This window comes from Desulforhopalus glucosivorans (assembly GCF_054397165.1).
The window spans coordinates 4,356,102-4,413,772 of record NZ_AP044854.1; the positions used below are offsets into that span (position 1 = coordinate 4,356,102).

Annotated in this window: 40 protein-coding genes (1 of these 40 only partly in view); 29 read left to right on the top strand and 11 right to left on the bottom strand. The window is 46.1% G+C overall.

Translation table 11 applies throughout. The annotated features are described in order from the left end of the window. The first annotated feature begins 92 nt into the window (after positions 1-92). The 7 genes from ACX6CI_RS18640 to ACX6CI_RS18670 all read left to right on the top strand — a co-directional run bounded on the left by ACX6CI_RS18640 (position 93) and on the right by ACX6CI_RS18670 (position 7,999). The gene (locus ACX6CI_RS18640) at positions 93-1,385 is read left to right on the top strand and encodes a radical SAM/SPASM family putative metalloenzyme maturase (RefSeq protein WP_458775167.1); all 1,293 of its coding nucleotides are present in this window, start codon (positions 93-95) and stop codon (positions 1,383-1,385) included. A gap of 93 nt (positions 1,386-1,478) precedes the next feature. Continuing rightward, entirely contained in the window at positions 1,479-1,646 is a 168-nt protein-coding gene (locus tag ACX6CI_RS18645) for a YqaE/Pmp3 family membrane protein (RefSeq protein WP_458775168.1), read from the top strand. Between the two features lie 57 nt (positions 1,647-1,703). Further along, positions 1,704-2,057, top strand: a complete 354-nt coding sequence (locus ACX6CI_RS18650) for an MliC family protein (RefSeq protein ID WP_458775169.1) — start codon at positions 1,704-1,706, stop codon at positions 2,055-2,057. A 78-nt stretch (positions 2,058-2,135) separates the two neighbouring features. Continuing rightward, positions 2,136-3,371, top strand: coding sequence for a hypothetical protein (locus ACX6CI_RS18655; protein WP_458775170.1), 1,236 nt, complete (start codon positions 2,136-2,138; stop codon positions 3,369-3,371). Between the two features lie 259 nt (positions 3,372-3,630). Beyond that, complete coding sequence (locus tag ACX6CI_RS18660; RefSeq protein ID WP_458775171.1) at positions 3,631-4,815, top strand: ABC transporter substrate-binding protein; 1,185 nt, start codon at positions 3,631-3,633, stop codon at positions 4,813-4,815. 434 nt (positions 4,816-5,249) lie between these two features. Beyond that, positions 5,250-5,600, top strand: coding sequence for a DUF3147 family protein (locus ACX6CI_RS18665; RefSeq protein ID WP_458775172.1), 351 nt, complete (start codon positions 5,250-5,252; stop codon positions 5,598-5,600). A gap of 152 nt (positions 5,601-5,752) precedes the next feature. After that, positions 5,753-7,999 (top strand): peptidase U32 family protein, encoded by a 2,247-nt coding sequence (locus ACX6CI_RS18670; protein ID WP_458775173.1) that lies wholly within the window; start codon positions 5,753-5,755, stop codon positions 7,997-7,999. A gap of 60 nt (positions 8,000-8,059) precedes the next feature. On the opposite strand, the gene mnmH is transcribed toward ACX6CI_RS18670, so the two are convergent. Beyond that, complete coding sequence (mnmH, locus tag ACX6CI_RS18675; protein ID WP_458775174.1) at positions 8,060-9,106, bottom strand: tRNA 2-selenouridine(34) synthase MnmH; 1,047 nt, start codon at positions 9,104-9,106, stop codon at positions 8,060-8,062. Positions 9,107-9,248: 142 nt separating this feature from the next. Continuing rightward, positions 9,249-9,986 (bottom strand): 16S rRNA (uracil(1498)-N(3))-methyltransferase, encoded by a 738-nt coding sequence (locus ACX6CI_RS18680; RefSeq protein ID WP_458775175.1) that lies wholly within the window; start codon positions 9,984-9,986, stop codon positions 9,249-9,251. A 167-nt stretch (positions 9,987-10,153) separates the two neighbouring features. On the opposite strand from ACX6CI_RS18680, the gene ACX6CI_RS18685 reads away from it, so the two are divergent. Beyond that, positions 10,154-10,507: a PilZ domain-containing protein gene (locus tag ACX6CI_RS18685; RefSeq protein WP_458775176.1), complete on the top strand. Its 354-nt coding sequence runs from the start codon at positions 10,154-10,156 to the stop codon at positions 10,505-10,507. 54 nt (positions 10,508-10,561) lie between these two features. Here the strand turns inward: ACX6CI_RS18685 and prmA are convergent, their stop codons facing one another. Further along, entirely contained in the window at positions 10,562-11,461 is a 900-nt protein-coding gene (gene prmA, locus ACX6CI_RS18690) for a 50S ribosomal protein L11 methyltransferase (protein ID WP_458775177.1), read from the bottom strand. A gap of 173 nt (positions 11,462-11,634) precedes the next feature. On the opposite strand from prmA, the gene ACX6CI_RS18695 reads away from it, so the two are divergent. The 4 genes from ACX6CI_RS18695 (at position 11,635) to ACX6CI_RS18710 (ending at position 17,762) form a co-directional block, all read left to right on the top strand. Beyond that, on the top strand, positions 11,635-12,942 hold the full coding sequence (locus tag ACX6CI_RS18695; RefSeq protein WP_458775178.1) for a paraquat-inducible protein A: 1,308 nt from the start codon (positions 11,635-11,637) through the stop codon (positions 12,940-12,942). Next, positions 12,939-15,668 carry a PqiB family protein gene (locus ACX6CI_RS18700; RefSeq protein WP_458775179.1) on the top strand — a complete coding sequence of 910 codons (2,730 nt, stop codon included), beginning with the start codon at positions 12,939-12,941 and terminating at the stop codon, positions 15,666-15,668. The genes ACX6CI_RS18695 and ACX6CI_RS18700 overlap by 4 nt, the downstream gene beginning before the upstream one ends. Before the next feature lie 483 nt (positions 15,669-16,151). Continuing rightward, on the top strand, positions 16,152-16,472 hold the full coding sequence (locus ACX6CI_RS18705) for a PilZ domain-containing protein (protein ID WP_458775180.1): 321 nt from the start codon (positions 16,152-16,154) through the stop codon (positions 16,470-16,472). Between the two features lie 84 nt (positions 16,473-16,556). Beyond that, on the top strand, positions 16,557-17,762 hold the full coding sequence (locus tag ACX6CI_RS18710; protein ID WP_458775181.1) for an EAL and HDOD domain-containing protein: 1,206 nt from the start codon (positions 16,557-16,559) through the stop codon (positions 17,760-17,762). Between the two features lie 64 nt (positions 17,763-17,826). Here the strand turns inward: ACX6CI_RS18710 and ACX6CI_RS18715 are convergent, their stop codons facing one another. Beyond that, on the bottom strand, positions 17,827-18,030 hold the full coding sequence (locus ACX6CI_RS18715; protein ID WP_458775182.1) for a homocysteine S-methyltransferase family protein: 204 nt from the start codon (positions 18,028-18,030) through the stop codon (positions 17,827-17,829). 236 nt (positions 18,031-18,266) lie between these two features. On the opposite strand from ACX6CI_RS18715, the gene ACX6CI_RS18720 reads away from it, so the two are divergent. The 5 genes from ACX6CI_RS18720 (at position 18,267) to ACX6CI_RS18740 (ending at position 34,277) form a co-directional block, all read left to right on the top strand. Further along, on the top strand, positions 18,267-18,494 hold the full coding sequence (locus ACX6CI_RS18720) for a TolC family protein (RefSeq protein ID WP_458775183.1): 228 nt from the start codon (positions 18,267-18,269) through the stop codon (positions 18,492-18,494). Between the two features lie 22 nt (positions 18,495-18,516). Then, complete coding sequence (locus ACX6CI_RS18725) at positions 18,517-29,808, top strand: VCBS domain-containing protein (protein ID WP_458775184.1); 11,292 nt, start codon at positions 18,517-18,519, stop codon at positions 29,806-29,808. 38 nt (positions 29,809-29,846) lie between these two features. Further along, positions 29,847-32,093 (top strand): type I secretion system permease/ATPase, encoded by a 2,247-nt coding sequence (locus ACX6CI_RS18730; RefSeq protein WP_458775185.1) that lies wholly within the window; start codon positions 29,847-29,849, stop codon positions 32,091-32,093. After that, a complete protein-coding gene (locus ACX6CI_RS18735; protein ID WP_458775186.1) occupies positions 32,086-33,429 on the top strand; it encodes an HlyD family type I secretion periplasmic adaptor subunit in 1,344 nt (447 codons plus the stop codon). The genes ACX6CI_RS18730 and ACX6CI_RS18735 overlap by 8 nt, the downstream gene beginning before the upstream one ends. A 197-nt stretch (positions 33,430-33,626) precedes the next feature. Next, on the top strand, positions 33,627-34,277 hold the full coding sequence (locus ACX6CI_RS18740; protein WP_458775187.1) for a transglutaminase-like cysteine peptidase: 651 nt from the start codon (positions 33,627-33,629) through the stop codon (positions 34,275-34,277). 283 nt (positions 34,278-34,560) lie between these two features. Here ACX6CI_RS18740 and ACX6CI_RS18745 read toward each other — a convergent pair whose 3' ends face one another. The 3 genes from ACX6CI_RS18745 to ACX6CI_RS18755 are packed head-to-tail and all read right to left on the bottom strand — an operon-like array spanning position 34,561 to position 39,932. Then, a complete protein-coding gene (locus tag ACX6CI_RS18745; protein WP_458775188.1) occupies positions 34,561-35,568 on the bottom strand; it encodes an omptin family outer membrane protease in 1,008 nt (335 codons plus the stop codon). A 23-nt stretch (positions 35,569-35,591) separates the two neighbouring features. After that, the gene (locus tag ACX6CI_RS18750; RefSeq protein WP_458775189.1) at positions 35,592-38,744 is read right to left on the bottom strand and encodes an efflux RND transporter permease subunit; all 3,153 of its coding nucleotides are present in this window, start codon (positions 38,742-38,744) and stop codon (positions 35,592-35,594) included. Between the two features lie 3 nt (positions 38,745-38,747). Beyond that, positions 38,748-39,932 (bottom strand): efflux RND transporter periplasmic adaptor subunit, encoded by a 1,185-nt coding sequence (locus ACX6CI_RS18755; RefSeq protein WP_458775190.1) that lies wholly within the window; start codon positions 39,930-39,932, stop codon positions 38,748-38,750. A gap of 231 nt (positions 39,933-40,163) precedes the next feature. Between ACX6CI_RS18755 and ACX6CI_RS18760 the strand changes: the two genes are divergently transcribed. Further along, entirely contained in the window at positions 40,164-41,489 is a 1,326-nt protein-coding gene (locus ACX6CI_RS18760) for a TolC family protein (protein ID WP_458775191.1), read from the top strand. Between the two features lie 27 nt (positions 41,490-41,516). On the opposite strand, the gene ACX6CI_RS18765 is transcribed toward ACX6CI_RS18760, so the two are convergent. Both ACX6CI_RS18765 and ACX6CI_RS18770 read right to left on the bottom strand, forming a co-directional pair. Beyond that, on the bottom strand, positions 41,517-42,392 hold the full coding sequence (locus ACX6CI_RS18765) for an HAD hydrolase family protein (RefSeq protein ID WP_458775192.1): 876 nt from the start codon (positions 42,390-42,392) through the stop codon (positions 41,517-41,519). A gap of 121 nt (positions 42,393-42,513) precedes the next feature. Continuing rightward, entirely contained in the window at positions 42,514-43,065 is a 552-nt protein-coding gene (locus tag ACX6CI_RS18770; RefSeq protein ID WP_458775193.1) for a hypothetical protein, read from the bottom strand. A gap of 284 nt (positions 43,066-43,349) precedes the next feature. Between ACX6CI_RS18770 and ACX6CI_RS18775 the strand changes: the two genes are divergently transcribed. The 3 genes from ACX6CI_RS18775 to ACX6CI_RS18785 all read left to right on the top strand — a co-directional run bounded on the left by ACX6CI_RS18775 (position 43,350) and on the right by ACX6CI_RS18785 (position 47,118). Beyond that, positions 43,350-43,928 (top strand): type I restriction enzyme HsdR N-terminal domain-containing protein, encoded by a 579-nt coding sequence (locus tag ACX6CI_RS18775; protein WP_458775194.1) that lies wholly within the window; start codon positions 43,350-43,352, stop codon positions 43,926-43,928. 104 nt (positions 43,929-44,032) lie between these two features. Continuing rightward, a complete protein-coding gene (locus ACX6CI_RS18780) occupies positions 44,033-45,382 on the top strand; it encodes a class II 3-deoxy-7-phosphoheptulonate synthase (RefSeq protein ID WP_458775195.1) in 1,350 nt (449 codons plus the stop codon). Positions 45,383-45,651: 269 nt separating this feature from the next. Continuing rightward, the gene (locus ACX6CI_RS18785) at positions 45,652-47,118 is read left to right on the top strand and encodes a DegQ family serine endoprotease (RefSeq protein ID WP_458775196.1); all 1,467 of its coding nucleotides are present in this window, start codon (positions 45,652-45,654) and stop codon (positions 47,116-47,118) included. 36 nt (positions 47,119-47,154) lie between these two features. On the opposite strand, the gene ACX6CI_RS18790 is transcribed toward ACX6CI_RS18785, so the two are convergent. Together ACX6CI_RS18790 and radA are read right to left on the bottom strand one after the other, a co-directional pair. Then, positions 47,155-48,450: a cyclic nucleotide-binding domain-containing protein gene (locus ACX6CI_RS18790; RefSeq protein ID WP_458775197.1), complete on the bottom strand. Its 1,296-nt coding sequence runs from the start codon at positions 48,448-48,450 to the stop codon at positions 47,155-47,157. A 296-nt stretch (positions 48,451-48,746) separates the two neighbouring features. Next, positions 48,747-50,219, bottom strand: coding sequence for a DNA repair protein RadA (gene radA / locus ACX6CI_RS18795; RefSeq protein ID WP_458775198.1), 1,473 nt, complete (start codon positions 50,217-50,219; stop codon positions 48,747-48,749). A gap of 70 nt (positions 50,220-50,289) precedes the next feature. Between radA and ACX6CI_RS18800 the strand changes: the two genes are divergently transcribed. The 8 genes from ACX6CI_RS18800 to ACX6CI_RS18835 form a co-directional block, all read left to right on the top strand. Continuing rightward, positions 50,290-51,108: an EI24 domain-containing protein gene (locus ACX6CI_RS18800; RefSeq protein ID WP_458775199.1), complete on the top strand. Its 819-nt coding sequence runs from the start codon at positions 50,290-50,292 to the stop codon at positions 51,106-51,108. Further along, entirely contained in the window at positions 51,098-51,568 is a 471-nt protein-coding gene (locus ACX6CI_RS18805; protein ID WP_458775200.1) for a CYTH domain-containing protein, read from the top strand. Before ACX6CI_RS18800 ends, ACX6CI_RS18805 begins: the two co-directional genes overlap by 11 nt. 196 nt (positions 51,569-51,764) lie before the next feature. After that, positions 51,765-53,366, top strand: coding sequence for an ABC transporter substrate-binding protein (locus ACX6CI_RS18810; RefSeq protein WP_458775201.1), 1,602 nt, complete (start codon positions 51,765-51,767; stop codon positions 53,364-53,366). A gap of 78 nt (positions 53,367-53,444) precedes the next feature. Continuing rightward, the gene (locus tag ACX6CI_RS18815) at positions 53,445-54,458 is read left to right on the top strand and encodes an ABC transporter permease subunit (RefSeq protein WP_458775202.1); all 1,014 of its coding nucleotides are present in this window, start codon (positions 53,445-53,447) and stop codon (positions 54,456-54,458) included. Continuing rightward, positions 54,458-55,375, top strand: a complete 918-nt coding sequence (locus ACX6CI_RS18820; protein ID WP_458775203.1) for an ABC transporter permease subunit — start codon at positions 54,458-54,460, stop codon at positions 55,373-55,375. The genes ACX6CI_RS18815 and ACX6CI_RS18820 overlap by 1 nt, the downstream gene beginning before the upstream one ends. 6 nt (positions 55,376-55,381) lie before the next feature. After that, positions 55,382-56,377: an ABC transporter ATP-binding protein gene (locus ACX6CI_RS18825; protein WP_458775204.1), complete on the top strand. Its 996-nt coding sequence runs from the start codon at positions 55,382-55,384 to the stop codon at positions 56,375-56,377. Beyond that, positions 56,374-57,345, top strand: a complete 972-nt coding sequence (locus tag ACX6CI_RS18830; protein WP_458775205.1) for a dipeptide ABC transporter ATP-binding protein — start codon at positions 56,374-56,376, stop codon at positions 57,343-57,345. Before ACX6CI_RS18825 ends, ACX6CI_RS18830 begins: the two co-directional genes overlap by 4 nt. Positions 57,346-57,387: 42 nt before the next feature. Then, positions 57,388-57,671, top strand: the start of a protein-coding gene (locus ACX6CI_RS18835) for an aldo/keto reductase (RefSeq protein WP_458775206.1). The gene runs 658 nt beyond the window's last position; 284 of the gene's 942 nt are visible here — the first part of the coding sequence; the start codon lies at positions 57,388-57,390; the stop codon falls past the right edge of the window.

The following is a 57,671-nucleotide window of genomic DNA, read 5'->3' on the forward strand; positions in this document are numbered from 1 at the left end:
ACTTCTCAATCGTCAATCACATCCATAGTTCTGGCCGCATATAAACACGATAATAGTAATTCAATAACTCAACCCCTCATATCCAAGACGTAATGAACCAGCACCAAACCGATTCTCCCAAAAAAGTGTACGTCGAACTGACCACCCGCTGTAATCTGCAATGCAAGATGTGTGTAAAGCATACGAGGGGCAGTTGTATCCCCGAAGAGGATATGAGCCTGGGTGTGTTTCAAAAGATCCTTCCCTCCTTAAAAGATGTAGAAACCCTCATCTTAAATGGAATAGGAGAGTCACTTTTACATCACGATCTGTTAACCATAATTACGTTGGCCCGAGAAGTCCTGCCCGCAACAAGCAGTATCGGTGTACAGAGTAACGGCCTGTTACTCACCAAAACTAACGCTCGTGATCTTCTTCGGGCCGGATTGTCAACCATGTGTCTTTCGGTTGATCGGTTTGAAGACCCAGAGGAAGAAAGTGCCGGTGAACATTCCTTTCGGGCAGTACAACAGAGCGTTGACAATCTTTCCCAGGCTCGCCATATTGAAAATCATGGTTTTAGAATAGGCCTTGAAATCGTTCTCACCAGACAAACCATTAATGATTTACCAGGGCTGGTTGCCTGGGCGATTGATAATGGGATTGATTATATACTCTCAAGCCATCTGATTTTATACGACAAGGCCGCAGAACAAGAGTGTTTATTTAATCCCCATCCCCCGGAAACCCTTGAGCTATTCACCAGATCTGCTGAAACAGCCGCGTCTAAGGGTCTCGATTTCACCAAAGAACTTGAGCACTATCGCAGACATGCAGGTACACAATCCTCCCAACTCTTTACAGAGATATTTAACGATATGCTGGAAGAGGCACGGCGAAGAGACCTTCAGCTTAACTTAGATGATCTTGACCTTGGAGAAATTCAGAAATCCAGGGAAAATGAAGAAAAAATTAGTGCTATAAAGAAAATTGCCGATACAAAGGGACTTGATCTATTTATCCCACCCTTTCAGGCTACATCTCCCAGAGAGTGTCGATTCCTTAAAGAAAAAACACTATTTATTGCCGCCAACGGCGATATAATGCCCTGCCACTTCCTCTGGCACAGCTATGGTTGCCGCATTTTAAAAGAAGACGCCAATGTTATTAAACGTCCATTTGGAAATGTTTCACATAAAACATTACTTGAAAGCTGGCATAGTAAAAAGTATCTAGACTTTAGAAAAGAGGCAGAATCCTACGGCTATACCTACTGCTGGACTTGCTGCCAAGGGCCTTGCCCAATGTTGCTTGCCGATGATGGAGGATACGCCAACGACTGCATTGGCAGCCAGGTTCCCTGTGGTCACTGTCAATGGAACCTCGGAGGTATACGTTGCCTTTAATTCGAGTATTGCCTTAGATATACTATTTCATTATGTTAGGTGTATTGGTTAAGTAAACGTCATTAACACAACAACCTCAACTCACCATATATCATGAAAGAATTCATAAAAATCGTCTGTGCTATAATATTCCCCCCCGTGGCTGCATTTCTCCAGGTAGGCCTTGGCAAACATTTCTGGATTAATATTGTTCTGACTATTTTGGGTTTTATTCCTGGGATGGTACATGCCATTTGGATAATTGCAAAAAATAAAGAGTAATAAACGTACCCACTGATTTCAAAAGCTTTCAGCGACCCTATACATCCAACAGGTGATATGGCAAAACTTTTCCAACGCACCATTTATACTATCACTCTGGTCATGGCTGTATCTGGCTGTCAAACTTCACTCCATACCACGCCCGTATCCAGTGATTACACAAGTCAAGCGCAGACTCGGGTACTCACCTACGAGGACAATCACGGAAAACAAATCCTCGTTAACTATGATACAATTGGAAATACGGCGTCATTATTCTGGAAAGGTGAACGAGTGGTCCTGGAACGAACCCCATCGGCATCAGGTGAAAAATATAGTCACGAAAGCCTAATCTTCTGGACCAGGAGTGACTCAGCCCTTTTGACCCAAAATGGCACGAACCTCTTCAAGGGTGCACTACGAGATAACTGAATATAGCAGACAAACCAAAAAAACCTTTCACAAGGTGTGACTGGTTTATCTACTCAAAAAAAGTGATAGGGATAACAATTGATCTTCAACAAACAAAAATTCAAGACCTTTAAGAACAGACTCCTTATCATCGGGGGAAAAGAGCCGTTGAGTAAAATGTCACTTATTGTGATTATTGCCCTTGATATCTTTGTTGTCAGTATGATCTTCGCCGGACTCCATGACCACAGTGCTCTACTTACTTCCCCATATGAGTACATGCCCAGTATCTGTCGAGAAGCAATCATTGAGAAAAAATGGGTTGGTGAGTACAAAACTGATACAATACAACAACTGATCCTCGCTCCAGAGAACTCATACCGGTACGGAACAAGAGACCGACTGGACCAATCCGAAATTAGCAAAACCCACTCCTCTTGTCAGCAGCTCCTGAGTAGTGTCAGAGCGGTTAAAGAAGACAAGGCCATTGTTACAGTATTTCGTGATCGTAAGAGTGCACAACAGAATAAGATAAAGCTTACTCAGAGCTTTAAAAAATCAAAAGCCGTTTACGATACTAACCTCCTGGAAAATATCGCTGATACCGGCGATGACAGCCAAGTGTCTTCCATTGCCGCAAAATCCAAGGAACTCACTGGGCAGATTAATCAATTAAGCAAAACTATTGCAGACTATAATGCCACCATTAGTGCTAATGCTGCAGTTAAATTATTCTCCGCAAAGCTTGTGGAACTGCAGGGTCAAAAAACTATTATAGTTGGCGATATTAAAAAGTTCGATTTCTGGTATCCCATCAAAGAGCTTGCCTGGCAGTTTCTCTTTTTGCTCCCGCTCTGTGGACTTTTCTATTTATGGAACTCCAAAAGCATTCAAAAAAACAGTACTCTACAAGTTCTTATATCCTCTCATTTACTCGTTGTTTCGTGTATTCCGGTACTTTTCAAACTGCTTAAACTTATTCTGGATATCATTCCACACAGAGTATTTGAATCTCTATTCCAGCTGCTTGTCTCTTTACGTATTATTGCTATATGGCACTACATTATTATTCTGCTCGCAATCCTTCTTGCTCTGTTGGCCATTTACCTTATTCAGAAAAAACTTTTCTCTCCTGAGAAAATAAAGGAAAAAAGGCTGATGAAGGGGAGCTGCCATTCCTGTGGAAAGAAACTGCCGAAACAAGTGGATATGTGCCCATTTTGCGGCACCAACCAACAAATACAATGTATACACTGCAATGGAACTACCTATATTGGTGGCCAGTACTGTGTACAATGCGGTGCACTCCATTCACCTCACAATGAAGTAAGCTGAAATTGATGTATACATATGCTAGAAATCACAACTAAACTCCTACTACTCGTTAAGGTATGAAAATAATACCCTGCAAACGTTGTTTACTTAGAATAAACTTGTTTTTGCATGTAGCACATGGTAGTTCTCTTTCCCTGTAACATAACATTACTTCTCATAAACTATAAAAAATACAGTGATTTCCATGACAGCAGTTCCTTGATTGGTCTCATGTAGGTAAAGGGGTTGTTGTGTCAAAAAGAAGGAGGAGGACTCCACAGTGCAAAAGGTATTAAAATCCAACCTATACTATTCCATACTGATTTTCGCTTTTTTATTATCCCTTGGATCTGTGTGCCAGGCTGCCGAAACAATAAAAATAGGCCTAAATCTTTCCTACAGTGGTTCTCGTAAATCTTCTGGCCTTGCCTCTAAAATCGGCGCTGAAATGGTTAAAGACCAGGTCAACAGTGCTGGCGGTCTATTAATCGGTGGAAAGCAATATACAATAGAGTTTGTCCATGCTGACAATCAGTCATCTACCCAACAGGCTGTGTCCAATGGACTTAACCTGATCACAAAACAAAAGGTACTTGCCATTATTGGTCCCAATGCCAGTTCAAGGGCCATACCGGCGGGAGGAATAAGCCAATCGTTTGGCACCCCCATGATCTCTCCCACCTCTACTAACCCCAAAACAACCATGAACAGGTCCTACGTTTTCAGAGCCTGTTTTCTTGACCCGTTCCAAGGGGAGGCAATGGCAAGCTTTGTCAGCACAGAGTTTAACGCTAAAAAAGCCGCAGTCTTGTACAATATTTCCAGCGCCTACCCCAAAGGACTTGCTGAATTTTTCAAAACAGCGTTTGAAGCAAAACATGGGGCAGGCTCTGTTGTTGCCTTTGAGGATTTTCTTTCATCTGAAAAAGATCTCTCCGGTCAACTGAGCAAAATTGTCAAAGCAAAACCGGATGTGCTCTTCGTCCCTCAATACGACTATGAAATCCCTGAGATTGTCAAACAAGCACGGAAAACAGGCTGGGAAAAAGTAATTCTTGGTGGAGACGCATGGGAAACGAGTAGTCTCATAGATGAATGTGGAGATCTCTGTAAAGGTCTCTATTTCACATCTCATTTTGCAGCAATAGGAGCTAAAGGAAAAACTAAAGAATTTGTAGATAACTATCAGGCTATTGCCAATGCACTACCCACTGGCAACAGCGCCTTGGGTTATGATGCAACAGACCTGTTACTCACCGCAATCTCTTCCATTGAAAAACTCTCAGGAGACTTGATTAAAGATCGTGCTGCAATACGTGATCAACTCACCAAGATCAAAGGTTTTCAAGGGGTATCAGGAACTCTCGATATGACAGAGGGTGGTGACCCGGTCAAGAGTGCGGTGATCATTAAAATTAATGAAAACAATGAATTTGAGTCTTACAAGACCCAGAATCCTGTTTAAAAATACTACTGTCTGAACCTTCTTTTCGCTTATTAAACTAAGCGAAAAGAGGATCGAATATTTTCATCTGTTCATCGCCGCCACGGGCATAAGGTTTCGCAATCCACACGAACATGATCAGCAAACTCACCCCCCATTATCCACAGTGAACCCACTTGTCCGACCGCCTTTCTTCCATACAAGCTTTAATTGTTGAATGATGGTGTCAGGAGACCAATCCAAGTCAAGGGGCTCCCGAATAATCTGGTCGGTTTTCACAATGCATTTTTGGACGTTTCTGATTGTTTCTTTTGTTTACTCATAACGGAGCTTGGTTGAGTGTAAAAGATTGGCGGCTTTACTTGCCTCCTATAGAGCTTAGAATATATAATAAAGTTCCTGTTTTCAGGGTTGCCCAAACTAAAAGTATATATTGTCTATGAGGATACATCCAAGTGACATTCTATCTTGCCAAAATAGCAATCACTACAACTCTCATTCTAATCATATCTGAGCTTGCCAAGCGCAACACACTTGCCGGGGCAATATTGGCGTCAATTCCGCTGGTCTCGATACTTGGGATGTTTTGGCTTTACATAGAAACAAAGGATACCACCAGAGTCAGCTCTCTTGCTGTGAGTGTCTTCTGGCTGATTCTCCCCTCCCTTGTACTCTTTGTCACACTTCCCCTGCTTCTCAAGCACGGTTTCAGTTTCTATGTGAGTATCAGTATCTCCATAGCTGCTACAGTTGTGAGTTATCTCCTTATGGTGACGATCCTGCACCACTTTGGAATACGACTCTAATAAAGAGTACGACACACCGTGATAAGCGGTTGCATGCTCACACCCCATATGCCATATTCTGATCCGGTAAAAATAAGATTTACTCAAATTGTATCGGCACAATGTCTCGGCTTAATTGCTGGTAAAATACGCTGTAAGGAAAACAAACGATCATGGTTCCTAAAATAGAATTACTCGCTCCCGGTGGTGACATAGACTCCATCAAAGCGGCGATTGCAGCGGGGGCTGATGCAATCTACTGTGGTCTTGAGCGCTTCAACGCTCGCAATCGTGCTGAGAACATCAGCTACGAGCAATTACAGGGGATCCTGCACCTTGCCCATAAAAACGACTGTCAGGTGTTTCTTACCTTAAATATCATTATCGTTGAACCTGAGATTGCCACATTAACTACTCTTTTAAATAAACTCAGCAATAGCAGTATTGATGGAATCATCCTCCAGGACATAGGGATGTTGTATCTTTTGCAAAAATATTTCAAGAGTCTTCCTGTCCATGGATCCACCCAGCTCACCACCCATAACCGTGGACAAATCGACTTCTTAAGTAGCTTGGGTGTCACGAGGGTCAACCTATCCCGGGAACTCAACCTTCAAGAGATTACCTTACTCACTGAAAAAGCCCACCAAACCAACATTATGACAGAGGTCTTTGTCCACGGCTCCAACTGCCTCTCTTTTTCCGGACTCTGCTATATCAGCTCGGTGCTTGATGGGAAATCGGGTAACCGTGGCCGCTGTAGCCAACCGTGCAGAAGCGAGTATCAAACAACCCAGATGGGAAACAACTTTCCATTTAACCTCAAAGATAACTCTGCGTTTAATGATCTCGAGAGTCTTGCTGAGGCGGAGGTTGATTCTCTCAAAATTGAAGGAAGAATTAAGAAGTTCCATTATGTATATACGGTGGTTGCAAGTTACCGGCAACAACTGCAGAATTACTATAATCGCCAGGAGCTATCGAAAGGAAGCACAGGTCTCTACAAGGTCTTTAACAGAGACTTCACCAACGGCTTTTTAGCCGATGATATCCATAAGGGTATGTTTATCGATAACCCCCGGGACAACTCTGCCCTGCACCTGGCAGGTACTTTCACCGGAAATATTGAAGAGAATCTGGAGCAAGCTAAACGACAGCTCTATGACGAAAAAACCGACATCATCGTCCACGTTCAAGATACGATTAAACACCTCAGCATTGATAAGGTCCCTCTCACCATTGTCCTAAGCGGTACGATGGATAGAACTCTTCAAATCAACATCACCACCGGCGACACCTCTTATGATATTGAAAGCCATGTACCCCTTCGAACTGGCCTCCCAGGAAACAACAGTATTACCCACCACAATATGGAAAAACTGTTCCGAAGCCTTAACGACTCAGAATATCAACTTGAAAACATTATCTTAAATGACCTGCAGCCCGAGCTCCAGCTACCATTCAAGGAGCTAACCAGAATAAAAAGAAATATCTTCAAACTTCTGCATAATTCAAAAGAATTTGTTGCTCCCGTCACCCTGCCACGCCTAAAACAGAATAGATCACAGAAACAGCAACCCTCTCTTTCAGTTCTGATTGCGTCACCTGAGGACACCTATCTCTTAGACAGTCAGGCAGAAGTCTATTTTGAATTACCCGGGTGCTTTGATAAGAATATTTCAAAGTATGTTGATCTTTTTGAAGAAAATGACAAACTGATTCCCTGGTTCCCGGCTGTCATGATCGGGGAGCATTTTGAAAATGCAATTAAACTGTTACAGCGACTCAATCCACAATCAATTGTTACCAATAATAGTGGAATAGCCCATGAGGCGAGCAAACTGGGCATTAACTGGATAGCGGGCCCACACCTCAATATTGCCAACTCCTACTCTCTCTTATGCCTGAAAGAAGAGTTTCACTGTGCCGGGGCCTTTATATCAAACGAGCTCAACAACTATCAGATAAAGACCATTAAGAAGCCGGAGAACTTTAGCCTCCACTACAGTATCTATCACCCGATCATCATGATGACCAGTAGGCAATGTCTGTTTCATCAGGTTACCGGATGTGAAAAAGACAGTGTAGACGATCAGTGCCTCAGTCACTGCCAAAAAAAATCGACCATTAGAACACTACAAGGAACATCTATCATCGTTGATAAACAGTCTGGTCATTACCACACCGTCTACAACAACCACAACTTCCTTAATACCGCCATTATAACGGACACAAAAGACATATTTGACAATTATTTTATAGACCTGCGTAACATAGAAACAGAGACGAACAGCCCCAGGGATAAAAGAGAGACAGTTCAGTATTTTGAAGATTGTCTCAAAGGAAAAGACCCGGAAGGAGACAAGGTCAGGCAGCGAATATACCCGACCACAGACAAGCAGTACATCAAAGGAATTTAACCCGAATTTCAAATCTTGCACCACCTTAACTGATGATAAATCCGGATTCGCCTTCTACTATTATTCAAGCAGGGAAGCCCGAAACGCAGTCAATTGTTCAGCAACTTTATTGATGGATTCAGAAGAGACCTCCAGATCGAAGTTGTATTCGCTCATACTCCGTGCATATCTCTTATCGTAATAGTCTACCAGAAGAATACGTACGAGGTCGTGGAGCTGATTGCTGTTAAACAGATCGCACATCTCCTCTACACGGGCAGCACCCATGCTCTGTTTCAAAGAGAGGAGAATCTTCAAAATATCCTGCCGTTTTTTTTCTCCTTCCACCGGATAGTCTTCCACTATTCGTTCAATTCTTGTCGTAAGACTGCAGGTGATATTCACAAGAACAGCACTCTTCATGGCCATGGCAAATGGCTTTGGGATAAAGACCCTACCGATTTTTCGGCTTTCACCCTCTACAAAATATGGTTCCTGCCCCAGAGTTTCTGCCGCTTGAACAAGCTCGCTCTCAAAAGTTCTCTGGCAGCTTGGCTCACGGTCCAGACCTCCAAACAGTGAACTCCGATGTCTTGCCAACTCTTCAAGGTCAATACTGTTATCGAGTGCCTGGATGATTCGTGTCTTTCCAGTCCCGGTTAGACCATGGAGTACAATGAGTTTTGGAGCGTAGCTATCGAGAAATCCAAGAACTCCATGTCGGTATGTCTTATATCCCCCAATGATCTGGTGTGCCTTATACCCTGACTGCAATAGAAGGTTCACGATGGCCCTAGAGCGCATCCCGCCTCGTGCACAACAAACCGCCACCACCCTGTCCCGATATGGTTCAAATGCTCCTAGTAGTTCTCCTATCTTTGCCCCCACATAGGAAAACCCCTTATCAATGGCCTTATCCTGGCCCCCATGTTTATATATGGTACCTATAACCGCTCGCTCATCCTCATCAAAAAGAGGAACATTCACAGCACCCGGCACAGTCCCCACCTTATACTCAGCCGCTGAACGCACATCCACAATGAGATGGCCGGCTGCCAGCGCCTCTTCAAAAGAGACGGGAGGACAACTGTTTTGCAAAATTTTTGACCGGGAAAGTTCTTCTTTCATTGTTACTCTATCCTTAACCCGATTTTCTCAAGTTATTATTAATTCCAAATAAAACCATATTATTACCTGATCTACTCTTTTCTACATGGATACAAATCGTGAAGATAATATCAAAAAATCATACAAGACAGGGGGAGATGGTTTACAGGCTGCCGGTCAGGTATTGAACAATGGAAACAGCCGTAAGTGTTGCTGTCTCTGCCCGGAGGATACTCTGGCCAAGACTTACAGTTACCCATCCATGCTGACGTGCCAGTTCTATTTCTTCATGGCTGAGCCCACCTTCGGGCCCAAGTAACAGTGCTATGGACTCAGCAGAGGATAAGCCCACTACATCTTGTAAATGAAATTCTTTTTCCTCTTCCCAAAATAGCAGACGCACGGTTTTCTCACCAAGCTCCTCACTTGCTACAGCCTCTTCAAATGTTACTGGTGCATCTATATCCATAGGCATAGGTCGCATACACTGCTTGCAGGCAGCAAGCCCGATCCGTTGCCAACGACCATGTTTTTTTTGCCCCACCACAGGATCCAGTTTTCCCTGACACCTTGAACTCTGAAAAGGGACCATAGTTGTCACACCTAATTCAGTGCACTTCTGCACCACAGTGTCCATTTTCTCACCCTTAAGAATGGCCTGACATACCAGCACACCTCCAGAGCTTTGTGCATTCTCACTTAGGGTCCCTGTAATTCTTGCCGCAACCACCCTGCCCAGATCCGATATTACACCCTTGTAAATCCTACCTTTACCGTCCAGGAGTTCTACACCAGCACCAACGTCCAACCGCAGAACCTTTTTTATATGCCGGGATTCTTCCTTTGAAAGAGTAACGGTGTCATCACGTCGTGTTGCAGGATCGAAGAAAAAACGTCTCATCTCTGTTACCAACTGTTTATGAATCTAATGTATCTAATATATCTTACGGTGCTGCAAGTGAGAGCGTCAAAAGAGCTTTAAAAATTGACAACCCGCATTACTTACCGTAATTATGAATAAAGAATTTTATTTTGACCTCAACCATGCAACAAGGAAATACAGAGACCATGTCAACAAACCGCAGGGAGCAGGAACGATTTTCTCTCAATTTGCAGGCAAAGATATCCTACAGACACTCAAAAGACCAGCCCCAGGTTATTGATACCGTAGCAGCAAATATAAGTTCCGGCGGTGCATTTTTAGAAACTGACCACCAATTTCCCATGGCAAGCAAGGTGGATATCAAATTCTATCTCAGTGTCGACGATCTAAAAAAACTTAAATTCATCCTCTCCATGGAAAGCCTCAGACAGATACAAGGTGATCACACCTGGGTGAACACTACCGGCATTGTCATCAGACAAACAGAAGATGGTATCGGTGTCATCTTTGACACTGACTATCAGTTTACCCCCATCTAATCCGGATAATCAGCAACGGTCAATCAATGGGATAAGTGGTAGCCCCCACATTTCTTAAACCTTTTTTATAAATCGTATTGCTGACCACTCATCGCGAATTTTCTCACCAACCGGGCTCATACCTTTTTCACTAAAAATTCGCTTGATATTGGCAAGCTGCTTTTCTGCAAGTAAACCTGAAAGAATCAGAGCACCCCCCTTAGCTGTCAGTCTGATAAGATCATCCGCCATGCTGATAAGAACATCGTGAACGATGTTTGCAACCACAACATCGTAGGATTCAGTTATCTCATCAAGGGAATCAAGACTCACATCCATCTTGTCCTGCATCCCATTAAATACAACATTCTCCTTTGCAGCTTTTACCGCCTCCGGATCATTATCCGTGGCTCGAACCTCGTTTGCCTCAAAGAGAACAGCGGCCATTCCAAGAATTCCAGTCCCGGTACCCACATCCAAAACCCTCTTATCACTTGATTCAAGAAGGCTTTCCCGAATAAACTCAAGTGTAAGGGATGTGGTCGCATGGTGCCCCGTTCCAAAGGCCATCCCCGGATCCATGGTGATAATAGACTCATCTTCTTTGGGAACATAATCTTCCCATGTGGGCACAATCACGAGGCCCGGCACAATAGCAAAGGGTTTAAAATGTTCCTTCCAGCTCTTTCCCCAATCCTTGTCTTCGATGATTTTTGAACTAAGCTTCGGAGCGGCAACATTAAAAATATCCTGTAATTCATCTAAATACACTGAAAGCTGATCGAGAATCCTCTCTACCTCTTTTGGGTCAGGGTCTGGATCCTGGATATAACCATTTATTGTACCATAATCCGGTTCATCTATTGCCGCCGCCTCAACTCCTGCATCCAGTACTCCAATCAGGAAATCACTTATGGATTCAATAAGAGCAGGATCTGCCGTTACTGTAACCTGTAACCATTTTTGGGTTGCCATTTAAACTTCTCCAATCTCTTATTGCCCTATGGATAAAAATCTCCATGATAGATTCATCCAAGGGTTTTTTAATTCAATATTTTCATATGACAAACGGCTCCTTTCACGATAATATATCGTAGACGAGCAACCGTCTCATCGTTCACAATCAATTCTTTTACAAGGTATATAAATTGGAGTCCGCAAGCAACACAACACATATCATAATCTGCCCGGACTGCGATCTTCTTTTACCAGGACACAAGGTGCCGCCAGACTGCTCCATTTCCTGTCCCAGATGTGGCAGGACCCTTAAGAGATTTAAAAAAAATTCTATTCAACGGACCCTTGCCCTGTCGCTCACAGGCCTACTCCTCTACCTGCCGGCAATGTTTCTGCCCCTGATGACTTTTGAAAGTCTGGGGTTCAGCGACTCGGCCAATGTAATCGAATCGATAGTAAACTTTTACAAAAATGACTACTATTTTGTCTCCCTGATGGTTTTCCTGTCCGCTCTCGTCTTCCCGCTGCTGCTACTATCCATGATTTGTACCATAAGCCTTAACCTCCAGCACAAACGTTACCCGAAGTATCTAGCTAAGTTATTCAGGAGTTTTCTCCACCTGGAAGAATGGGCAATGGTTGAGGTGTATCTTCTTGGAATAATGATAACAATAATAAAGATGGTGGACAGCACAGAGATAGTCTACCTGCCGGGATTATTCTGTTTTACTGCACTTGTACTCATCTCCCTTGCTATCTCTACGACCATAGACAAAGAATATTTCTGGGGTCTTATAGACTCTCGAAATAGCAAAAACAGAAATGATATAACGTATACATCTGTAGCAAATAGTCCGCCTACCACCGGCCAAAGAGAAAATCTCACCTCTTGCCATAGTTGTGAAAACGTACTTCCCACGATCTTTGACGGAAAAAAGTGCCCTCGATGTGGTGAAACTGTCCACATACGTATACCACAAAGCTACAGTAAAACATGGGCACTGGTTTTTACCTCATTGGTCCTGATCTTTCCAGCAAACCTCCTGCCCATCATGGAGGTCAACTTTCTCGGTGTAGCTGACAGATCCACAATTCTTGACGGGATTATTTATTTTTTCCAGCACGGCTCTTTTGTCATTGGGCTTGTTATCTTTACCGCATCAATACTAGTACCGGTGTTTAAAATAATCGGTCTCTCGATTCTTCTCCTCTCAAAGAGTCACTGTGGAAACAGTTTTTTAAGACAAAAAACTTCAATGTACCGATTTATCGCTTTTGTGGGCAGGTGGTCTATGCTCGACATCTTTGTCATAGCTTTGCTCACGACCCTTGTGGACTTTGGTTTTTTCACCTCAATTTATGCAGCTCCGGCGGCCACCTATTTCTGTATGGTGGTCGCCTCAACTATGTTTGCAGCAATTACCTTTGATCCTCGTATCATGTGGGACAAGTGCTCCGAAATCCAACCCATCTCAACCATAACAAAACACCAAACATGACTTCTGAACCCGTTGTATCAAAAAACAAGGGCATTTCAGCTGTATGGACACTTCCTCTCGTGGCACTATGTATCTGCTGCTGGCTTGTCTACTCAAGCTATAAAAATGCGGGAGAAGAGATAACAATCTATTTTCATGATGCTTCTGGTATTACTGCAGGAAAAACACAGGTTATAACACGGGGCATTCCAATTGGTCTTGTGCAAAGTATCTCCCCAGATCTTACCAACCAGCAGATCAAGGCCACCGTCAAAATCGATAAGGAAGCGGTGAAATACCTGGTGGAAGATACTCTTTTCTGGATTGTTCGACCGGAACTTTCTGCAAGCTCCGTTCGCGGTCTTGAAACCATTCTCTCGGGAAGCTATATCGGAGTTCAGGTTGGCCGCTCAACCACGCCAAGAGATGAATTTGAGGGACTCAACTCCCCCCCTCCCATCCCTTCTGATACCCCGGGCCTGCATCTGCAATTAAGAGCCGAGGCCCTTGGTTCCATTCAGGTGGGAACTGGCATCTATTACAGAAATATAAAGATCGGTTATGTAACTAAGCACCAGCTTGACGGCGATAAGAGTGTACTCATTGATTTTTTTGTAGAGCCAAACTTCTCCCATCTCGTCCGTTCAGGCAGCAGGTTTTGTAATGCCAGTGGCCTTCAGCTGAGCGGAAAACTCCCTAATTTTAAATTACGCGTTGAGTCACTGGCCTCCCTTTTAAAAGGCGGTATCCTCCTCCATACACCCGAGCAGATGCAAGACAGTGAACAGGTTAAAAATGGTCACACCTTCTCCCTTTTTAAAGACTATGAGGCTGCCAACTACGGTATAGCCATGACCCTGAACTTGGCCTCTGGTAAAGATATTCTGGAAGCCTCAACTAAGGTGATGTACCGTGGACTGGAAGCTGGTTTTGTCAAAGAAATCACTATCAACGACGATGAACAAAGAACAGTTACAGCACATATACTACTTGACCCCAGGGCAGAATTGATTCTGAGGGAAAATACAAAATTCTGGCTTGTAAAACCAGAAATTGCACCTTCAGGTATACAGAACCTGCAGCTTCTTTTATCTGGAGCCTATATTACTTTTCAACCTGGAACAGGCGAGTATACCAACCATTTTAATATTCTTTCAGAACCTCCTGCGCTTACTCCCCTCAGGCCAGGAAAGTCTTTTACGCTTGAGTCGGAAAATCCCACGGGTGTGAGTCGAAATGCACCTATATACTTTAAAAATATTGTTGTGGGTCAGGTGGTGGATGTTGATCTTGAACGTTCAGGGCAAAACATTCACACAAATATATATATTTTTGAGAAATATCTCCACCTGCTGAGTACAAAATCAATTTTCTGGCTGCATTCCGGAGTTGAATTCAGTGCCTCCCTGGATAAGGGGGTTTCCTTGTCAACTGGACCACTTACCAAAATGCTCAACGGAGGGATCAGCTTCACTACTCCTGATAAACTTGCTAAAAAGAAGAATTTTACACCAGCAGAGCATTTCAAATTCACCCTCCATGACAACTACAAAAACGCCACAGTCGGGGTTCCAGAACTCCAGCGCTCTGGTATATCCGTCAAAATATTATCCAGCGATGCCAGCTCTCTTTCCATTGGCTCACCAGTCCTGCATAAAAATATCCAAATTGGTGTTATTGATGATTTCAGTCTCACAAAAGATCAAAAGAATGTCCTGGTTGAATGTTTTATCTATACAGAATATCAAAATCTTATCCACAATAAGACCAGATTTTACAACACCAGCGGCTTTCAGTTTTCAGGTGGATTAGGTGGAGTACGCTTTCAGAGTGGATCACTCAACTCTATCATTAAAGGAGGCATCGGCTGTCTCACCATCGAAACGGCTCTTCCTAAAAAACCAGGGAGTCCATACCCCCTCTATGCAGACTTATCTGCCGCTCTTAACGCTGACGAAGTCGAATTGACGGTACGCCTCCAGGCATCAAGGGGACTCCGTGAAGGCTCAGCTGTTCGCTACAAAGGTATTAAGGTAGGCAAGGTAACAAAACTCATTTTCTCAGATGATTTACATTCCATTATCACGACCGTGCAGGTGAATCGAACTGTGGAAGAACTTTTTCGTAAAAATACCAAGATTTGGGTCGCTGAAGCTGAGATCAATCTCAGAGGCGTAAAAAATGTTGAAACCCTCGTTTTCGGATCATATCTCGATTTTCTCCCAGGTGATGGTCCTGCTACCCGTAATTTTACTGCCATAAATAGACCGCCAAGAACTGAACTGGCAAACCTAGATGGGCTTGGTATCATTCTCGATGCAAAACATCTTGGTTCAGTATCCATTGGCTCTCCTGTGTACTATCGTCAGGTACAGGTGGGTAAGGTTACCGGCTATGAACTCTCTCCGACCTTTCAAAAAGTTCATATATTTATCTCTATTAAAGAACAGTACAGACCAATAATTCGCAGCAACACAAAGTTTTGGAATGCGAGCGGAATTTCCATTAAGGGGGGAATATTCTCAGGCGTTACCGTCTCAACGGAATCCTTTGAGGCCATCATGAAAGGCGGTATAGCACTGGCCACACCTGAAGACGAAAAAGAGTGGGAATCGGCATCTCCCGGAGATCATTTCAAACTGTATGAAAAAGCCAAGAAAGAGTGGCTCGACTGGAATCCGGATGTGATTGTATTAGAACTGGAAGAGTCCCAATCAATTCTTGATCAGACAGGCGGAGATAAATAGAGAGGCCTGGTCCATTGCTGAGGGACAATCAAGCACGATCTTTCAACCACTCAGTAGAAAAAAGGATTCTTTACTCTGATCAATTCTAATGAGTTGAGTCTTTTGTAAATAACGCAGTTGTCTGGCCTTTAACAACGCCCCATATGCTTTGATCTTTGTAGTGTATCATTGAGTTCAATGAATATCAGTGATATTGCAGGACGTCAGGCTACTACTATACATATCTTTATGCGGTTTCTATCTTTTCCGGACCTCTCTCCTTGGTCTATATGAGTTACATTACATATATCTATGAGTAATAGCTCATTCATCGCCTCTGGCATTTGTCATGTGTTAGGCTTTGTGATAGTCTTCAATGCATGAGTATTCTTCAAATGTTAACGAACACAAAATGCTTTTGTAGTTATAGTCAGTAGACAGTATAAGTTTGATTTTAATCGGATCTTATAACGCCACTTGGACAGGCTCTTTCAAGAGGAAGACATGAAATCAAAACGCTCCGCATTGAGGTTTCCATGCAGTAATATACTGCTGAGTTACAAAACAGCCTATGATGAAGGTGAGGCGAGGTTGGTTAATATCTCTATTGACGGTTGCGCATTTGAACAACCGAGCTTGGCATTACCACTCCAGGAAAAGGTTCTTATATCCTTCACATTACCAGGAGAAGATTATGCTTTTGAGGCACGTGGCATAGTAGTTAGAGAGGATGTTGAGTGCACAGCAATCCGCTTTACACTTGTGGAAAAGGAAGATCAGGTGAAGATGAGAAAACATTTTTCAAAAATGATGCGAACCAAATGACTGTGGCACCATGTGTCACTTGCAATGAAAATCTTTGTTTATCTTCTAATACAATAACAAGAAATTGGGCCTTATCCTGAAATTATGGAACAGTTTATTGCTCGACAGCCAATACTAAATATCAATAAGCGGCTTTACGGTTATGAATTACTATACCGTGGCACACCTGGAAAAATGCTGGGGCAGGTCAGTGGTGAGCAGGCGACAGCCAGTCTCCTTTCCAGCGCTTTTCTCACGGGTGATATAGAGGTAATTTCAAACAATCGACTCTGTTTTGTCAATTTCACCACAGATCTACTAAAAAACGATCTGCCACTTTCTTTTCCAAAGAATAAGATAGTGGTAGAAATTCTTGAAGATGTCGAACCAACCCCTGAAATAGTGTCTATCTGTTCAAAGCTCAAAGATCGTGGTTATACCTTAGCTCTTGATGACTTCGTATATGATAGAAAATACGAACCACTGCTCGAACTGGCAACGATTGTTAAAATCGATATTCGCCTCACTCCTCTCAATAGTTTGGTGAGGACCCTTAATTTACTCAAACATCACCGGGTTAAGTTATTGGCTGAGAAGGTTGAAACAGAAAAAGAGTTTATACTCGCAAACCGGATGGGGTTTTCCTATTTTCAAGGCTATTTTTTCTGCAAACCTGAAGGTATTAAGATTAAGGAAATATCAGCAATAAAATTAAACCTGATCAGGCTTCTAGCTGAAATAACGAAAAAAGAAATTGAATTGGAACGATTACGAGAAATAATTTTATCGGATGTAGCAATTTCGTACAAACTATTGCGGTTTCTCAATTCAGCTTTTTTCTATCTCCTTCAAGAAGTTACTACTGTACAACATGGGGTTGCCCTACTTGGAGAGAAGGAACTCAGAAGCTTTTGCCTGGTTGTCATTGTATCGGAGTTGGCCACCGACAAACCGGATGAACTTGTGCGGTTAGCCTTAGTACGAGCCAAATTCTGTGAACTGCTGGGTAAAATGACGAACAGTTCAGAGACAGAGTCTGCTGACCTTTTCATGGTTGGATTATTCTCACTACTCGATGGAATGTTAGGCTGTTCAATGTCAGAGATTCTGGAAAAACTACCTATCACCGTTGTGGTAAAAGACACGCTACAGGGAAAAGAGAATAGGTATTTGGGCTTTTTACATTTGGCCGAGGCATTAGAAAAGAACAACCTCAGCGCCTGTAAAAGATACCAGCATAATCTGTTTCTTACCGATGAGCAAACACATGAATGTTACGTGGAGGCTGTCAAATATTCCAACCACCTATAGGCGGTAAGAGTGACTACGCAGTTTAAACTCTTAAAAAATGATTGCATCCAGGTCTTTTTAATTATCAGGTCAGTTTTTTACAAAGATCAGCGATGTGTTCAGGCCCGATCCCACAACACCCGCCAATTAAAGTCGCTCCATCCCAAACCCATTGCCGAACCCAGTCCAAATATACTGATGTAGTTAAGTCAGTTCGTACTTCATTCCGACTCTCGTTATCTTTTGCACCCTTGTGTTGCGGCGGAGACGAATTGGCATAAGCCCTCATCTCGATATTTTCGGTTAAAAAAATGATGGAAAATGTAGAGCTTATAACCAATTAAATCAGGCTGACTTTTCATATAAATCAAAGCTCCAAAATATTTCAATTCCATTGTTTTTTGTGATACCATGATTATAACGTTATGAATATCAACTTCTTAGCTATTTGTTTTTCTTATATATCCGCTGAAATACGAAGTGAGAGTGGTCTAAGCAAAACATATTAGTTTTAAAGAGGCTTGTATGAATCATTACCCTTGTCTATGCCTTGTCACTTTGGGTGTTTTCCTTTTTTCAGGTGGGTTTGTTCAGGGTGAATCCCTGCAAGTGGCAATCGACCAGGTCATAAAAACTAACCCACAAGTTAGCGCACAAGCTTACAACAGACTGGCACGTGATCAGCAAATAAAGCAGGCTTATTCTGGTTATTTCCCTACTTTGGATGTTATGGCAGAAGGGGTAAACGCATAGTTTTCATCTCAAAAGGTACCTCATGGAATCTCCCCAATCAGCACGTTTAAATAGCAGTAACTCAGTAAAAATTACCGACCAATGTCGTGTACAGGCAACAACAGGTACAGTCTTCATTCTTGATGAACAGGGCCGGCCTTCTGTTCTGGAGAGTGGTAAAACCCTACACCCTGGCGATATTGTTATCATTGAAAGTGGCTCGATGTCTCTTACAATCCAGGATGGGACTACGTTAACAGTGATGAGTCGTGATCAGGTCATCGTCAGCACACCTGAAGATATATCCCCTGATTCTGACGGGCAGGTAATGCAGCAGCCTGAGATAGCTGATGAGAAGGTCTCCGAGGAGGAGGCAGAAAACAAGCCCCAGGAACACGATGCTGAACCATCACATAGTGTTGAGTTACCCTTTGTGATGGTACTGACAGGACAGGAAGTGACACCAGAGTCAGGCGTGGGGTCAACAGGGATATCCAGCCAGATGTTTAGCTCAGGCAATCTTGGGGCCCTGGGAGTCCTCTCGTCTGAGATCATGGTACTTCAGGTTTCCCAGGAGGACACGTTATCGTCCTTTTCCCGAGCTTCTGATTATATTCATGACAAATTCACTTTTCCATCCGATTTATTATTGAATCCCGGATCTCAACATGGCAACAATGCTCTTACTCAGGCTTCTATAACGATGAGTCGGGCAGCTTCTGGCTCGGCACCAACCATTATCCCACCCCATGCCGCTGTTTTTGGTGGTATTGATTCTGGTTCTCTAACTGAAGATTCCCACATAAAAACCGAAGGAATTCTGACTGTAACTGACCCCAACCCAGGTGAAGATCATTTCAATAGTGAAACACAAATCGGGGCTACGGGAACCTTTTCAATGAACACCAATGGGCATTGGTCTTTTGCACTCAACAATGCCTCGCCCACTATTCAGACTCTCGCTGCAGGGGAAACACTTACCAATACATTTATTGTACATAGTGCTGATGGAACCAGGCATCAGGTTGTATTAACCATTAAAGGGACTAATGATAATCCTGTAATAAACTCCATCGCCTCTATGTCAGTAGATGAAGATGGCACAGCAGTTACCGGTCAGATCAGTTCAATCGATGTTGATCATGGTGATACAGCTACCTACTCAACGAGTGTTACCCACCCCGGTTTCACCTTGAATCCGGATGGCAGCTATTCTCTTGATCCTAAAGATGCTTCCTTTCAGCATCTGGCGGCTGGAGAAAAGGAAACAATCACAATACCCGTGGTTGCAACCGACAACCAGGGCGGGCAGAGTACGCCACAGAATCTTGTCATCACAGTTACGGGAACCAATGATAATCCCGTTGTTCAATCCATCGCAGCCAAGACAGTGGCAGAAGATGGCACACCAGTTACCGGTCAGATTAGTTCCACCGACGTGGACCATGGGGATACAGCTACCTACTCAACGAGTGTTACCCACCCCGGTTTCACCTTGAATCCGGATGGCAGCTATTCTCTTGATCCTAAAGATGCTTCCTTTCAGCATCTGGCGGCTGGAGAAAAGGAAACAATCACAATACCCGTGGTTGCAACTGATAAACAGGGCGGGCAGAGTACGCCGCAGAATCTTGTCATCACAGTAACGGGAACCAATGATAATCCCGTGGTGCAGTCTATTGCAGCCAAGACAGTGGCAGAAGATGGTGCTCCGGTTACTGGTCAGATGAGTTCCACCGACGTGGACCATGGTGATACAGCTACCTACTCAACGAGTGTTACCCACCCCGGTTTCACCTTGAATCCGGATGGCAGCTATTCTCTTGATCCTACAGATGCTTCCTTTCAACATCTTGCTGCAGGAGAAAAGGAAACAATCACAATACCCGTGGTTGCAACCGATAACCAGGGCGGGCAGAGCACGCCACAGAATCTTGTCATCACAGTTACGGGAACCAATGATAATCCCGTTGTTCAGTCCATCGCAGCCAAGACAGTGGCAGAAGATGGCACACCAGTTACCGGACAGATCAGTTCAACCGATGTTGATCATGGTGATACAGCTACCTACTCAACGAGTGTTACCCACCCCGGTTTCACCTTGAATCAGGATGGCAGCTATTCTCTTGACCCTAAAGATGCTTCCTTTCAGCATCTTGCGGCTGGAGAAAAGGAAACAATCACAATACCCGTGGTTGCAACTGATAACCAGGGCGGGCAGAGTACACCGCAGAATATTGTCATCACAGTAACGGGAACCAATGATAATCCCGTGGTGCAGTCAATTGCAGCCAAGACAGCCACAGAAGATGGAGCTCCAGTAACCGGTCAGATCAGTTCAACCGATGTTGATCATGGTGATACAGCTACCTACTCAACGAGTGTTACCCACCCCGGTTTCACCTTGAATCCGGATGGCAGCTATTCTCTTGACCCTAAAGATGCTTCCTTTCAGCATCTTGCCGTAGGAGAAAAGGAAACCATTACAATTCCCGTGGTTGCAACCGATAACCAGGGCGGGCAGAGTACGCCACAGAATCTTGTCATCACAGTTACAGGAACCAATGATAATCCCGTGGTGCAGTCAATTGCAGCCAAGACAGTGGCAGAAGATGGCACACCAGTTACCGGACAGATCAGTTCAACCGATGTTGATCATGGTGATACAGCTACCTACTCAACGAGTGTTACCCACCCCGGTTTCACCTTGAATCCGGATGGCAGCTATTCTCTTGATCCTACAGATGCTTCCTTTCAACATCTTGCTGCAGGAGAAAAGGAAACAATCACAATACCCGTGGTTGCAACCGATAACCAGGGCGGGCAGAGTACGCCACAGAATCTTGTCATCACAGTTGCGGGAACCAATGATAATCCCGTTGTTCAATCCATCGCAGCCAAGACAGTGGCAGAAGATGGCACACCAGTTACCGGACAGATTAGTTCCACCGACGTGGACCATGGGGATACAGCTACCTACTCAACGAGTGTTACCCACCCCGGTTTCACCTTGAATCCGGATGGCAGCTATTCTCTTGATCCTACAGATGCTTCCTTTCAGCATCTTGCTGCAGGAGAAAAGGAAACAATCACGATACCCGTGGTTGCAACCGATAACCAGGGCGGGCAGAGCACGCCACAGAATCTTGTCATCACAGTTACGGGAACCAATGATAATCCCGTGGTGCAGTCAATTGCAGCCAAGACAGTGGCAGAAGATGGCACACCAGTTACCGGTCAGATTAGGTCCACCGACGTGGACCATGGAGATACTGTAAGCTATTCAACAAGTGTGATGCACCCCGGTTTCACCTTGAATCCGGATGGCAGCTATTCTCTTGACCCTAAAGACCCATCGTTTCAACATCTGGCGGCAGGAGAAAAGGAAACAATCACAATACCCGTGGTTGCAACCGATAACCAGGGCGGGCAGAGTACGCCACAGAATCTTGTCATCACAGTTACGGGAACCAATGATAATCCCGTGGTGCAGTCAATTGCAGCCAAGACAGTGGCAGAAGATGGTGCTCCGGTTACTGGTCAGATTAGTTCAACTGATGTAGATCATGGTGATACAGCTACCTACTCAACGAGTGTTACCCACCCCGGTTTCACCTTGAATCCGGATGGCAGCTATAGTCTTGATCCTACAGATGCTTCCTTTCAGCATCTTGCTGCAGGCGAACATGAAACCATTACAATTCCCGTGGTTGCAACCGATAACCAGGGCGGGCAGAGTACGCCACAGAATCTTGTCATCACAGTTACGGGAACCAATGATAATCCCGTTGTTCAATCCATCGCAGCCAAGACAGTGGCAGAGGATGGCACACCAGTTACCGGTCAGATTAGTTCCACCGACGTGGACCATGGTGATACAGCTACCTACTCAACGAGTGTTACCCAACCCGGTTTCACCTTGAATCCGGATGGCAGCTATAGTCTTGATCCTAAAGATGCTTCCTTTCAGCATCTTGCTGCAGGAGAAAAGGAAACAATCACGATACCCGTGGTTGCAACCGATAACCAGGGCGGGCAGAGCACGCCACAGAATCTTGTCATCACAGTTACCGGCACCAATGACGCGCCGGTGGTAAGCGGTGCAACGACGCTCGCATCGGGAACCGAAGATACTGCTGTCACCCTGCACGCCGCGGACCTGCTCAGTCACGCTACCGATGTCGACACTACAGACACACTTAGCGTTCAGAACCTCAAAGCCGATCACGGAACCATCACATCAAACCCCGATGGCAGCTTCACCTTTACTCCGGACAAGGATTATAACGGGCCGGTGAGTCTGAGCTACGAAGTGACGGACGGTCATGGCGGTACCGTGCAGACCAGTGCCACCATGAACCTGGCAGGTGTTGGGGATGCGGCCACTTTCAGTGGAGATGACAGTGGTTCGTTAAAAGAAGATGTTCACGTTCACACAAGTACAGGTACACCCCGGCTTTTAGTGTCAGGTTTTCTGGATGTGCATGATCCGGACGCGGGACAGGACCACTTTCAATTCAGTCAATTCGGTGAGCACGCTGTGCATGATCCGTTTAACGGTCATTTACAAATAGACAGAGTGGGCAGCTGGGCATACGAAATAGACAATAACAACCCTGTGCTACAGCGTTTAGGCGAAGGACAGACTGAAGTCGTTACCTACCGTGTACGTTCCGCTGATGGCACAACTCACGATATCAATGTTACCGTCACCGGCACTAACGACTCGCCGGTACTGCAGGCCCAGAGCCAGAGCGTGACCGAGGACGGCAGTCTGTTATCCGGCCAGATGGTGGCCACTGATGTGGACAGCGGCGATACGCAGTCGTTTTCTGCTGCTAACCCTCCGGCAGGTTTCACACTGAATAAAGACGGCAGCTACTCCTTTGACCCCACCGACCAGGCCTACCAACATCTGGCAGCCGGGCAGACTGAGAAAGTGACCATCCCGGTAACCGTGACAGACAGTGCAGGGGCAACGTCCACACAGAACCTTGAAATCACCGTTACCGGCACCAATGACGCGCCGGTGGTGAGTGGGGCAACGACGCTCGCATCGGGAACCGAAGATACTGCTGTCACCCTGCATGCCGCCGACCTGCTCAGTCACGCTACCGATGTCGACACCACAGATACGCTTACCGTTCAGAACCTCAAAGCCGATCATGGAACCATCACAACCAACCCGGACGGCAGCTTCACCTTTACTCCGGACAAGGATTATAACGGGCCGGTGAGTCTGAGCTACGAAGTGGCAGATGGTCACGGTGGGACAGCGGCGACCAGCGCCTCGATAACCCTGGCACCTACCGGTGATGCAGCGACGATTGCAGGTACTGATACCGGTCAAGTTGTTGAGGATCAGATACACGGTATGCAATGGCTCGAAACATTCGGTAAGCTTTCGATCACCGACCCAGATGCCGGGGAGGCACGTTTCATCGGCAATGCCCATTACCAGCCAGCATACCCGACGAGTATGGGCGGTTCGGTAGTGATCGCTCCTGACGGAAATTGGAGTTATATCATTGATAACAACAAGCCCGCTGTGCAGCAGTTGAAAGCGGGGGAAAGCGCGGTTGACCGAGCAACCGTTCGCTCTGCCGATGGTACGACCCATGAGATCCAAATCACCATCCACGGCACCAACGACGCCCCGATGCTGCAGGCCCAGAGCCAGAGCGTGACCGAGGACGGCAGTCTGTTATCTGGCCAGATGGTGGCCACTGATGTGGACAGCGGCGATACGCAGTCGTTTTCTGCTGCTAACCCTCCGGCAGGTTTCACACTGAATAAAGACGGCAGCTACTCCTTTGACCCCACCGACCAGGCCTACCAGCATCTGGCGGCTGGACAGACCGAGAAAGTGACCATCCCGGTAACAGTCACAGACAGTGCAGGGGCAACGTCCACACAGAACCTTGAAATCACCGTCTCCGGAACCAACGACGCGCCGATGGTCAGCGGTGCGACAACATTGGCGCCAGGAACCGAGGATACATCAGTGACCCTTCAGGCCGCCGACCTGCTCAGCCACGCCACCGATGTGGATACGACCGACACCCTGTCGGTTGCCAACCTTCACGCCGATCACGGCAAAATCACATCAAACCCCGATGGCAGTTTCACCTTTACCCCGGACAAGGATTACAACGGGCCGGTGAGTCTGAGCTACGAAGTGACGGACGGTCATGGCGGCACCGTACAGACCAGTGCCACCATGAACCTGGCAGGCGTCGGAGATGCGGCAGTTATCACCGGCACAGATACCGGAGATGTCACTGAAGATCGGATCAGCTATGGGGGTATGTTGCGAACTCATGGCCAATTGACAGTAACCGATCCTGACAGTGGGGAGGCCGTTTTTGTCGGGGACCCCGTACGGGTGACGTATCCGACCAGCCTCGGGGGTAATGCGTCGCTCGCGATTAGTCCGGACGGCAGTTGGATATACACAGGGGATAACAACAATCCGAAGGTGCAGGCGCTAAAGGCGGGTGAGACGCTGGTTGATACTGTGACTGTACATACCAAGGATGGTACCAGTCACCAGATCCAAATCACCATCCACGGTACCAACGATGCGCCGGTACTGCAGGCCCAGAGCCAGAGTGTGACCGAGGACGGCAGTCTGTTATCCGGCCAGATGGTGGCCACTGATGTGGACACCGGTGATACGCAGTCGTTTTCTGCTGCTAACCCTCCGGCAGGTTTCACACTGAATAAAGACGGCAGCTATTCCTTTGACCCCACCGACCAGGCCTACCAGCATCTGGCGGCTGGGCAAACAGAGAAAGTGACCATCCCGGTCACCGTCACAGACAGTGCAGGGGCAACGTCCACACAGAACCTTGAAATCACCGTCTCCGGAACCAACGACGCGCCGATGGTCAGCGGTGCGACAACATTGGCGCCAGGAACCGAGGATACATCAGTGACCCTTCAGGCCGCCGACCTGCTCAGCCACGCCACCGATGTGGATACGACCGACACCCTGTCGGTTGCCAACCTTCACGCCGATCACGGCAAAATCACATCAAACCCCGATGGCAGTTTCACCTTTACCCCGGACAAGGATTACAACGGGCCGGTGAGTCTGAGCTACGAAGTGACGGACGGTCATGGCGGCACCGTACAGACCAGTGCCACCATGAACCTGGCAGGCGTCGGAGATGCGGCCACTTTCAGTGGAGATGACAGTGGTTCGTTAAAAGAAGATGTTCACGTTCACACAAGTACAGGTACACCCCGGCTTTTAGTGTCAGGTTTTCTGGATGTGCATGATCCGGACGCGGGACAGGACCACTTTCAATTCAGTCAATTCGGTGAGCACGCTGTGCATGATCCGTTTAACGGTCATTTACAAATAGACAGAGTGGGCAGCTGGGCATACGAAATAGACAATAACAACCCTGTGCTACAGCGTTTAGGCGAAGGACAGACTGAAGTCGTTACCTACCGTGTACGTTCCGCTGATGGCACAACTCACGATATCAATGTTACCGTCACCGGTACCAACGATGCGCCGGTACTGCAGGCCCAGAGCCAGAGCGTGACCGAGGACAGCACTCTGCTACAAGGGCAGATGGTGGCCACTGATGTTGATACCGGTGATACGCAGAGCTTTAATGCAACCGCGCAGGTTGCCGGATTCAATATGAAATCGGATGGTAGTTATACCTTCGATCCTACCGACCAGGCCTACCAGCACCTGGCAGCCGGGCAGACTGAAAAGGTCACCATTCCTGTCACCGTCACCGACTCCCAGGGCGCAACGTCCACCCAGAATCTTGAAATCACCGTCTCCGGAACCAACGACGCCCCGGTGGTCGCCCCCCTCACCGACGCAGTGGATGAAGATGTGGCATCGCACTCAGTCGATTTACTCAGTGGTGCGACAGATGCGGAGGGCGACTCATTGGCTATCTCAGGAGTGCAGTTCATGGTCAATGGTGCTGCCACCGCCGGCCTCCCTCCTGGAGTAACAATGGATGGTGATGGTCACACTTTGCACATCGATACCACGGGGCAGGCCTACCAGCATCTGGCTGCAGGGCAACAGGAGGAGATCAAAGTCAGCTACATGGTGGAAGACGGGCATGGTGGTCAAACACAGCAGACAGCCACACTTACTGTCGAAGGTCAGGACGACAAGGCGACCCTGGTCTCTAATGTCATTCAAATGACTGAAACAGTGGCTTACGAATCTGGCATCGTCGGAAATGATCCGATCAGAGGACATCTGCAACTCAATGATCCGGATGACGGCGCTCCTCGGGAATTCGTATTCAGCGGCAGCTATGCCGGTCAAGGTCAGGCACCTGGTCATTTTACCATTTGGCCTGACGGCAGTTATGAGTTCAACGTGGAGATGGCAGGAAAACGGCAGATCCGGGATGTCGTCGATGGTCTCAAATCGGGTGAGACACTGGAATATAAATACAATGTACAAACTGCCGACCACCAGACAAAAGAAGTGATCATCCGGATTACCGGTGAAGACGATGCGGCAAGAATCGAAGTGAACCCGACGCAACCAGCCAATCAGACGGTTTATGAAGACTATACATCGCCTGGAGGCAGTGGTCATGATCTCCAAGCAGGAGGCATACTGAGTGCTATAGACCCTGATCATGGCGAGGCCGGGTTTAAACCGCAAAGGATCACCACTTCCGAAGGTGGTCATTTTCAAATCAGTGAAAGCGGTTCATGGTCCTTTTGGATTGACAATAACCTGCAGGCTGTGCAACAGCTCGGTGCACGCGATACCATAGTAAAAACCTTTACGGTGCAATCAATTGATGGATCTGCCACCCATGACATCCAGGTAACAATCCAGGGCACCAACGATGTACCTGTTTTACAGGCCCAAAGCCAGAGCGTCACTGAGGACGGAAGCCAGCTTTCCGGCCAGATGGTGGCGACTGATTCGGATACTGGTGATACGCAGTCATTTACCAGTTCAGCACAGGTTGGCGGTTTCAGCATGAAATCCGATGGCAGCTATACCTTTGACCCCACCGACCAGGCTTATCAGCATCTGGCCGCGGGCCAGACCGAGGTGATTCGAATACCGGTAACGGTAACTGACAGTGCAGGAGCAACATCAACGCAGAATCATGAAATTACGGTTACAGGCACCAACGATGCGCCGACCGTTACCGGAGCAACCACCCTTGCTGCCGGTTCCGAGGACACAGGCGTCACGCTACACGCAAGCGATCTACTGCAGCACGCCACCGATGTCGACACCACTGACACACTTTCCGTTCAAAACCTCAGAGCCGATCATGGCACGATCACCGATAATAAAGATGGTACTTTCAGTTTTACCCCGGACAAGGATTACAACGGGCAGGTGAGCTTTAGCTATCAGGTTCAGGATGGTCATGGTGGTTCAACGCCCGCTACTGCGACCATGAACCTGGCCGCCGTTGGTGACGCGGCAACTTTCAGCGGCGACGATACGGGCGGAATCATTGAGGACAAGAATCCTACCAGGGGTGTACAAGATCCAGCCCTTCTTACCTACGGTCATCTTGCTGTTAGCGACGCCGACGCGGGACAAAGTAACTTTGGTCCCAGAGGTTCAAGTTCGTCTAATGATCGTTTTGGTGGAAGCTTGCGGATTTCCGAGCACGGTAATTGGCGATATGAGGTTTCTAACAGTAAAGTCCAGCACCTTAGTGAAGGGCAGCAAGTCCAGGTCACCCATACCGTGCATTCCGCTGATGGGACGGCGCATGATATCGTGATTACCATTACCGGTACCAACGATGCTCCCACAGTGAGCGGCACCACGGACCTTGGTGCAACCGATCAGGACCAGAGTATAACCTTTACCCAGGCCGAGCTCACTGCCCACGTAACCGATATAGACGGAGATAAGGTGACTGTCAGTTCCGTTTCGGTGGATCCTTCAGCTGGTACAGTGAGTAGCAATCCGGACGGTTCGTTCACATTCACCCCGGCGCCCGGATTCAGTGGCGATAACGTACCTGTCTCATTTACCGCAACCGATGGCAAGGCCACAGCCCAAGGGGCTGCCACAATCGATGTGCACCAACAGGTCAATCATGCTCCGGTAATCGATACCAGCCAATTCACCTCTCACAAAAGTGGTCATAATCTAGTCGGATCCCTTGGGGCAACAGATACTGATAAAGGAGACAGTCAGCGCTGGTCCGTTGTAACACCGACTGGCGGACAAACGACATCCTCCCATGGGCAACTCGGTTCATTTTCCATTGATGCAAACAGCGGCTCCTTTACCTATGCTCCGGATGGCGCTGGCGGTCAGGTGCAAAAATCCGGAAAGATGCCGCCGGCAGGCCAGGTCATCGACTCTTTTCTGGTTGCAGTAACAGACAGCCAGGGGCTTTCCCACCAGATGCAGGTCGACATCCAGGTTGAAACCAATGCGCGGCATGTCCACGGGGCAAGTGGTCACTGGGTGGCTCGTATTGTCCCGGTGGGCGCGTCCCTAAATACCATGACCTCTCACGACGAAGCCCTTACCGATCCAGACATGACAGTTGATGAGCTTGATGCCCAACTGATTGCAGCCAGTGAAGAGATTCATAACCTTGAGACAGAGGGTAAAGACTCAAGCCAGGCGCAGGACAGATACGATGCTCTGATGGATCACAAGTCTGATCTGGAAGGTGCTGCACATACGCAGGAACCTGTGCAACAAACACCACAAGGAGGGAGTGAAATTGATGAGGTCTCAATATCTCTGGATAATGACCAACAGACGATTAGCCACGGTTCGCAGGACCAGTCTGCATCAATTTTCCAGCCTGAATCAGAAACAGAGGGAGTTGAGAGCGATGGTACAACGGAGGCACAATCCACTCTCCCCGATCTTTCCGGGTTGCTCTCTGAAGAAACAGCGCTGAACTTCGATTCGCTCAATAGCGGTACTTCTTCCGCAAGTGGACCCGACACATCTTCTCCTCAATCTTCAACCTATGCAACCCATGAAGAGAGTCAGGCGCAGGTAACCACACATACTGAAACGGGCAATGAACAATCTGAAACAACTGATAGAGAGTCATTGGGTGATAAAGAGGATAAAGCAGACAGCACCGATACGAAAAAAGGGATAAGCCGTGATGATATCCTGCATGATGAAAAAGGTAGCATAGATACCTTACTTTCATCCCAGCCAGAGAAACCTCTGGTGCCAGTGTCGGAGAATCCCGACGGCAATCAGGATAGCACTGACACAGTGGACCCTTCCAGTAAACATTCTTCTTCTGAAGATAATGCGACACCAGACAGCGGTGCACTGGATTCGAATCTGGTGGAAACCCCTGATGATACGGTTTAATCACAAAGCACGTTAAACCATCAACGATGGAATACTATATGAGCAAGGAAGAAAAACAAGATCAGAAACAGCATGAGGACAGGGATAAAAAGAGTGGTTGGGTGTATCCTGAGAGCGCAAACACCTTTTTTGACCCGCTCTTGACCTCGTTGGTTATTATCACAAAACTGCACGGCCGGCCAATGGCTGCCGAGTCTCTTACAGCAGGCCTTCCACTTGAAGACAATCGATTAACACTGGCACTGTATGTACGCGCCTCTCAGAAAGCCGGCTTTGCATCGAGGGTGGCAAAACGAAAACTCTCCCAGTTGAGTAACCTGACGTGTCCCTGCATCCTCCTGCTTCCGAACCGCCGCTGCTGTATATTACATGCAATTGATCACCGCAACAACAGTGCAGAAATCATTATTCCGGAGGCAAGCGAAGGAATAGGTTTTGAAGGAGAAAAAGACAGCGATGGGTATATATCAGTCAGTCTTGATCAACTTGAAGAAGAGTATGAAGGACATGTGATTTTCTCCAAACCGGAATTTCAATTTGAAGGGCGTGCTGAAAATACACTTTCTCTTGAGTCGGAGCATTGGTTCTGGGGTACTATCTTGCTTTCCTGGCGGATCTACAGAGATGTTTTTCTTGCAACAATTTTCATCAATCTTTTTGTTTTGATCAGTCCTTTTTTTGTTCGCAATGTGTATAACCGAGTGGTCCCCAATAATGCCATTGAGACAATGTGGTGGTTGGCTTTAGGGGCATTCATTGCTTTTAGTTTTGATATTACCCTGCGGATTATAAGGACCTATTTTCTTGACCTGGCAGGTAAAAAATCAGACTTGATTCTTTCTGCAAAGCTTTTTGGTCAGGCCCTTGGGATGCGTTTTGAAGGAAGACCAGCGTCAGTTGGCACCTTTGCCAAAAATATTCAGGAATTTGAAGTTGTCCGTGATTTTGTCACCTCTGCAAGCCTTGGCGCCGTCGTAGACCTCCCCTTTGCCTTACTGTTTTTAGCAGTTATTGGCTTAATGGCCGGTCCTTTGGTCTGGGTCCCGGTAGCTGCTATTGCGGTGATTGTTGTCTCCGGCATGATTTTTCAACCAATTATGAAAGCCGCAATTGTGAAGTCTTCACGTGCCAGTTCCCAGAAGAATGGTCTATTAATTGAAAGTCTTCAGGGTCTTGAATCCGTAAAGGCTACTGGTGCAGAAGGACAGCTGCAACGCAAGTGGGAAGAAGCGGTGAGCTACATTGCTCAGTGTAATATGAAAAGTCGGCTGCTCTCCTCAACTGCAGGGTCCGTGGGTACATATACCAACCAGCTATCAACTATCATTCTCCTGATTTTCGGTGTTTACCTGATTAAAGATGGCACTCTAAACATGGGATCGTTGATTGCTGCCATGATGTTGAACAGCAGAGCCATCTCCCCATTTATTCGACTGGCCAATATCGCGACCCGCTATAATTCCGCACGCGCGGCATATTCCTCCCTTAAGACGGTTATGGAGCTTGAGCAGGAGCAACCACCTGAGAAAAAATTTATCCATCATCCCGTATTTGAGGGGGAAATTAGTTTTAACCAGGTAGATTTCAATTACCCCGATACGCAGTATTTGGCTCTTGCCGGTGTCAGTTTCAACATTAAAACGGGCGATCATGTTGGTATTATAGGTAGGATTGGCTCAGGAAAATCAACAATCGCCAGACTGCTAATGGGCCTATATAAGCCTATAAAAGGCAGTATTGAAGTAGATGGTATTGATATAAACCAATTAAATCCTGCAGTACTGAGAAGGCATATTGGCCTTGTTACTCAGGATCAGATACTGTTTTACGGTACTATCAGAGAGAATATAGTCATGGGAGTCCCCCATGTAGACGATCGGATACTAAATAGAGCAGCTGAACTCGCGGGTGTCATTGATTTTATACGACATCAACCGGATGGACTTGATATGAACGTGGGCGAGCAAGGTCGGGCACTGTCTGGAGGGCAGCGCCAATGTGTGCTTCTGGCCCGGGCTCTTTTATTGAATCCACCGATCCTGCTCCTTGATGAGCCAACAAGCTCAATGGACAGTAGCTCAGAGCAGTTGTTTATCGGGAGGCTGCAAACTATAGTTGAAGGTAAAACGCTGGTTCTGGTAACTCATAAAACGTCTCTGCTTAAACTTGTTGATAAACTTATTGTTATGGATCACGGCCAAATCGTCACTCAAGGCGACAAACAAAGTGTTATTGGCAAATTACAGGATAACAGTGTTTCGGAGGGGCAACATAATCATGTCTGATACTAACTCTGCTCAAACCAATACAGGAAATACTGCGACGATGGATAAGGACGGGGCGTATGTCAGTGATGTGCAAGCTGCAATTCTATTACAGAGTCCTAGAGGCGGAAGGCTAATATTGTATGTTATTGCGCTTCTAGCAATCTCCGCTCTTGCCTGGTCCTGGTATGCAGAAATTGATGAAGTCATCAAAGGACAGGGAAAAGTGGTCCCTTCCTCAAGGGTACAGAAGATTCAAAATCTTGAAGGTGGGATTCTAAAAGAAGTGCTTGTCTCAGAAGGACAAGTTGTAGAAAAAGATACCCCACTTTTGATACTGGATGATGTTCAGTTCAGCGGTGAGTATCATAAAAACGCCCTTGAAGCAATTCGCGCTCAAGCCGCTATTGAGCGGTTAAATGCAGAAGCACTTGGCAAAGAGTTGTTTTTCTCAGAAGAGCTTGTTACCCGATACCCGGAGCTGGTTCAACAGCAAAGCAATCTTGCAAAAAGCAGAGGCGATAACCTGCAAAACCAGATTGACGTATTACAGCTGACGAAAAAAGAAAAACAGGCGATACTTGAGCAGCTCAAGCAGAAGCTGGCCAATGCCAAAAATAAATTAAGCTTGGCTCAGGAAGAATTGGCCAAACTCAGACCTTTGCTTAAAAGTGGTGCCGTCTCCGAAATGGAAATTCTTCGTTCCCGACAGAGTGTTGCCGAAGCAAAATCTGAGATGGACAACGCCATGCTTGCCATACCGGAAACAAAAACCATTATTCTTGAAGCACAGGAGCGTCTCGATCAGGCTGTGAGTGATTTTAGACAAAAAGCCAGGGAAGAGATGGACGAAATGATGAGCAAGTCTAAGGCACTTCTAGCTGTACAGAAATCTTTAGAGGACCGGGTTGACAGGACAATAATAAAATCACCAGTGCACGGAACTGTGAAAAAAAACTATGTTGATACTATTGGCGGTACAATTCGACCGGGTATGACCATGATGGAGATCGTACCACTTGACGATAAACTGCTGATTGAAACAAAAATTCCACCTAAGGATATTGGCTTTATCCGTCACAACCAAAAGGCAAAAGTGAAACTCAGCGCTTATGATTTTGCTGTTTATGGAGGACTTGAAGGTACAGTAGAAAGGGTGTCTGCTGACTCAATAACTGACGATAAGGGTAGAACATTTTTTGTTGTTAATATAAACATACCGCATAACTATGTCGGTGACAAAATAGATAAATTGCACATTATCCCGGGTATGCAGGCGGAGGTCGATGTGGTTGTTACACGAAGGAAAATCATTGATTATGTTCTGCGCCCCCTTCTTAAATCAAAATATAACTAATCAAGCAAACCTGATTCATATAATCAGAGAAGAGGTGCATTGAAAAATATCCGACACATATTCTATCTAAGGGAAATTACGTCTTCAACACATTTTGTACCCTTCCAAATATTTTGAACACTATATGAATAAAAAAATAGAGCAAAGTATCGAAGCCTATATAGGGAGGTTTGAGATAGAAAAAGATGAGTGCTGAAATGAAAATAATATACGCAATGGTGTGTGCAGTGCTTTGTGTAGTGATGATATCACTCTATCAAGTTCCTGAGCTACAAGCTGATCTGAGCGAGAATTATGAAGAAACTCGTATCCACAGTAAAAAAATTGATGCTCGGTTAAAAGATTGGATCCATCGAGCCAAGAGCCATGCCAAGAATCTCGAAAATTCAGATCACAAGACAATTGCACGCTGGCGGACACAGATGCAACACATTAAGTTTAAAAACGAATTTGAAGAACTCCAGCATTTAAACAGAATTATTAACAGTGATGTTGTCTACCGTGATGACTATACCCATTTCCATAAAAAAGATTTCTGGGCAGACCCGGAAACGACTTTGGAAGAAGGTGGAGACTGTGAGGATATTGCATTACTCAAAGCCGCAAGTTTGATTCGACTGAAGTGGCCGCACAGCCGAATGCACCTCCTTGTTGGTTACCTGACAGAAAGAGGTAAGGCTGAGTCCCATGCCGTTCTCCTCGTTGAAAACATAAAAGGAGAACAATTAATATTGCGCTCCATTACCAACGAGGTTGTACGCCCGGGTCATTTTCAATTCGTACCTATCTATGCAGTGGACGGTGAAGGAACAATAATTATAAAACCACCTGAGGAAAAGCAGACGTAAGCTCCTTCATGCCATTTGGGAAAATCCGTACAATAGGTATAAAACTGCTGTGTTCAATGAGGGCTTCATTTTTACTGAACAAAAAGTGTTAACTGAAAAACTTCCCCGAGCAGCTTGTTGAACCTGTGAATGGCTCAAGCTGAATCTTTTCCATAGGGAGTTTCTCCGCAGCACCGTTAGCCATTGCAATAGACGTGAAAAACAGAAAGAAGAGTAGATTGAATACAACAGATTTCAGAAGAGCAAGGGGGAACAGTGGTGTTCCCCCATCAGGACTTAAAGCTTAGAAAGTATAGAGCAGCGAGGTAGATACCATCATAGACTGCTGATCCATACCGGCACCATCATTATAGTAGCCCACAACACCATTGGAATGCACTTCTGCATCACCCTGCATTGTATCATACTTCTGATATTGGAAACCGACTTCAAGACCCAAACTTTCCGTAATGTCAAATGTTCCGCTAAGGTCAAAAGCAATGAGATCACCATCTTCAAAGTCATCATAAAATACTATATTTCGCATATGGTGGTAGTCTGTCGCCTCGCCTTGGACAAAAGGAGAATAGATTATACGGCCAGCGAGGGAAAATCTATTGGAAAAACCAGCGGAAAAGCCTAAACCACCATAGAAAGAGTCGAGGGTCTGTTCATAACTGACCCCAAGCTCACCATCAGGGAAAGAGCCACTGGAATCACGAAATCCACTGCTGGAATAGACATAATCCCCACCCCTTGCTTCCCAACCAAAATTGTCTCTTTTATAGCCAACGATACCTGTCAGAACAGCATTCTGGGACCTGAAAAAAGCGAAGTTAGCACTCACATCAATTATGGAACCGTCGGTTACATCGGTGTCCTCATGGTGAGACCAGTGTGTCCAGTCATAGCCTGGGACCAGCCAATCGTTGTCATCCATGGTCCCGTCACCATCGGTTGCCTTAAACCAACCATCAAAATTAAAGCTCACCCAGGTTCCTATCTCCAGAACACCGTTCACACCAACCATAAAGAGATTATCGATTTCCCAGGTTAACTCGCTAAGTTTATGATTATTTAATTCTGGTACATATACAAACTCTGTGGATTCACCCGTTAAATATCCCGCTCCAACTCCCAGTGTAAAGCGAACGGCTGAAGTTGCGGGCGCTACTTCCACCACCTGCTCCGTCTTCGCAGGCGCTACTGCTACAGGCCCTGTTGCCGCCCCATATGCGCTCCCGGACAAGACCATAATAATCCCAAGTACAACGGCTGATACATAGATTTTTCCCCCGGAAATTTGCTTCATATCTTCCTTCCTCATGAAATTAGCTAAATCATCTTTCTATTCTCAACTTCCTCTTCAACATCCACAAATATCTCCCGCATGGACTCAAGTAACACATAGACCACAGGGACAAGCATGGTACTGATAAAGGTGGCAGCAACCATCCCGCCTAGCACAATAACACCAATGGAGCGCATGGTCATGGCCCCGGCTCCAGTGGCAAAGGCCAGCGGTATAACACCAAATACAAAAGATAGAATTGTCATCATAATTGCTCTAAAGCGTAAAGAGGCTGCCCCCATGGCAGAGTCAATAATGGAGAGCCCTTCCTCCCGTTTCTCCTTTGCCACCTCCACAATTAAAATAGCATTTTTCGATGAGAGTCCAATAAGGAGAACAAGCCCAATCTGAGCAAAGAGATTGTTATCAAGACCCGCCATATTCTGTGCCACAAGAGCCCCAAGCATAACAAGGGGTACAGGCAGGAGAATCATCATCGGTAGAACCCAGCTCTCATACTGGGCTGCAAGAACAAGATAGACCACGATAATTGCAAAGGTAAAGACAAAGATTTTGGTATTGCCTGCGAGTTTTTCCTGATACGACATACCCGACCACTCAAACCCATAACTCTTATCGGCAGGAAGCACCTCTTCCGCCAGTTCTGCCATGGCATTCATTGCCTGGCCAGAGCTGTAACCGGGTGCCGCAGTACCATTAATGGTTATGGAACGGTACATATTGTAATGGGGTAGGTCAGCTGGGCCTATGATTTTTTGCATCTGCATCAGAGAACTGAGAGGCACCATATCACCACGGTAGTTCTGTACAAAGACCTTGCCGATATCCCCCACCTCACTTCGAAACTCCTTATCGGCCTGGATAAACACCCGAAAAACCTTGCCATACTTTGTGAAGTCATTCACATAAATAGAGCCCATATAGCCCTGAATGGTTGTGAAAATGTCGGACACATTTACACCAAGAGCTGCAGATTTTTTCCTGTCTATATCAAGCCGAACCATCGGGTAATTGGGAGAATACGTAGTATAGGCTCTACCAATTCGAGGATCAGCGTTTGCTGCTGCTATGAGATTATTTGAATGGTCAACAAAGGTGTTAAGGTCTCCTGACAAATAGTCCTGTAACCTGAAGTCAAAACCACCTACTGTACCAAGTCCTGGAATACCCGGCATATTAAAAGCGGCCACATTGGCATCATAAATCACAGAGGCCTTAATATTAACACTCTGAATAATCGCATCGATGGAAAGATCGGGCGTCTGTCGCTCCTCCCAGGGTGAAAGCGTGACAAAACCAGCCCCAGCGCTTGAATCGAGGGTTCCGGCCAACATGTTATAGCCATCAATAATAACGAGATCTTCAATTCCCGGGATAGCAAGGAGTATCTCTTCCAGCTGCTGTCTGATATCCGTCGTTTTTCCGATGGCAGTGCCCGGCTTGAGGTTAAACATGACCATGAACCCACCCTTATCCTCCTCGGGCACAAAGCCTGTCGGGGTAACGGCAAAGATATAATAGGTGCCGTACAACAAGCCTACAAAGGCCACAACAACAAGCCAGCGCATCTTGATAAGAAGGGAAACTATCGCAAGATACACCTTCGATATTTTATCAAAAATAGAATCAAAAATTCTAAAAAATATGAATTTGCCCTGCCCGTCGGGTAATCGCCTGATTACTATCGCACTGAGCGCTGGAGAGAGAGTCATAGCGTTAAGAGATGAGATAAGTACTGCAAAACATATCGTGAGGGCAAACTGTCTATAGATGGCACCTGTCAGGCCCGGCATCATGGAGACCGGAACAAACACAGCCACCAGCACAAGGGTGGTTGCAATGATAGGACCGATCAGTTGAAGCATGGCCTCTTTCACCACCTGAGGGATGGTGAGATCCGGCTTCTCATTCATAATTCGTTCTACATTTTCAACGACGAGAATCACATCATCCACCACGATCCCGATGGCAAGAATGAGTCCGAACAGGGTGAGAAAGTTAATTGAAAAGTCCGCAGCCAGAAGCGCACCAAAGGTACCAACCAGGGAGACAGGAATAGCCACAGAGGCAATAATGGTAGGTCGCCATGATCCCAGAAAAACAAAGACAATAAGGATAACAAGTGCCACTGCTATAACGAGGTTCTGCACCACGTTTTTGATCGCGACTTCAACAAACAGGGTGGTGTCATAGGGTACCTGGTAACTGACACCCTCTGGAAATCTGGACTTCAGATTTTCCATTCTCTCAACTATTTTCTTCTTGATGTCAAGGGCATTGGAGCCGGGAAGCTGGTAAATGGCCACCATGGCAGCCGGCTTTTTATTGAGTATAGCATTCCAGCTATAGTTTTCTGCGCCCAACTCAACCGTGGCGACATCTCTTAAATAGACCAGAGTACCGTCATCTTTGAATTTAACGACAATATTTTCAAACTCATCCACATCTTTTAATCGACTCTCCGTGGTGAGAACAAACTCGTTTGGCTGATCATGAAAGGTCGGCGGCGCACCAATTTTACCAAGGGCGGCCTGACTATTTTGAGACTGTATCGCGCTAATAATTGCCGCAGGAGTAAGGCCTAAGGCCTGGATACGATCCGGGTCAAGCCAGATCCGCATGGAGTACTTTTTCTCTCCCATGTTTTCCGCCTTACCAACACCGGGTACCCGACGCAATTCATCAAGGATATTGATATTGACATAGTTACTCAAAAAACTGTCAGTAAACCCCTCCCCTTCTCCGGTAAGAGCGACAAAACAGACGATGCTCGGGGATTGCTTATCCACGACCACACCCTGCTGATTTACCTCCGTGGGCAGTTGAGGTGTGGCGGTAGAGACCTTATTTTGTACATCAACGGCCGCGATATCAAGATCATAGCCTGGCTCAAAGTATACATTAATCTTACTTGACCCTGAGCTGGTACTGGAGGATTGCATATATATCATCCCCTGCACACCATTGATTTTATCTTCCAGGGGCCGTGTCACAGTCTCTTCAACTGTGTAGGCATTTGCGCCTGTATAGGTGGCAGAGACAACAACAGTTGGTGGTGTAACCTCCGGATATTCCTGGACAGGTAACACAAAAAGAGAAACAATACCCGCGATGACAATGAGCAGTGAGATGACCATTGCAAAAATAGGACGCTTAATGAAAAAAACAGACAACATATTCTACTCCTTTTCAGGGATCATCTGATCTTTTTGCATTATCGCCATCACACTTTCGGTGGCCGTTACATCAGTGGGTTCAACCTTAGCGCCAGGACGTATCTTGGCAAGACCACTTGTGATAACCCGCTCTCCCCCCTCTAAACCTTTGCTGACCACTGCGTAGTTACGGGTTTCCATCCCACGTTTGATATCTACTCTCTTTGCACTATTATTCTCGTCTACGACATACACATAACTCCCCCGCTGGTCATCCTGAATGACTGAAGGAATCAGCATTAAGAACTCTGCCTTATCAGTTACAAAAAGTTCCACATAGACAAAGGTTCCCTCAAACAGTTGACTTTCAGGGTTTTCCACCGTTGCCCGCATGGTTATTGTACCGGTCATAGGGTCCGCCTGATTATCATTAAAATCGACAAATCCCTTGAAAACACCTCGATCGAGTAACTTCTTATAACTGTTTGGTACGGTTACCCTCGCATCAAGTTTATCCTTTGACTTATAGGTCTGTACGAGTTGATACTGCTCTTCGTTAGGGCTGAAATAGGCGTGCATGGGGTTATCGGCAATCACTGTGGTGAGTAGGGTCTTTTCACTAAAGCCTACAATATTTCCCACATCGATATTTTTCCTGCTGATTTTTCCCGAAATGGGGGCGACAACATCCGTATAGCTGAGATTTAAAAGTGCGTCGTCTATAGCTGCCTCATCCGCTTTAATTGCAGCCCTTAGTTCGGCTACCCTCGCCTCATTCTGCTCCAAGGTTACACGGGGTGCAAGCCCTTCTGCCACCAGGGGCCTGTACCGCTCAACATCGGCTATGGCAAGATTAAGTGACGCCTCATCGGCCTCTTTTTTTGCCTTTGCCTGGGCAACAACAGCTTCGTAGCTCGACTTTTCAATGACGAACAGTTTCTGTCCTTTTTCAACCTGGTCACCCTCGGTAAAAAGTATTTCTTCCAGTTTACCCGAAACCCGTGCACGAACCTCGACCCGCTGACTGGCCTCAGTCTTGCCAGTGTACTCTATCCATATGGGAACATTCTCCTTGGCTACGGTCACTACATTGACAGGAACGGGCGGGGGAGCGGGCCGTTCTGCTGCCTGCTCATTTTTTTCCTCACTACATCCACACAACATAAAACACCCGGCAACCAGTAATGCCATGGTACGTCTAAAAGACATGGGATACCCTCTCAGTAAGTACAGCAACAAATTATTATAAAAGGCCCACATTCAAACTGATTTTAATGAGACCTTTACCTTGCTTAGTCATTGTGGTAGGAAAACAGTATAAAATACAATTAACACTAATGTTATCGGTCATTAAAAGTCAACCAGAATTAAAGCCCCTAATGATCGTTATCACCCTATATTCAAAGAAAAACCGCCACCACCCATTGAGGAGTTTTATCGATGTTTTTCAGATCACTGCTTATCTTATGTCTGCTGACAACCGTTAACATCGCCCAAGCGTCTACCACAGAAGAGTTGTATTTACAGGACTTTATTGATCTGGCCCTCAACAACAACCCCCAACTGGAAGTTGTTGTTCAACAGTACATGCAGACCACCGGTCGTGTTCAACAGGCCAAGTCAGGTTACCTCCCACGGGTAGAACTTGGGGGATCTTTTGGTAAGGTACATATTGAGAACCTATCACCTGATGAAGATGATGTTATCTATGCAGGCATCAGCGCCTCCCAACTTATATATGACTTTGGTCAAACCACAGGTGCCATTAAGTCAAGTAAGCTCTCACGGGATGCTGCCCGTTCAAACGTAGACCAGGCTATTCATGATGTGATACTCCTCGTGAAAGAATCCTACTACAGTACACTTGAGAAAAAATTCCTGATAGAAGTTGCTCTTGAGAAAAAGGAGAGTTATGAGAAGCATCTATACAGGGCCAAAAAGTTCTATGAAGCTGGTGTTCGTACCCAGATTGATATAACCAATGCGGAGCTGGAGCTCGCCAACAGTAGGCTCGAACTTTTACAGGCACGAGCAGATCTTAAATCCACCAGGGTCCAACTGGAACAGGTCATTGGTGTTCAGCCAAATGGTGGTAATTATATAGTTGCCAGTCAAAATCAGAAAAATATCGATAGTCTGACACAATCAGCACCGGCACTGGAATACAACCTTCAGGAACTTCTGCTCATTGCCCCCGACTCCCGACCGGGACTGCAGCAGGTTGATCAGCTCTTTTATGCCGCAGAGGCAGCCCTTAAATCCGCAAAAGGTGAAAATTGGCCACTGTTTGCAGCCACTGGTAGCTATGACACCTACGAAACCGATCTAACAAGCCTCCCGGATCAGTGGACAGTTGCCGCAACCCTTACCTGGGAGATATTTTCAGGATTTGAAACTGAGGGAAAGATCGCAGAGGCAAGGGCAGTAATGCTTGAACTGGGAGCCTCCAGACGTGAACTTGAGCTTTCAATCATTCAGGATATCACAGACAACCATCTCCGTGCCGTTGAAAATTATGAATCCATCGACATAGCGGGCCTTGCAACACAACTGGCTAAAAAGAACCTTCAACTGGCTGAAGGTAGATACCAGGCGGGCCTGGGAGATATGATCGAGTATAACGATGCCCAGCTCGGTTTTACCGAAAGTCAGGCCGATCTCATCTCCATCTATTTCAGCTACCTGACGTCTCTTGCAAGAATTGATAGAGCGGCTGGTATTGATCCTGGCATCCCGGAAGGAACACTTGAGTCAATGCTGGAGTAATGTGTTATTACTTGGGGAATTCTACTATCACTGGACAGGTATCTGTGACCAGCGGTTAATGGCCTCAGTGACGCCTGCTTCATTATTTGATGAAACAACTGGAAAGAGTTGTTTCATGCAACTTGGCCCATTCTCAACAAGGTAGCTATTTGCTGCCCAGTGCAATAAGTCCTGATCATTATAATCGTTGCCAACAGCACATGTATCCTTTTGTGACAGCCCTAAGTTCTTACAAAGCCTAGCAACTGACTGGCTTTTAGATACCGGTTTTGCAAAGATTTCAACCCATTCTGATGTCCCATCCAGAGGTGAGGTTGCCAGTACTACACTACACATCGGAAACTGGTCCTGCACTCTCTTCATAAGCTTATCCCCAGCACCCTTCTCTACAATACAGAGCACCTCTGTTGCCTCTACCCCACCGATGAGCCCTTCTGGTGGAAGAGGGGTTGCATATTCACTATAGATATTGAGTCGTCGCTTAAAATCCCCATTTTCTTTGCCATGAAGGCGATAGAGAAAGTGATGTGTATCTGGGACCGGCTTGTGGATCATATAATCGCAGCCCAAAGGTTCAAGAAAATTTGCGATAGCATCAACCTCTTCTTCCTGTAATGAGATAGACTCTAGGATTTTTTCCCCTGGGTACTCCATAAGCCCAGCCCCCGTTGAAAAAACCACATAGTCTATTGGAAGTTGATTCTTCGCCCTACTACCAGCAACCCCCTTCATCAAGGAGCAGAACGAATATTTCGATCGGCCTGTTGCAATTGCAGTGACGTACCCTTGGGCCTGCAGGGAATGCAGGGCTTCAAGATCATCTTGATTGAAGGTCTTTGCATCTGTGAGTAGGGTTCCATCAAGATCTGTTACAAATAAGCCCTTGTATCTACCGTTCATCATAAAAATGTCATTGTATTAAAAAAGGCAATCCGTCAGAACAAGAGTACTACTCCCTCATCCTGACATGATTACCATGTTGTGTCGTAAATTCTCAGTGAGCCAAACGTGGACCCCAAAAGCACTATCTTCCCGGGCTATCCCACCTGCCGTAGTATTCCCTTCTACCATGGTCTCTTACCATCAGCACAACCTTTCGAACAATCAAGTTGCCTTTGATCTCCAGCTGCCATGGTCCATTGCTGTTTTTTGATGGGTTCCAGAACTTTACCCTGTCAAATGTATATCTACCTTTTTCATGGAAATGACGTGGGCTTCCATCAACACCATACATGTCTGTTGTCCACCGTCCAACCCTTAGTCCTGCTCCACCCCGACCCATTTTTGATTTTGCCACCAATACCACCTTTTCGAGCTCCAGGTCGGAAATCCTCACCCACGGATATTGCGCCTTGAGACTTTTCTTTAGATATATCGTGGCTTTTTCTCCCCGGTGACCTCTGATATGGCTATCATTAAAATCAATAACATATCGCTCCTGTGACGCCATGACCGATATTGGAAGAATGAGTAATATGAGTAGTGCTCCACATAACACCTTTATCTGTGAAACGATTTTCCCGTCTTTTGTCTCTCCGACCACGTTTTGCTTTGTTAAAACTAAATTTTTTTCCATTGTCTTCCTCCCATGTGATTTATGAATTCCAGCTTGTCACGTCGCTTTGTTCTTTCATCTCACGATAGGCGAACACTACCGCTCTGTCAGTGGACGGCGCCCTACATTCCCCCTATTTATGGGTATGTCGACCCGATGTAGACACCTACAATGCCAACTCTTTCCATTATTCTTGGACCAATACACTTCCTTTAAAAGGCAACTGCTCTTTTATTACACATTCAGCATCTCACAGGCCAGATCTTGAAAATGTGGTGAGGATTACTATTTTCATTAGTAGGAAGGTGGGAAAACTCCACAAACTTCAACCCTCTTTTGCTATGCGTATCCCAAAACCACACCATCTTATCTATGGCACACTCACCGATTACCTCACCGGCGAAGAACTGACCGACACAGACGACGAGCGTATTCGTCAAGAACTGTGCATGATGATGGTTGAAGAAAAAGGCTATGATAAAAACCAATTAGAAGCGCGACTTCGTATTGAAACACTTTTTTCAAAATGCTTTGTCACTTCCACCATTGAAGTGACTATCTCAATGGATGGTAAAAGGTCGATGATCCTTCGTTATGGCCCAGGCTCCCTTGTCAGTCGTGAACGTTCCGCCATTGCAGCCGCCCGTGTTCTTACTCCTGACTACCAAATCCCACTAGCAGTCGTCACAAATGGCAGAGATGCCGAACTTTTAGATACTAGAACTGGCAAGATTCTTGGATATGGGTTACATTCAATTCCTGATCGTGAAACTCTCGGCAATCTCCTCAAAAACATGGATTATTTCAAACCGTTAACCGGTGAAAGGCGAGAACGGGAATTGCGAATTCTCAATGCCTTTGATGTTGAGCGATGCTGTTATTAACCCCGGCAACCGACACACAAGCCAGGATACATACCCGGAAGAGCCTTTCCACCTGTGCTACCCCGGATTACATAAACAACGAATAAATATTTCAAGGGATTACTATGTCTACAGGACAAGACAATTGGACAAAGTCAAGCTGGAAAGAATTCACAGCACTACAACAACCCATCTGGCCAGACGATAAGGCTGTGGATAAGGTTCTCACTAATCTTGGTACACTCCCTCCCCTCGTTTTTGCAGGGGAAATTCGCTCGCTAAAGGCATTGCTGGCTAAGGCTGTAACGGGAGATGCCTTTTTATTGCAGGGCGGTGACTGTTCTGAAAATTTTAGCCATGTAACGGCCCCTAACATTCGTGAAACCCTAAAAGTACTGCTGCAGATGGCAGTTGTACTCACCTATGCTGGTGGTAAGCCTGTTGTCAAAGTTGGCCGTATTGCTGGACAATTTGCTAAACCCCGCTCCTCAGACATGGAAACCATTGATGGCGTTGAGTTGCCATCGTACCGTGGCGACATGGTGAACAGTGCAGAGTTCACCCCTGAATCACGTATTCCCAACCCTAAGTACATGCTCAAGGGTTATAATATGGCCGCCTCCACCTTGAACTTACTTCGCGCCTTCACCCGGGGGGGTTTTGGTTCGTTGCAGCGGGTTCAGGCATGGAATCAGGAGTTTGTTGCGGGTTCACCGTTGGGCCGAAGTTACGACCGTCTGGGTAAGCAAATCAGCCAGGCTATCAATTTCATGGAAACCATCGGTATATCTGCCGATACTCCCCAGATTAACCAGACCCAGTTGTTCACCTCCCATGAAGCCCTGCTGCTTCAGTATGAAGAGGCAATGACCCGCCAGGATCACATTACTGGCAATTGGTACGATTGTTCCGCCCACATGCTATGGATTGGCGAGAGAACCAGACAAATTGATGGCGCCCATGTTGAATTCCTTCGCGGCGTTCATAACCCAATCGGTTTAAAACTCGGACCGACCTACGACATGGACAATGTTAAAAGGCTGGTTGAAATACTCAATCCGGAAAATGAAGCGGGTCGACTCACCATCATCACCCGTTTGGGCATGAAGAATGTCGAAAAAGCTCTTCCACCACTCTTGAGAGAAATGAAAAGAGAGGGACATAACATAGTCTGGAACTGCGACCCTATGCATGCCAACACCTACACGGCAAAGTCAGGGCTCAAAACCCGTAATTTCAATGATATACTCTCTGAAATTACCTGCTTTTTCGAGACACACTGGTCCGAAGGTACTATTCCTGGCGGTATCCATCTTGAAATGACTGGAAATAACGTCACTGAGTGTACTGGTGGCGCCCACAATATTGATGATGATCAGCTCCGAAGCAACTACCTCACATCCTGTGATCCACGACTCAATGCCGAACAGAGCCTTGAAGTTGCCTTCCAGATTGCTGATATGATACGTAGTTAATTAAAGATTTTTATAGATTTACCCACAATCTATTCAAAAGCGTTCACTGATCTTCAGTGGGCGCTTTTTTGTATTCACACTATATTGGGGTTCATGCACCCTCCAAATCCAGCTACAGGCATAAATTACATTTCAGTAATCTTTCTTGACGCTCCCGCCTACACGTTTACCTTTTCTCCTAACATTTATAAAAAACCGACTCCCTCCGGATCACCACCATGAAATAGTTCATGGACCATCCTCAGGAGCCAACATTGGGAGAACACATAATGGAAGGAAAAAAAATGGCCGCACCCATTCTCGGCCTACTAACATTTTTCATCGTCTGCACCTTCCTTACAGGAGGGCAGGCCATTGCGAAATCGGATGTTAATAGTGATATTGCTATTCTCGACAGGTCTTCCAAAGCCTTCGTCAACGTGGTTAAAAAGGCCAAGCCAGCAGTAGTGCACATTAAGGTGGAAAAAACCACTACGGGGAAATATCACAATAGTCCTGGGACTGAAGAGATGTTTAATCACCCCTTTTTTGAACAGTTCTTTGGCCCTCAGTTCCGCCAGCAAAAGAAACAGCCAAGCGAACGTGTTCAGCGTGGACAGGGATCCGGTTTTATAATCAATAAAAAAGGGTACATTCTCACAAACAACCATGTTGTTGAGGGAGCGGACAAAATAAGTGTAACTCTTTCGGATAAAAGAGAGTTTACAGGTTCCATTGTAGGTACAGACCCTCAAAGTGATGTCGCCCTTATAAAGATCGATAATGCTGTGAACCTCCCCGTCTTACCCTTAGGCGATTCGTCAAAACTTGAAGTAGCCGAGTGGGTTATTGCCATTGGTAATCCCTTTGGTCTCAGTCAAACCGTCACTGTGGGGGTTGTCAGTGCCACCGGTAGAAACAGTGTCGGCATCAACGAGTATGAAAATTTCATCCAGACCGATGCTGCGATTAATCCAGGTAACAGTGGAGGCCCACTCATTAATGCACGGGGTGAGGCTGTGGGCATCAACACTGCTCTTTTTTCAAGAACCGGTGGTTACATGGGTATAGGGTTTGCTATTCCGATTAACATGGCAAAATCCATAGAAAAACAGCTCAAGGAATACGGAAAAGTCACCCGGGGCTGGCTCGGTGTCGTCATTCAGAATGTCGATAAAGACCTTGCTGATTCTTTTGGTCTCAAGCAGGCTGGTGGAATTCTGGTGAGCGAGGTACAAAAAGACTCACCAGCCAGTGCAGCAGGTATTAAAAGAGGGGATGTTATCATTGAGCTCGACGGCACTGTACTTGATGACGTATCCGATCTGCGTAACCGGGTAGCACTCATTTCTCCGAACAGTAAGACGGTACTGCTTGTCATCCGTGATGGAAGAGAAAAGAAAATTCAGGTCACTATCGGTGAGCAACCATCTGATTTTAATCAGCAGGCAAGTAATAAGAACCTTCAATCTCTTGAAGACTACGGCCTCACCCTTCAAGAACTCACAAAAGAATTGGCGGAACGTTTTGAATATGAAGTGGAAAGTGGCCTTATTGTCAGCAATGTTGAACAGGGAAGTCCTGCCGCTAAAGCGGGTATGAAACCGGGTCAACTTGTTGAAGAGATAAACAGGGTTCCTGTTAATACTCTCAAAGACCTGCGCGAAGTCTTAGGCAATGCAGAAGAATCAGGGAAAATTCTATTACGGGTTCGATCAGGTAATTTTGCCACCTATATCGTACTTGGAACTAAATAATTAGAACAAATCCAACTCACCATTCATCTGAGACTCTCAGGTGGATGGTGATGCTGCTTTATCCTCAGGCCGCGTTGGATCCATAACAATTTCCTGCCGTCTGGACCTGGCAATTCGTTCAAATATTTTGATGATTATTGGCAGTTTTTCAAAGTCCTGGGTGGATATTTTTCTCAAAACAACATCCGACTTAGCCTTCACTGTTGCAGTACGACGTTTTTCTTTTGCGTAATATGCCATCTCACCAAAAATCATACCTGACTCCATGGTTGAGAGCAGTTCATCATTCATATTGAATGTTTCTGCAGTCCCGGAATCAAGGTAATAGATACCATCTGGGACGCTATCAATCTCGATAATGACCTCCCCCGCTTTTTTCCACTCAAGCTTAAAGAACCGCTCCCAAGCGGTATCGACAACCAGAGCCTGATAAAAATCAGGATCCATTGCCTTTAAGAGTTCTTTAGACAGGTGGAATAATCGCTCACCAAGGGAGTCACGCTTTTTTTCCATGAGCTTCATACCACGACGGTCAAAGTCACTCTCTGGAAAAGGGGTTTCTCTGATGTATTCTAAAATTCTCTCAATCCCGGCATCCGCTTTACCGTTGAGCTCTTTAAAATATCGCTGAGCGACCAGCAACTCATCACGAACAAGTGGAAAATCAGGAATAATCCCCAGTTGCAGATTGCCACAGAAGAACTCCATGGCCTCATTTTTCATGGAGATAAATCTACGCAGTTTTTCCTGATCAATATCAGTATTGCAATGGACGCCCGGTTTATAGATGGTGAAGATATTCATCGGATGCAACACGCTGGTCAAACTGACCTTTGCCATGTTGATAATATCCTTCTCATATCCTTTCTGATACCGTGCGACCTCCCGGTCCATAAGCAGGGTTGTACCAAAATAACCACACAACTCTTCCAAGCGGTTAGCTACAGCAAAACTGGCTCCAAACTTAGCCATCTTAGTACCAATCTGTGCCTCTGTGATCTCTCCAAGTAAGATGCCCATACGGGTAGGCGCAAGGGACCCTTCCTCAATGGCCTCTGCCATCTGCAATGCAGCATGCAAGGCCCTGGTACAGACTCCAGCTCGGTCTTCACCCTCCCGCTTATCAAAAATCATTAAGCTGCCATCTCCCGCTGAAGACTCGCTGTCTAAGGGGAAATTATCTTCGCTATCTATGATTTCATGAATACGGTCATGGTAACTCACCAGAAAATCACGGATTTCTACAGGTGTCATACCAGATGATATTTGCGAATACTGGACCATATCCGCCATCAAAATCACAACCTCTCTTACTGGTCCATCTTTCTGCATTGTTACCCTTGTCTCAATATCTTCCAGAATTTCACGCTCGATTTCACAACATATCCTCTAAAAGAAGAGCTGCCCCAAACTGTTCATGTCCTAATTAATCAGTCCAATAAAAGTAATTACAGCTATGACAGCTACAAAAAATATGGCGATCTTCACATTAACACTATGGTCTTCATGATGCTCATGGTGAGAGTCAGACATAATTGCTCCTTTAGCAGTTTTTTTTACCTACATTTCGAGGTTACTGTTGTCAATTTATCACAAATTCCTCTGTAATCATACTAGTACCAGCCATTTTACCTGAAGACAATATCCATCAGTTGGTGCATATTGGAAATACCCACAAGCTCAATGCGTGGTTTCCAGTTGAGTCTCTCCTTGTTACTGCTCGGCAGAATAATACGGGAAAACCCGAGCCTTTCCGCCTCCCGGACTCGAACATCTATCTGGCCTACGGCCCGTATTTCCCCCGCAAGACCCACCTCACCGCAAACAACGGTGTTGGATGGAATCGTCTTTTCAAGAAGACTGGACGCGAGGGCACAGACCACACCAAGGTCAAGCGCCGGCTCGTCAATCCGCATACCACCAGCAATATTTAAGAAAACATCATGGCCATACATATCAAGTCCAGCCTTCTTTTCAAGAACCGCACAGAGCAGTGATAAACGCTGTTGATCTGCCCCGATTGCTGTCCGCCGCGCCGTTCCAAGATTTGTCGGGCTGACCAGAGCCTGGACTTCCACCAGAATCGGTCTGGTACCTTCCACACTGGGTAATACAACCGATCCCGGCTCATTAAGGGGCCGTTCTGCCAAAAATATTTCTGAAGGGTTAGATACTTGAACCAACCCCTCTTCCTTCATCTCGAAAACTCCGATCTCGTTGGTGGAGCCAAACCTGTTTTTTACCGTGCGTAAAATACGAAACACATGGCTTCGATCCCCCTCAAAATAAAGGACCGTATCAACCATATGTTCAAGCACCTTGGGTCCGGCTATGGCCCCGTCCTTGGTGACGTGACCGACGAGTACTACAGGAATATTTTCGCTTTTGGCAAAACCCAGAAGTTTATATGCAGACTCTCGTACCTGGGTCACTGAGCCAGGGGAGGAGGCGACTTCTGCACATGTCAGGGTCTGAATGGAGTCTACTGCAAGAAGCGCCGGCCGCATTTCTTTGGCCATGGCTATAATCTGCTCAACCCCGTTTTCTGTGGCTAGAAATTCTCCCGGGTGAATGGCCCCGAGTCGGTTGGCGCGCATTTTTATCTGTCTTGCAGACTCTTCTCCTGAGACATACAGTACGTTGTTCTTATTTTTAGCAATAGATTCAAGAAGGTGCAGGATAAGCGTTGATTTACCAATACCGGGCTCGCCACCAATGAGAATAACAGAACCTGGAACCACCCCCCCTCCTAAAACCCGGTCAAGTTCTTCAATCTCTGTTCGCATTCGTTCTTCATCTCCATCGGGAGCAAGATGGAGTGGAACCGGTTTTCCTGCTGCAACGACGCTTGCTCCTGATGGAGTAACCACTTCTTCAATAAGAGTCTCCCACTCTCCACATTCCGGGCACTTACCTAGCCATTTTAAACTTTTATAGGAACACTGCTGGCAGACATAGACAGTTTTATTTTTCTTTTTACCTGTAAGACTCATAATCAGAACGTGGTCAAGTTGTAGAAAAGAGAGTAAGCAAACCTTTACAGATGAGTAAAAATACCTATCATCTATGAGGTTTGGCGCATTGGTCTCCGAAAAAAACATTACAACAATGTAAAAAACCAAAGCATAATTTAAAGAAGTTCAACATAACTGAGTCGTTATACCAATAAATATGATGGAAAAGCAACACCATGTCGCCCATGGGCCGGTCGCCCCATGGCAACCAATGTCCCGTAGTCTATGGCTAATACTCAGCCGCAAGCGTCTTTTTGCCTGGAGTTCTCTCCTCGTCATTCTCACTATCCTCCTCACATGGGTCGGATATCAATTCGCCATTGATTTTCTTGATGACCTGGGGGCGCAGTTCCTTACCGGAAGCGCTGACCCCGGCACCATACTTGGCTGGATACAAAATAAGGCCTTTGTTGCAGGTCATTGGCTGTATAACCTTGTTGCGAAAATTCTTTCTTTTTACCTGGCTTTTCTTGTGGCCTACACCCTGACAACGCCCGGTTACGCCTTTCTTAGCAGCTCTGCTGAACGCATCCATGCTGGTAAAGACTTCGACCCGGATGCTGCCTTTACCCTCTCTGGCATATTCATTGATATCTTTGAGGGAGTTAAAATCGCCTGTTTCGGTATTCTGATTACTATCGTTGCCCTCTTTATCAATTTTATACCGGCAATTGGCCAGGTTGCCGTATTTTTACTCTATACCTACTACTCAGCGCTCATGTTCATCGACTACCCGGCTTCAAGGCGCAGGTGGGGGCTGAGAAGAAAGATCAACTGGCTGTACACCCACAGTAGTCCATCATTTCGAATTGGTGTTTTACCAGCACTTATCAGTATGATTCCCATCATCAATATCTTTGCAATTGCTCTGCTCTTCCCTGTCTTAACGGTGCACGCCACCCTGAATTATTCTGCAATTGAAGTTGCCAAAAAACGACGTCAAAACGGTCATACAGGAGACCCATATGGGACATGAAATAGAGAAAAAATTCCTTATAAGTAATGATAGCTGGAAAAATCTTGGAGAGGGGAAAGAATATTGCCAGGGCTACCTTAGCTCTGGAAATAGCCCAAGTCTAAGAATCCGCACCATAGGTGAGCGGGGTATTATCACTGTCAAGGGACCCACTGTAGATGGGAAGCGACTGGAATTTGAGTATGACATTCCCTACACAGATGCCAAAGAAATGCTTGAGCAACTCTGCCATAAACCACTTATTGAAAAGACAAGATACAAGATCCCACATGAAGGGTTTATCTGGGAAGTTGACGTTTTTAAAGGAGAAAACAAAGGACTCATCTTTGCAGAGATCGAACTGGAAAGTATTGATCAAGCCTTTGATATTCCTGAGTGGATCGGGAAAGAAGTGACAGGGGACGCGCGATACTACAACGCTAACCTCGTCAATAACCCATATTCAAGCTGGAAAGATTGAAAAACAGGAATCAGTTCATTATTACCAAAAATAGTTAATTCTATTTTACTATTTATATATAAACGTCTAGTATGCGTACTGTTTACACTAATGGTCGACAAAAAAGCCAACCTGGTGTTTACATATAGGGATGTCAAACTGCGGACCATGGCATCAATGGGGGGTCTGCTATTAATAAAAAGAGGAGATTAGGACTATGATTAAAACGAAGAATCTGATTTCGGCTTTCTGCGGTGCCACCTTACTACTGGCGTCAATGAATGCAAGTGGTGCTGGCAAGACCTTGGTCTACTGTTCCGAAGGTAGCCCAGAGGGTTTTAACCCAGCATTTTACACCGCAGGAACAACCTTTGATGCATCTTCTAGACAGATTTATGATGGTCTTGTTAAGTTCGAAAGGGGAACAACCAAAGTAGTTCCAGGTCTAGCAGAAAGCTGGGATGTTTCTGAGGACGGCACTGAATACACCTTTCATCTTCGTAACGGCGTAAAATTTCACACAACTAAAGCATTTACACCTTCCCGTGATTTTAACGCAGACGATGTCGTTTTCACATTCATGCGACAATTTGATGCAGAGCACCCATTCCACAAAGTTGGTGGTGCTTCCTATGAGTACTTCAACAGCATGTCCATGCAAACTCTTATTAAAGACATCGTTAAGGTTGATGACTATACAGTAAAATTTATACTTAATCGTCCTGAAGCACCAATGATCGCAAACCTTGGGATGGATTTCGCAGTAATCTTCTCAGCTGAGTATGCTGATAACATGATGAAAGCTGGTACTCCCGAAACCATCGATTTTGAGCCTGTAGGAACAGGACCTTTCCAACTCGTTGCGTATCAAAAAGATGCAGTTATTCGTTACAAAGCCAATCCTGATTACTGGCAGGGCAAAGCAGCTATTGATAATTTAGTATTTGCAATCACACCTGACGCATCTGTTCGTTACCAGAAGCTTAAAGCCGGTGAGTGTCATGTAATGCCATACCCAAACCCAGCTGATCTTGCAGCTATGAAAAAAGACGCTGACATCAATCTTCTTGAAAAAGAAGGTCTGAATGTTGGTTACATGGCGTACAACACCAAGGTTGCTCCATTTGATAATGTCAAAGTTCGTAAAGCTCTTAACAAAGCAATCAACAAAAAAGCAATCATTGAAGCAGTCTTCCAGGGTGCTGGAAAAGAAGCAAAGAATCCAATTCCACCAACTATCTGGTCTTATAATGAAGCTGTTGTAGATGATACTTATGATCCAGCTGCAGCCAAAGCAGCTCTAGAAGCTGAAGGCGTTAAAGACCTGAAAATGAACATCTGGGCAATGCCTGTTCAACGTCCTTACAACCCAAATGCCAGACGTATGGCAGAACTACTTCAGGCTGATTTTGCTGAGGTTGGCGTAAAGGTAGAGATCGTTTCTTACGAGTGGGGTGAGTACCTCAAGCGCTCTAAAGACCTGGATCGTGACGGTGCTGTCCTTCTTGGATGGACCGGAGATAATGGAGATCCAGATAACTTCATGGCCGTACTTCTTGGTTGTGATGGAGTAGGTGCTGCAAACCGTGCACAATGGTGTCATCAGCCATTTGAAGATGCTATCCAGAAAGCAAAAATCGTAGCTGACCCAGCCGAGCGTACCAAGCTGTACGAAGAAGCTCAGGTTATCTTCAAAGAGCAGGCTCCATGGGCCACCATTGCTCACTCAGTTGTTTTTGAACCAGTACGTAAAGAAGTTGTTGATTTCCGTATCGATCCTTTCGGCGGACACATCTTTTATGGTGTTGATCTGAAATAGGATTCTTAGCTGAACCAGAGGCCGGGTGGGAAACTACCCGGCCTTTTCTTGCTGATATCTTTCCCTGAGAACTCATACATGTTTCTTTATTTTATAAAAAAACTGGGTGTTATCCTCCCAACATTTTTTGGTGTTACCCTCGTCGCTTTTATTTTCATCCGTCTTCTGCCAGGGGATCCTGTCATGCTCATGGCTGGTGAACGCGGCATGAGTGACGAGCGACATGCCATACTCATGGCAGAAATGGGTTACGATAAACCGATTCTTGTCCAATACGGTTATTATCTAAAAGACCTGGCCCATGGCGATTTTGGCACATCTATAATCACCAAAAAACCGGTACTCGAAGAATTTGGCGCGCTCTTTCCTGCAACAGTTGAACTCTCTGTATGCGCAATGTTCCTCGCAATCCTTTTTGGACTTCCGGCTGGAATGATTGCAGCAACCAAACGAGGATCAACTTTTGACCATACGGTGATGACCGGTGCCCTTGCGGGCTATTCTATGCCGATATTCTGGTGGGGACTTCTGCTGATCATTTTTTTCTCAGGTATCCTTGGCTGGACTCCCGTTTCCGGACGTATTTCTTTGCTGTATTACTTTGAGCCTGTGACAGGGTTTATGCTCATTGACAGTCTCCTCTCCGGTCAAGAAGGTGCCTTTAGTTCTGCCGTTTCTCACTTAATACTTCCAGCAGTTGTACTTGGCACTATCCCCCTTGCGGTCATCGCAAGACAGACAAGGTCAGCCATGCTTGAGGTACTCAGTGAAGACTATGTCCGCACGGCAAAAGCCAAAGGACTTGGACCACAACGGGTTATTGGATTTCATGCCCTTCGTAACGCATTGATTCCAGTTATAACTGTTATTGGTCTCCAGGTCGGAGTTCTTTTTGCCGGGGCAATTCTAACAGAAACCATTTTTTCCTGGCCCGGTATTGGAAAATGGATGGTCGATTCGATCTTCAGACGTGATTATTCCGCAGTTCAAGGAGGATTGCTCCTCATTGCTGCCATTGTCATGCTTGTTAACCTAGCTGTTGATCTGCTTTACGGATTAATTAATCCACAAATTCGTCATACGGACTCATAATGACTGAGACAACTTTAGAAGTTGAAGAAATAGTTGATGATCGCCCAACCGGATACAGGGCTGTTCTTATTGAATTCTGGTCATATTTCAGTGAAAATCGAGGGGCCGTCATTGGCCTGTTTTTTTTCATCGGCATTGTTCTGATCGCTCTTTTCGCTGACTTTATTGCTCCACATGCTCCCAACGAACAGTACCGGGACGCCTTACTTCAACCGCCATTCTGGCAAACCGGTGGTGAATTAAAATTTCCCTTAGGCACTGATGCCATCGGTCGAGACATGCTCTCAAGGCTCATATATGGCTCCAGATTCTCCCTTTTTATCGGCTGCATTGTCGTATCTGTGTCGCTGGTGGTCGGGGTGATACTCGGTCTTATTGCAGGCTTTTTCAGGGGCAAGGTTGATACCTTCATTATGCGAATAATGGATGTGGTCCTCGCCTTTCCAAGTCTCCTATTGGCCCTGGTGCTTGTGGCTATCTTAGGACCCAGTCTGATTAATGCAATGATCGCCATCGCCATTGTACAGCAACCCCACTATGTTCGACTGACAAGGGCTGCGGTACTTTCTGAAATGACAAAGGATTATGTAACCGCAGCACGTGTTATCGGTGTTAAAACCCTGCGTCTGATGTTTATCACCATCCTACCCAACTGCATGGCGCCACTCATCGTCCAGGCTGCCCTTAGCTTTTCAACAGCCATCCTCGATGCTGCCGCACTTGGTTTTCTTGGAATGGGTGCACAGCCACCGACTCCCGAGTGGGGAACGATGCTCGCGGAGGCCAGAGAATTCATACTCAGGGCCTGGTGGGTTGTCACCTTCCCCGGTGTTGCCATTCTGACCACTGTTCTTGCCATTAACCTTATGGGTGATGGTCTACGGGATGCCTTGGATCCGAAACTCAAACGATCATAATTGCACATGCCATTACTTGAAATAGAAAATCTTACCGTCTCTTTCCAGACTGCAGGCGGTCAATTTACAGCGGTGGATCGGGTATCACTCCATATTGAGCCCGGAGAAATTGTCTCCGTCGTTGGAGAGTCTGGATCTGGTAAATCCGTTGCCATGCTTGCTCTTATGGGGCTGCTTCCATGGACAGCAACGGTTACAGCCGATAAGCTCTCCTTTGATAGTCAGGACCTGAAAACCATCCCAAAGGCTGAACTACGAAAGATTATCGGTTCAAAGATGGCGATGATCTTCCAGGAACCGATGACCAGCCTTAATCCCTGTTTCACAGTTGGTTTCCAGTTAACCGAGTCATTAAAAATCCATCTCGGCATGAACCGGGCCCAGAGAAAGAAAAGGGCCATTGATCTTCTCGATCTGGTGGGTATTCCTGAGCCACAAAAACGACTTTCCGCCTTCCCTCATCAACTCTCTGGTGGAATGAACCAGCGGGTGATGATCGCAATGGCTATTTCCTGCGATCCCCAACTCCTGATTGCCGACGAACCAACCACAGCCCTTGATGTGACCATCCAGGCACAGATACTTGACCTGCTTTTAAAGCTGCAAAAAGAAAAGGGCATGTCCCTCGTTCTTATTACCCATGACATGGGAGTGGTCGCAGAAACGGCTGAACGTGTTGTTGTACAGTATGCTGGTCAGCAGGTTGAAAAACAGCCGGTTAAGGGGCTTTTTTCCAACCCGCACCACCCATATACCCAGGCACTGCTCAACTCCCTGCCCGAACGCTCGGAATCTAAGATTCTACCATCCATCGCAGGAGTTGTCCCAGGTCAGTTTGATAAACCTCAAGGCTGCCTCTTCTCGCCCCGTTGTGAGTACGCAACTGACAAATGTCGCAAAGAACCACCTGTACCGGCAAAGCATGAACTTGGTAGATCCCTATGCCACTACCCGGTTGTGGATGGAAAACCGACTAATTATCCAGGCGAGGTGAAGGCATGAGCGGTGAAGTAGTACTCGAAGCAGTGGATTTAAAGCGTCACTACCAAATAGACCGGGGAACCTTCAAGTCTCCAGCCATACTCAAGGCGCTTGACGGCGCAAGTTTTACACTGAAAAAAGGTAAAACCCTTGCCATCGTCGGAGAATCTGGTTGTGGTAAGTCCACAATGGCACGTCTCGTAACCATGATCGAGACACCTACAGCCGGCACACTGAACATTGGTGGCGAGGATGTTGCAAACGCGAGCTCCTCCACCCACCAGAGTTTCCGTCAGAAAGTGCAAATCGTTTTTCAAGACCCTTATGGTTCACTGAATCCGAGGCAAAAAATAGGCCATTCCCTTGAAGAACCGCTTCTTGTTAACACAAACAAGTCCAAGGAAGAACGAAGGGAAGCGGCCCTTAAAATGATCAGCCTTGTGGGCCTCCGTCCTGAACATTATGATCGGTATCCTCATATGTTCTCAGGTGGTCAACGTCAACGGATTGCTGTTGCCCGTGCCCTGATGCTCAACCCGCAGATCATTGTCCTTGATGAACCTGTTTCTGCCCTCGACGTATCTATCCAGGCCCAAATCCTCAATCTTATTGCCAGCCTGCAGGATACATTTGATCTGGCCTATATGTTCATCAGTCATGATCTGTCAGTGGTGAAACATATTGCCGATGAAGTTATGGTCATGTACCTGGGTAAACCCGTTGAAACTGGCTTAAGAGATGATATTTTCAGTAAGCCGCGCCACCCCTATACCCGGGCCCTATTGTCCGCAACACCCGTGGCTGACCCTTTTAGAAACAAGGAGAGGATTGTCCTGAGAGGCGAACTCCCATCACCCATAGCCCCGCCATCCGGCTGTACCTTCCATCCACGCTGTCCATCGATGACAGAAAAGTGTACCAAGGAGGCTCCGGAACTTGTGGAAGTTGATGGATGTCAGGTCGCCTGTTTCCACCCAAAGACCTATTGATGTGAAAAGCGACCTCACTGATATCTTGTTAACCGGGTAGCTATGACAGTAAAACCGACAGGTGGATTGACCACAATACCCTCCATGGGCCTTGGTACCTGGAAATCGAAAAAAGGTGCGGTCGAGGCTGCTGTAAAAACAGCCCTGGAAACAGGCTACCGTCATATCGATTGCGCCTCAATCTACAACAATGAGAAAGATATTGGTGTCGCACTTCTCGGCGCCATCAAGGATACAACAGTCACGCGCCAGGAGATTTGGGTAACTTCAAAACTATGGAATAATGCTCACGCGCCAAAACATGTTCGGCCAGCCCTTGAACGCAG

What these genes read in the sequence shown, in the direction of transcription:
- ACX6CI_RS18640 (WP_458775167.1), top strand. Translation starts at nt 93, where the DNA reads ATGAACCAGCACCAAACCGATTCTCCCAAAAAAGTGTACGTCGAACTG.
- ACX6CI_RS18645 (WP_458775168.1), top strand. Translation starts at nt 1,479, where the DNA reads ATGAAAGAATTCATAAAAATCGTCTGTGCTATAATATTCCCCCCCGTG.
- ACX6CI_RS18650 (WP_458775169.1), top strand. Translation starts at nt 1,704, where the DNA reads ATGGCAAAACTTTTCCAACGCACCATTTATACTATCACTCTGGTCATG.
- ACX6CI_RS18670 (WP_458775173.1), top strand. Translation starts at nt 5,753, where the DNA reads ATGGTTCCTAAAATAGAATTACTCGCTCCCGGTGGTGACATAGACTCC.
- mnmH (WP_458775174.1), bottom strand. Translation starts at nt 9,106, where the DNA reads ATGAAAGAAGAACTTTCCCGGTCAAAAATTTTGCAAAACAGTTGTCCT.
- ACX6CI_RS18680 (WP_458775175.1), bottom strand. Translation starts at nt 9,986, where the DNA reads ATGAGACGTTTTTTCTTCGATCCTGCAACACGACGTGATGACACCGTT.
- ACX6CI_RS18685 (WP_458775176.1), top strand. Translation starts at nt 10,154, where the DNA reads ATGTCAACAAACCGCAGGGAGCAGGAACGATTTTCTCTCAATTTGCAG.
- prmA (WP_458775177.1), bottom strand. Translation starts at nt 11,461, where the DNA reads ATGGCAACCCAAAAATGGTTACAGGTTACAGTAACGGCAGATCCTGCT.
- ACX6CI_RS18700 (WP_458775179.1), top strand. Translation starts at nt 12,939, where the DNA reads ATGACTTCTGAACCCGTTGTATCAAAAAACAAGGGCATTTCAGCTGTA.
- ACX6CI_RS18705 (WP_458775180.1), top strand. Translation starts at nt 16,152, where the DNA reads ATGAAATCAAAACGCTCCGCATTGAGGTTTCCATGCAGTAATATACTG.
- ACX6CI_RS18710 (WP_458775181.1), top strand. Translation starts at nt 16,557, where the DNA reads ATGGAACAGTTTATTGCTCGACAGCCAATACTAAATATCAATAAGCGG.
- ACX6CI_RS18715 (WP_458775182.1), bottom strand. Translation starts at nt 18,030, where the DNA reads ATGAGGGCTTATGCCAATTCGTCTCCGCCGCAACACAAGGGTGCAAAA.
- ACX6CI_RS18720 (WP_458775183.1), top strand. Translation starts at nt 18,267, where the DNA reads ATGAATCATTACCCTTGTCTATGCCTTGTCACTTTGGGTGTTTTCCTT.
- ACX6CI_RS18725 (WP_458775184.1), top strand. Translation starts at nt 18,517, where the DNA reads ATGGAATCTCCCCAATCAGCACGTTTAAATAGCAGTAACTCAGTAAAA.
- ACX6CI_RS18730 (WP_458775185.1), top strand. Translation starts at nt 29,847, where the DNA reads ATGAGCAAGGAAGAAAAACAAGATCAGAAACAGCATGAGGACAGGGAT.
- ACX6CI_RS18735 (WP_458775186.1), top strand. Translation starts at nt 32,086, where the DNA reads ATGTCTGATACTAACTCTGCTCAAACCAATACAGGAAATACTGCGACG.
- ACX6CI_RS18740 (WP_458775187.1), top strand. Translation starts at nt 33,627, where the DNA reads ATGAAAATAATATACGCAATGGTGTGTGCAGTGCTTTGTGTAGTGATG.
- ACX6CI_RS18745 (WP_458775188.1), bottom strand. Translation starts at nt 35,568, where the DNA reads ATGAAGCAAATTTCCGGGGGAAAAATCTATGTATCAGCCGTTGTACTT.
- ACX6CI_RS18750 (WP_458775189.1), bottom strand. Translation starts at nt 38,744, where the DNA reads ATGTTGTCTGTTTTTTTCATTAAGCGTCCTATTTTTGCAATGGTCATC.
- ACX6CI_RS18755 (WP_458775190.1), bottom strand. Translation starts at nt 39,932, where the DNA reads ATGTCTTTTAGACGTACCATGGCATTACTGGTTGCCGGGTGTTTTATG.
- ACX6CI_RS18760 (WP_458775191.1), top strand. Translation starts at nt 40,164, where the DNA reads ATGTTTTTCAGATCACTGCTTATCTTATGTCTGCTGACAACCGTTAAC.
- ACX6CI_RS18765 (WP_458775192.1), bottom strand. Translation starts at nt 42,392, where the DNA reads ATGATGAACGGTAGATACAAGGGCTTATTTGTAACAGATCTTGATGGA.
- ACX6CI_RS18770 (WP_458775193.1), bottom strand. Translation starts at nt 43,065, where the DNA reads ATGGAAAAAAATTTAGTTTTAACAAAGCAAAACGTGGTCGGAGAGACA.
- ACX6CI_RS18780 (WP_458775195.1), top strand. Translation starts at nt 44,033, where the DNA reads ATGTCTACAGGACAAGACAATTGGACAAAGTCAAGCTGGAAAGAATTC.
- ACX6CI_RS18785 (WP_458775196.1), top strand. Translation starts at nt 45,652, where the DNA reads ATGGAAGGAAAAAAAATGGCCGCACCCATTCTCGGCCTACTAACATTT.
- ACX6CI_RS18790 (WP_458775197.1), bottom strand. Translation starts at nt 48,450, where the DNA reads ATGCAGAAAGATGGACCAGTAAGAGAGGTTGTGATTTTGATGGCGGAT.
- radA (WP_458775198.1), bottom strand. Translation starts at nt 50,219, where the DNA reads ATGTTTTTTTCGGAGACCAATGCGCCAAACCTCATAGATGATAGGTAT.
- ACX6CI_RS18800 (WP_458775199.1), top strand. Translation starts at nt 50,290, where the DNA reads ATGATGGAAAAGCAACACCATGTCGCCCATGGGCCGGTCGCCCCATGG.
- ACX6CI_RS18805 (WP_458775200.1), top strand. Translation starts at nt 51,098, where the DNA reads ATGGGACATGAAATAGAGAAAAAATTCCTTATAAGTAATGATAGCTGG.
- ACX6CI_RS18810 (WP_458775201.1), top strand. Translation starts at nt 51,765, where the DNA reads ATGATTAAAACGAAGAATCTGATTTCGGCTTTCTGCGGTGCCACCTTA.
- ACX6CI_RS18815 (WP_458775202.1), top strand. Translation starts at nt 53,445, where the DNA reads ATGTTTCTTTATTTTATAAAAAAACTGGGTGTTATCCTCCCAACATTT.
- ACX6CI_RS18820 (WP_458775203.1), top strand. Translation starts at nt 54,458, where the DNA reads ATGACTGAGACAACTTTAGAAGTTGAAGAAATAGTTGATGATCGCCCA.
- ACX6CI_RS18825 (WP_458775204.1), top strand. Translation starts at nt 55,382, where the DNA reads ATGCCATTACTTGAAATAGAAAATCTTACCGTCTCTTTCCAGACTGCA.
- ACX6CI_RS18830 (WP_458775205.1), top strand. Translation starts at nt 56,374, where the DNA reads ATGAGCGGTGAAGTAGTACTCGAAGCAGTGGATTTAAAGCGTCACTAC.